This is a genomic window from Janthinobacterium fluminis (assembly GCF_028595325.1).
Taxonomy (GTDB): domain Bacteria; phylum Pseudomonadota; class Gammaproteobacteria; order Burkholderiales; family Burkholderiaceae_D; genus Janthinobacterium; species Janthinobacterium fluminis.
In genome coordinates this window covers 1-54,707 of sequence record NZ_JAQQXR010000018.1, presented here as the reverse complement: position 1 = coordinate 54,707, position 54,707 = coordinate 1, and the positions used below count along the sequence as shown (strand labels likewise).

At 65.6% G+C, this 54,707-nt stretch carries 49 protein-coding genes and 1 pseudogene; 36 read left to right on the top strand and 14 right to left on the bottom strand.

Annotated features, from left to right (window positions below; all coding sequences use genetic code 11):
• The coding region (locus OIK44_RS24775; protein WP_273674802.1) for a lactate permease LctP family transporter at positions 1 to 1,156 on the top strand (1,156 nt) is incomplete at its 5' end.
• A gap of 119 nt (positions 1,157 to 1,275) precedes the next feature.
• Positions 1,276 to 1,893 (top strand): 2-hydroxychromene-2-carboxylate isomerase, encoded by a 618-nt coding sequence (locus tag OIK44_RS24770; RefSeq protein WP_273674799.1) that lies wholly within the window; start codon positions 1,276 to 1,278, stop codon positions 1,891 to 1,893.
• Between the two features lie 54 nt (positions 1,894 to 1,947).
• On the opposite strand, the gene OIK44_RS24765 is transcribed toward OIK44_RS24770, so the two are convergent.
• Positions 1,948 to 2,211: a DUF3563 family protein gene (locus OIK44_RS24765; RefSeq protein ID WP_273674798.1), complete on the bottom strand. Its 264-nt coding sequence runs from the start codon at positions 2,209 to 2,211 to the stop codon at positions 1,948 to 1,950.
• A 453-nt stretch (positions 2,212 to 2,664) separates the two neighbouring features.
• On the opposite strand from OIK44_RS24765, the gene OIK44_RS24760 reads away from it, so the two are divergent.
• Complete coding sequence (locus tag OIK44_RS24760; RefSeq protein WP_273674797.1) at positions 2,665 to 3,972, top strand: sugar MFS transporter; 1,308 nt, start codon at positions 2,665 to 2,667, stop codon at positions 3,970 to 3,972.
• Positions 3,973 to 4,055: 83 nt separating this feature from the next.
• On the opposite strand, the gene OIK44_RS24755 is transcribed toward OIK44_RS24760, so the two are convergent.
• A complete protein-coding gene (locus OIK44_RS24755; RefSeq protein WP_273674795.1) occupies positions 4,056 to 4,949 on the bottom strand; it encodes a LysR substrate-binding domain-containing protein in 894 nt (297 codons plus the stop codon).
• Between the two features lie 126 nt (positions 4,950 to 5,075).
• Here OIK44_RS24755 and OIK44_RS24750 point away from each other — a divergent pair, with 126 nt between their 5' ends.
• Complete coding sequence (locus OIK44_RS24750) at positions 5,076 to 6,569, top strand: acetyl-CoA hydrolase/transferase family protein (RefSeq protein WP_273674793.1); 1,494 nt, start codon at positions 5,076 to 5,078, stop codon at positions 6,567 to 6,569.
• Here OIK44_RS24750 and OIK44_RS24745 read toward each other — a convergent pair.
• The 5 genes from OIK44_RS24745 to OIK44_RS24725 form a co-directional block, all read right to left on the bottom strand.
• The gene (locus OIK44_RS24745; RefSeq protein ID WP_273674792.1) at positions 6,566 to 7,036 is read right to left on the bottom strand and encodes a coiled-coil domain-containing protein; all 471 of its coding nucleotides are present in this window, start codon (positions 7,034 to 7,036) and stop codon (positions 6,566 to 6,568) included. The genes OIK44_RS24750 and OIK44_RS24745 overlap by 4 nt on opposite strands.
• Positions 7,037 to 7,168: 132 nt before the next feature.
• On the bottom strand, positions 7,169 to 7,804 hold the full coding sequence (locus tag OIK44_RS24740) for a TetR/AcrR family transcriptional regulator (RefSeq protein ID WP_273674791.1): 636 nt from the start codon (positions 7,802 to 7,804) through the stop codon (positions 7,169 to 7,171).
• Positions 7,805 to 7,872: 68 nt separating this feature from the next.
• Positions 7,873 to 9,132, bottom strand: a complete 1,260-nt coding sequence (locus OIK44_RS24735) for an alanine racemase (RefSeq protein WP_273674789.1) — start codon at positions 9,130 to 9,132, stop codon at positions 7,873 to 7,875.
• Positions 9,129 to 10,526 carry a D-arabinono-1,4-lactone oxidase gene (locus OIK44_RS24730; protein ID WP_273674788.1) on the bottom strand — a complete coding sequence of 466 codons (1,398 nt, stop codon included), beginning with the start codon at positions 10,524 to 10,526 and terminating at the stop codon, positions 9,129 to 9,131. The genes OIK44_RS24735 and OIK44_RS24730 overlap by 4 nt, the downstream gene beginning before the upstream one ends.
• Positions 10,523 to 10,912 carry a c-type cytochrome gene (locus OIK44_RS24725; RefSeq protein WP_273674787.1) on the bottom strand — a complete coding sequence of 130 codons (390 nt, stop codon included), beginning with the start codon at positions 10,910 to 10,912 and terminating at the stop codon, positions 10,523 to 10,525. The genes OIK44_RS24730 and OIK44_RS24725 overlap by 4 nt, the downstream gene beginning before the upstream one ends.
• A gap of 283 nt (positions 10,913 to 11,195) precedes the next feature.
• Here OIK44_RS24725 and OIK44_RS24720 point away from each other — a divergent pair, with 283 nt between their 5' ends.
• Both OIK44_RS24720 and OIK44_RS24715 read left to right on the top strand, forming a co-directional pair.
• Positions 11,196 to 12,317, top strand: a complete 1,122-nt coding sequence (locus OIK44_RS24720; protein ID WP_273674786.1) for a M14 family metallopeptidase — start codon at positions 11,196 to 11,198, stop codon at positions 12,315 to 12,317.
• Between the two features lies 1 nt (position 12,318).
• Positions 12,319 to 12,783 carry a CYTH domain-containing protein gene (locus tag OIK44_RS24715; protein ID WP_273674785.1) on the top strand — a complete coding sequence of 155 codons (465 nt, stop codon included), beginning with the start codon at positions 12,319 to 12,321 and terminating at the stop codon, positions 12,781 to 12,783.
• A gap of 72 nt (positions 12,784 to 12,855) precedes the next feature.
• Here the strand turns inward: OIK44_RS24715 and OIK44_RS24710 are convergent, their stop codons facing one another.
• The 5 genes from OIK44_RS24710 to OIK44_RS24690 all read right to left on the bottom strand — a co-directional run bounded on the left by OIK44_RS24710 (position 12,856) and on the right by OIK44_RS24690 (position 19,812).
• Positions 12,856 to 14,121, bottom strand: a complete 1,266-nt coding sequence (locus OIK44_RS24710; RefSeq protein WP_273674784.1) for a DUF2863 family protein — start codon at positions 14,119 to 14,121, stop codon at positions 12,856 to 12,858.
• Between the two features lie 231 nt (positions 14,122 to 14,352).
• Positions 14,353 to 17,073, bottom strand: coding sequence for an aconitate hydratase AcnA (gene acnA, locus OIK44_RS24705; RefSeq protein ID WP_273674782.1), 2,721 nt, complete (start codon positions 17,071 to 17,073; stop codon positions 14,353 to 14,355).
• Positions 17,074 to 17,179: 106 nt separating this feature from the next.
• The gene (locus OIK44_RS24700; protein ID WP_273674809.1) at positions 17,180 to 17,689 is read right to left on the bottom strand and encodes a hypothetical protein; all 510 of its coding nucleotides are present in this window, start codon (positions 17,687 to 17,689) and stop codon (positions 17,180 to 17,182) included.
• A gap of 15 nt (positions 17,690 to 17,704) precedes the next feature.
• Positions 17,705 to 18,694 (bottom strand): HpcH/HpaI aldolase/citrate lyase family protein, encoded by a 990-nt coding sequence (locus tag OIK44_RS24695; protein WP_273674781.1) that lies wholly within the window; start codon positions 18,692 to 18,694, stop codon positions 17,705 to 17,707.
• Positions 18,695 to 18,822: 128 nt separating this feature from the next.
• Entirely contained in the window at positions 18,823 to 19,812 is a 990-nt protein-coding gene (locus tag OIK44_RS24690; protein WP_273674780.1) for a malate dehydrogenase, read from the bottom strand.
• A 305-nt stretch (positions 19,813 to 20,117) separates the two neighbouring features.
• Between OIK44_RS24690 and OIK44_RS24685 the strand changes: the two genes are divergently transcribed.
• The 14 genes from OIK44_RS24685 (at position 20,118) to OIK44_RS24620 (ending at position 35,508) form a co-directional block, all read left to right on the top strand.
• Complete coding sequence (locus tag OIK44_RS24685; protein WP_273674779.1) at positions 20,118 to 20,927, top strand: GntR family transcriptional regulator; 810 nt, start codon at positions 20,118 to 20,120, stop codon at positions 20,925 to 20,927.
• Positions 20,928 to 21,130: 203 nt separating this feature from the next.
• Entirely contained in the window at positions 21,131 to 21,553 is a 423-nt protein-coding gene (sdhC, locus tag OIK44_RS24680; protein WP_273674778.1) for a succinate dehydrogenase, cytochrome b556 subunit, read from the top strand.
• Between the two features lie 2 nt (positions 21,554 to 21,555).
• Positions 21,556 to 21,921, top strand: coding sequence for a succinate dehydrogenase, hydrophobic membrane anchor protein (sdhD, locus tag OIK44_RS24675; protein WP_273674776.1), 366 nt, complete (start codon positions 21,556 to 21,558; stop codon positions 21,919 to 21,921).
• 2 nt (positions 21,922 to 21,923) lie between these two features.
• A complete protein-coding gene (gene sdhA / locus OIK44_RS24670) occupies positions 21,924 to 23,699 on the top strand; it encodes a succinate dehydrogenase flavoprotein subunit (protein ID WP_273674775.1) in 1,776 nt (591 codons plus the stop codon).
• A 10-nt stretch (positions 23,700 to 23,709) separates the two neighbouring features.
• Positions 23,710 to 24,420 carry a succinate dehydrogenase iron-sulfur subunit gene (locus tag OIK44_RS24665; RefSeq protein ID WP_273674774.1) on the top strand — a complete coding sequence of 237 codons (711 nt, stop codon included), beginning with the start codon at positions 23,710 to 23,712 and terminating at the stop codon, positions 24,418 to 24,420.
• A gap of 94 nt (positions 24,421 to 24,514) precedes the next feature.
• Positions 24,515 to 24,796 (top strand): FAD assembly factor SdhE, encoded by a 282-nt coding sequence (locus OIK44_RS24660; RefSeq protein ID WP_273674808.1) that lies wholly within the window; start codon positions 24,515 to 24,517, stop codon positions 24,794 to 24,796.
• A gap of 89 nt (positions 24,797 to 24,885) precedes the next feature.
• Complete coding sequence (gene gltA, locus OIK44_RS24655; protein ID WP_273674773.1) at positions 24,886 to 26,190, top strand: citrate synthase; 1,305 nt, start codon at positions 24,886 to 24,888, stop codon at positions 26,188 to 26,190.
• A gap of 152 nt (positions 26,191 to 26,342) precedes the next feature.
• Complete coding sequence (locus tag OIK44_RS24650; protein WP_273674772.1) at positions 26,343 to 27,281, top strand: LysR family transcriptional regulator; 939 nt, start codon at positions 26,343 to 26,345, stop codon at positions 27,279 to 27,281.
• Between the two features lie 262 nt (positions 27,282 to 27,543).
• Positions 27,544 to 30,399: a 2-oxoglutarate dehydrogenase E1 component gene (locus OIK44_RS24645; protein ID WP_273674771.1), complete on the top strand. Its 2,856-nt coding sequence runs from the start codon at positions 27,544 to 27,546 to the stop codon at positions 30,397 to 30,399.
• A 58-nt stretch (positions 30,400 to 30,457) separates the two neighbouring features.
• A complete protein-coding gene (gene odhB, locus OIK44_RS24640; protein WP_273674770.1) occupies positions 30,458 to 31,696 on the top strand; it encodes a 2-oxoglutarate dehydrogenase complex dihydrolipoyllysine-residue succinyltransferase in 1,239 nt (412 codons plus the stop codon).
• Positions 31,697 to 31,828: 132 nt separating this feature from the next.
• Entirely contained in the window at positions 31,829 to 32,206 is a 378-nt protein-coding gene (locus OIK44_RS24635; RefSeq protein WP_273674769.1) for a PspC domain-containing protein, read from the top strand.
• Between the two features lie 3 nt (positions 32,207 to 32,209).
• On the top strand, positions 32,210 to 33,646 hold the full coding sequence (gene lpdA, locus OIK44_RS24630) for a dihydrolipoyl dehydrogenase (RefSeq protein WP_273674768.1): 1,437 nt from the start codon (positions 32,210 to 32,212) through the stop codon (positions 33,644 to 33,646).
• A 66-nt stretch (positions 33,647 to 33,712) separates the two neighbouring features.
• Positions 33,713 to 34,810, top strand: a complete 1,098-nt coding sequence (gene zapE / locus OIK44_RS24625) for a cell division protein ZapE (protein WP_273674767.1) — start codon at positions 33,713 to 33,715, stop codon at positions 34,808 to 34,810.
• 23 nt (positions 34,811 to 34,833) lie between these two features.
• Positions 34,834 to 35,508, top strand: coding sequence for a hypothetical protein (locus tag OIK44_RS24620; RefSeq protein ID WP_273674765.1), 675 nt, complete (start codon positions 34,834 to 34,836; stop codon positions 35,506 to 35,508).
• Between the two features lie 32 nt (positions 35,509 to 35,540).
• On the opposite strand, the gene OIK44_RS24615 is transcribed toward OIK44_RS24620, so the two are convergent.
• Entirely contained in the window at positions 35,541 to 36,302 is a 762-nt protein-coding gene (locus tag OIK44_RS24615) for a PP2C family protein-serine/threonine phosphatase (protein ID WP_273674764.1), read from the bottom strand.
• Between the two features lie 211 nt (positions 36,303 to 36,513).
• On the opposite strand from OIK44_RS24615, the gene OIK44_RS24610 reads away from it, so the two are divergent.
• The 12 genes and pseudogenes from OIK44_RS24610 to OIK44_RS24560 all read left to right on the top strand — a co-directional run bounded on the left by OIK44_RS24610 (position 36,514) and on the right by OIK44_RS24560 (position 50,525).
• Positions 36,514 to 36,714, top strand: coding sequence for a YdcH family protein (locus OIK44_RS24610; RefSeq protein WP_273674763.1), 201 nt, complete (start codon positions 36,514 to 36,516; stop codon positions 36,712 to 36,714).
• A 57-nt stretch (positions 36,715 to 36,771) separates the two neighbouring features.
• Positions 36,772 to 38,805 carry a DNA repair helicase YoaA gene (locus OIK44_RS24605; RefSeq protein WP_273674806.1) on the top strand — a complete coding sequence of 678 codons (2,034 nt, stop codon included), beginning with the start codon at positions 36,772 to 36,774 and terminating at the stop codon, positions 38,803 to 38,805.
• Between the two features lie 207 nt (positions 38,806 to 39,012).
• Positions 39,013 to 39,618, top strand: coding sequence for a toll/interleukin-1 receptor domain-containing protein (locus OIK44_RS24600; protein ID WP_273674762.1), 606 nt, complete (start codon positions 39,013 to 39,015; stop codon positions 39,616 to 39,618).
• A gap of 9 nt (positions 39,619 to 39,627) precedes the next feature.
• The gene (locus OIK44_RS24595) at positions 39,628 to 42,003 is read left to right on the top strand and encodes a tetratricopeptide repeat protein (RefSeq protein ID WP_273674761.1); all 2,376 of its coding nucleotides are present in this window, start codon (positions 39,628 to 39,630) and stop codon (positions 42,001 to 42,003) included.
• 81 nt (positions 42,004 to 42,084) lie between these two features.
• Positions 42,085 to 42,822 carry a 5'/3'-nucleotidase SurE gene (gene surE, locus OIK44_RS24590; RefSeq protein WP_273674760.1) on the top strand — a complete coding sequence of 246 codons (738 nt, stop codon included), beginning with the start codon at positions 42,085 to 42,087 and terminating at the stop codon, positions 42,820 to 42,822.
• Entirely contained in the window at positions 42,819 to 43,700 is an 882-nt protein-coding gene (locus OIK44_RS24585; RefSeq protein WP_273674759.1) for a protein-L-isoaspartate(D-aspartate) O-methyltransferase, read from the top strand. Before surE ends, OIK44_RS24585 begins: the two co-directional genes overlap by 4 nt.
• A 51-nt stretch (positions 43,701 to 43,751) precedes the next feature.
• Positions 43,752 to 44,681 (top strand): peptidoglycan DD-metalloendopeptidase family protein, encoded by a 930-nt coding sequence (locus OIK44_RS24580; RefSeq protein ID WP_273674804.1) that lies wholly within the window; start codon positions 43,752 to 43,754, stop codon positions 44,679 to 44,681.
• Between the two features lie 8 nt (positions 44,682 to 44,689).
• The gene (gene rpoS / locus OIK44_RS24575) at positions 44,690 to 45,715 is read left to right on the top strand and encodes an RNA polymerase sigma factor RpoS (protein WP_273674757.1); all 1,026 of its coding nucleotides are present in this window, start codon (positions 44,690 to 44,692) and stop codon (positions 45,713 to 45,715) included.
• A gap of 166 nt (positions 45,716 to 45,881) precedes the next feature.
• Positions 45,882 to 47,222: a 23S rRNA (uracil(1939)-C(5))-methyltransferase RlmD gene (rlmD, locus tag OIK44_RS24570; RefSeq protein ID WP_273674755.1), complete on the top strand. Its 1,341-nt coding sequence runs from the start codon at positions 45,882 to 45,884 to the stop codon at positions 47,220 to 47,222.
• A gap of 498 nt (positions 47,223 to 47,720) precedes the next feature.
• Positions 47,721 to 47,954, top strand: a pseudogene (locus OIK44_RS25660) (carbohydrate-binding protein); the annotation flags it as partial.
• 207 nt (positions 47,955 to 48,161) lie between these two features.
• A complete protein-coding gene (locus tag OIK44_RS24565) occupies positions 48,162 to 49,418 on the top strand; it encodes a glycoside hydrolase family 18 protein (RefSeq protein WP_273674753.1) in 1,257 nt (418 codons plus the stop codon).
• A 75-nt stretch (positions 49,419 to 49,493) separates the two neighbouring features.
• Entirely contained in the window at positions 49,494 to 50,525 is a 1,032-nt protein-coding gene (locus OIK44_RS24560; RefSeq protein WP_273674751.1) for a cupin-like domain-containing protein, read from the top strand.
• Positions 50,526 to 50,594: 69 nt separating this feature from the next.
• Here the strand turns inward: OIK44_RS24560 and OIK44_RS24555 are convergent, their stop codons facing one another.
• Positions 50,595 to 51,281 carry a Bax inhibitor-1/YccA family protein gene (locus tag OIK44_RS24555; RefSeq protein ID WP_273674749.1) on the bottom strand — a complete coding sequence of 229 codons (687 nt, stop codon included), beginning with the start codon at positions 51,279 to 51,281 and terminating at the stop codon, positions 50,595 to 50,597.
• 230 nt (positions 51,282 to 51,511) lie between these two features.
• Between OIK44_RS24555 and ndk the strand changes: the two genes are divergently transcribed.
• From ndk to OIK44_RS24535, 4 genes are all read left to right on the top strand, one after another.
• A complete protein-coding gene (ndk, locus tag OIK44_RS24550; RefSeq protein WP_273674747.1) occupies positions 51,512 to 51,928 on the top strand; it encodes a nucleoside-diphosphate kinase in 417 nt (138 codons plus the stop codon).
• A gap of 85 nt (positions 51,929 to 52,013) precedes the next feature.
• Positions 52,014 to 53,186: a dual-specificity RNA methyltransferase RlmN gene (gene rlmN / locus OIK44_RS24545; RefSeq protein WP_273674745.1), complete on the top strand. Its 1,173-nt coding sequence runs from the start codon at positions 52,014 to 52,016 to the stop codon at positions 53,184 to 53,186.
• Entirely contained in the window at positions 53,186 to 54,007 is an 822-nt protein-coding gene (pilW, locus tag OIK44_RS24540; RefSeq protein ID WP_273674744.1) for a type IV pilus biogenesis/stability protein PilW, read from the top strand. The genes rlmN and pilW overlap by 1 nt, the downstream gene beginning before the upstream one ends.
• A gap of 13 nt (positions 54,008 to 54,020) precedes the next feature.
• On the top strand, positions 54,021 to 54,707 hold a 687-nt coding region (locus OIK44_RS24535; protein WP_273674742.1), incomplete at its 3' end, for a helix-turn-helix domain-containing protein.

The following is a 54,707-nucleotide window of genomic DNA, read 5'->3' as shown; positions in this document are numbered from 1 at the left end:
GGTCACCGGCATCGAGCCGATGCTGATCGGCGCGATGGCCGGCCGCCAGCTGCCGCTGCTGTCGCTGCTGGTGCCGTTCTGGCTGGTGTTCATCATGGACGGCCGGCGCGGCTTGAAGGAGGTGTGGCCGGCCGCCCTGGTCACCGGCGCCAGCTTCGCCGTCACGCAGTACTTCACGTCCAACCACATCGGCCCCGAGCTGCCGGACATCACCTCGGCCCTGGTCAGCCTGGCGTCGCTGACGCTGTTCCTGAAAGTGTGGCAGCCGGCCGGCGCCACCGCCCGCAACGCCGTCGGCGGCGGCGCGGCGGCCCTGTCCGGGCCGGGCGGTTTCGCGGCGCCGGGCGGGCGGCGCGACACGCGCAAGGCTTCGCCGTACACGCCGGCGCAGACGCTGCGCGCCTGGGCGCCGTTCGGCCTGCTGACGGCCATCGTCACGGTCTGGAGCCTGCCGTCGTTCAAGGCCCTGTTCGCCGCCAACGGCGCGCTGGCCGGCACGGTGCTGAAATTCCATGTGCCGGGTTTGGACAAGCTGGTCATCAAGACGGCGCCCATCGTCACCAGCCCGAAGGCGTATGAGGCGCTCTACAAGCTGGACCTGCTGTCGGCCGTCGGCACGGCGATCCTGCTGACGGCGCTGCTGTCGATGGCGCTGCTGCGCATGTCGCCGCGCGCCGGCTTGCGCGCCTTCGGCCAGACGGTGGCCGAGCTGCGCCGTCCTATCCTGTCGATCGGCCTGGTGCTGGCGTTCGCCTTCGTCGCCAACTATTCCGGCATGTCGTCGACGCTGGCGCTGGTGCTGGCCGGCACCGGCGCGGCCTTCCCCTTCTTCTCGCCCTTCCTCGGCTGGCTGGGGGTGTTCCTGACCGGTTCGGACACCTCGTCGAATGCCTTGTTCTGCTCGCTGCAAAACACCACCGCGCACCAGATCGGCGTGTCCGACACCTTGCTGGTGGCGGCCAACACGACGGGCGGCGTGACCGGCAAGATGATCTCGCCGCAGTCGATCGCCGTGGCCTGCGCGGCCGCCGGCCTGGTCGGCAAGGAGTCGGACCTGTTCCGCTTCACGCTCAAGCACAGCCTGTTATTCGCCCTCGTCATCGGCGTCATCACGATGCTGCAGGCGTATGTCTTCACCGGCATGATTCCGCACTGAGGCGGCGCAAGGCGGTCAGCAGCGCCGCGCCAGCGCGGCAGCTTGTCGGTGCGGTGCGCCGGAGTCCGTTCTCTGTTAGTGTTGGCAACATTGCCGAGAATTTGAATACGGAGCCATGCATGCACACGAGCACCCCCGCCGAACTGGAAATCTGGTTCGACTTCGCCAGCAACTACAGTTATCTGAGCGTGATGCGCATCGAGGATCTGGCGCGCCGCGCCGGCGCGCGCGTGCTGTGGCGGCCGTTTTTGCTGGGGCCGGTGTTCCAGTCTTTCGGCTGGACCAATTCGCCGTTCGTGCTGCAAAAGGCCAAGGGCGAGTATATGTGGCGCGACATCGTGCGCGAGTGCGATAAATATGCGCTGCCGTGGCGGCGCCCGGCCGAGTTTTCGCGCCGCTCCTTGTTGCCGGTGCGCGTGGCGCTGTATGGCGAGCAGGAGCCGTGGATTGCCGAATTCTGCCGCCGCGTGATGCTGCGCAATTTCTCCGCCGACCTGGATATCGACGCCGAGGCCAGCGTCGCCGCCGTCCTGGCGGAGATGGGGCTGGACGCGGCGGCCATCATCGCGTCGGCGCAGGCCGATGAGAACAAGCGCAAGCTGCGGGCGCGCGGCGAACAGGCCATCGCGCTGGGGATATTCGGCGCGCCGACGTTTTTCGTCGCCGGCGAGATGTTCTGGGGTAATGACCGCCTCGACGATGCGATCGCGCGGGCCGCTTCGCCCGTCCCGGATTGATTGAGCTGCCGTTCGGCGGGGCCTTTCGGCGGGGCCGTTCGGCGGGACGCCGGATCAGCGGCCCAGGCCGGTCATCCAGTATGGTTGCGGATTGGCGCGGGCCAGTTCGCGCATGCGGAATTCCAGGTCGTAGCGGTCGACCGATTCAGCCAGATACGCTTCCTCGTAGTTGCGGCCTGGCCGTTTGACGCTTTGCTTCAGTGCCGTGTAGGCACGCGTTGCCAGGGAGCGCAGGGCGGCGCCGACAGCGGCGAAGAAGGCGCTCGACGCAGGGGTGAAGACTGGGTTGTTGACGAAGGTGATGTTGTTGGTGGACATGGCGTTTTCCTGGATAAGGGGGCGCGTCACACATTGGATGTTGCTGTAACGCAATGCCAGTATCCAGTATTCCAAGTTATACGTATACTTTCAATTCATAATGTCGAGCATATGCATTTCGCATAACTCTGACTCTCCGCCGCTGATTTGGCGCGGCAAATCGCCGCGCGGGCCGGGCAGCTATTTCTGAATCGTATTTCTGCTATTCGCGCCGGCTTGATGGGCGCGTAATCGCAGGGTTTCAGGCATAATGCGGGCTTGGCGCGGGTTAGCGCTATCATTGCCCGCCGCGAACACGGCTGAACGAGGACAAACCATGGACGAAAGCTGGCGCCGGACCCGCAGCGGGGACGGTCCGCATTTGCCTTTGAGTTTGCCTGTCCCGGCGCTCTTTTGGGGCGCTTTTATTTTTTTGTCGCAGCAGTACTTCAGACAGACACACAGAGGAATTGTATGGAACACATATCGCCAGCGAAGGGCGCGCCGCGGGCGCAGTCCGGCGCACAGAACAACACGGTCCCGCTCATCATCGTGACGATCCTGTTTTTCATGTGGGGTTTGCTGACCTCATTGAATGATGTGCTGATTCCGCATCTGCGCTCGATTTACACCCTCAGTTATGTGCAGGCGATGCTGGTGCAGTTTTGCTTCTTCGGCGCGTATTTCGTCGTCTCCATGCCGGCTGGCCTGCTGATCAAGAAAATCGGTTACCAAAACGGCGTCGTCGCCGGCCTGCTGGTGGCCGCCGCCGGCTGCGCGCTGTTCTATCCGGCCTCGACCAATGGCTATGCCTTGTTCCTGCTGGCGTTTTTTGTGCTTGCCTCGGGCATCACGATCTTGCAAGTGGCCGCCAATCCCTATGTCACCGAGCTGGGCGATCCGCAAACGGCGTCGAGCCGCCTGACGCTGACGCAGGCGTTCAACTCGCTCGGTACGACGGTCGCACCGACGCTGGGCGGCATCCTGATCCTGTCGGCCGGCGTGTTGACGGCGGCCGAGTTCGAACTCCTGCCCGCCGCCGCGCAACTGGCCTACCGGGCCAAGGAGGCCGCCGCGGTGCAGGGGCCGTATCTGGCGCTGGCGGCCGCGCTGGCGGTTCTGGCCGTGCTGTTCGCCCTGGCCAAGCTGCCGAAGATTTCCCACGCCGATGACGCCGTCGCCGCCACGCTCGACGGCAAGCAGACGTCGATCTGGGCGCACCGCCACCTGGTGCTGGGCGCCGTCGCCATTTTCCTGTACGTCGGCGGCGAGGTCAGTATTGGCAGCTTCCTGATTAACTTCCTGGGCGAAAGCAATGTCGCCGGCCTGAGCGCCGTCGACGCCGCGCATTTCGTCAGCTATTACTGGGGCGGCGCGATGCTGGGGCGCTTCATCGGTTTCGCCGTGATGCGCTACGTCAGTCCGGGCAAGACGCTGGCCGTCAACGCCGCCTGCGTGATCGCGCTGATTTTCGCCGCCATCTTCGGCCAGGGGCAGGTGGCGATGTGGTCGCTGATCGCCGTCGGCCTGTTCAATTCGATCATGTTCCCGACCATCTTCAGCATGGCCTTGAACAAATTGGGCGCGTTCACCGGCCAGGGTTCCGGCATCTTGTGCATGGCCATCGTCGGCGGCGCTCTGGTGCCGTTCGCGCAGGGCTTCCTGGCCGACAGAATCGGCTTGCAGCTGTCGTTCATCGTGCCGGCCGCCTGCTATACCTTCATCCTGTACTTCGGCTTGCGTTTTGCCGGCATGTACAAAGAGGCGCCGGCAACCGCCTAAGCGTCTGCAATTTGCCAGGGGCGCGTGCGCTCCGGCCTAGGGCTACGTCATCCCCACGATGGCGTAGCCGGCCCGGAACTCCATCAACCGTCGAAGCTGGTCCCCAGCACGCTCTGGCACACGGCCAGCCAGGCCCGCGCCGCGTGCGACAGGTAGCGTCCGTTCCACACGTGCGCGACTTGCCATGCCAGTTCCGGCGCGACGATGCGCACGGCGTCCAGGCGCTCGCCGGCCAGCCGGTGGATGAAGGGCTCGGGCAGCAGCGCCACGCCCAGCCCGGCGGAGGCCATCGCCACCAGCCAGTCCCACTGGCCGCTCTGGGCCGCGACGCTCGGTTCGAAGCCGGCTGCGCGGAAGGCGGCGCGCAGGCTGCGCGTCAGCGCGAAATCATCCTTCAGCAAGACCAGCGGCAGCGCACCCAGCGCCTTCAGTTCGAGCGTGCTGCGGCCCTGCTGAAACGTGCCCTCGGCCGCCAGCGCCCAGATCGGGTAGCTGGCTATCTGCACCGCCACCACGTCCAGGGCCGGATCGGCCGGCAGCACCGTCATGCCGATTTCCAGCTCGCCCGCCGCGATCTGGCGTTCGATGGCCTGGCCGGTGTCTTCGCGCAGGCTCAGGTCGATGTCGGGGTGGCGCTCGCGGAAGACCTTGAGCACCGGCGTGAACAGCAGGTTGATCATCGGCGGGATGCCCACCGTCAGGCTGCCGCGCCGCGTCTGCTGCGTGTCGCGCACCTCCAGCGTGAGCAGGCGCAGCGTCGCCAGCATCTGTTCGCCGCGCTCGAAGACGATGCGGCCCGTGTCGGTCAGGGCGAGCTTGCGGCCGTCACGCACCAGCAGGCGGGCGTCGAGCTCGTCTTCCAACTGGCGCACCATCTTGCTGATGGTCGATTGCGTCACGTTGAGCGCCTCCGCCGCTTGCGTGAAGCTGTTCAGGCGCACGGTTTCGACAAAGTAGCGCAGGGAGCGGATATCCATGGGTGTGTCCGGTTCGGCAATGCATGAAAAATACGACTGGATATCGCGCATTTAATTCATGCAATGCATGTTTTGCAGATTGTAGACTGGAATCCGAGCCGTATTAATAAGAATCAGGAACACAGCATGTATCAGGACCGTATCCGCCGTCCGGCGTTGTTGAACAAGGTGATGGACGCGCAGCAGGCGGCGCAGTTGTTTCGCAGTGGCATGAGTGTCGGCATGAGCGGCTTCACCCGCGCCGGCGACGCCAAGGCCCTGCCGCTGGCGCTGGTGGAGCGCGCCCGGCGGGAACCCTTGAGCCTGACTTTGATTACCGGCGCTTCGCTGGGCAATGACAGCGACGGCCTGATGGCCGAAGCGGGCTTGCTGGCGCGCCGCCTGCCGTTCCAGTCGGACGCGGCGCTGCGCCGCAAGATCAACGCGGGCGAGGTGATGTTCATCGACCAGCACCTGTCGGAGACGGCCGAGCAACTGCGTTCGCGCAGCCTGGCGGCCGTCGACATCGCCGTCATCGAGGCCAGCGCGATCCTGGCGGACGGCAGCATCGTGCCGACCATGTCGGTGGGGAACTCGGCCAGCTTCGCGCAGCAGGCCGGCCAGATCATCATCGAACTGAACCTGAGCACGCCGCTGGCGCTGGAAGGCTTGCACGATATCTACGTGCCCGGCGCGCGGCCGGGGCGCGCGCCCATCCCCTTGACCAGCCCCGAGCAACGCATCGGCGTCGCGTCGATCGCCGTCGATCCGGCGCGCATCGCCGCCATCGTCATCACCGACAGCCCGGACAGCCCGTCGACCGTGCAGCCGCCGGACGCGGAAACGGCGGCCATCGCCGGCCACGTCATCGCCTTCCTCGAAGGCGAGGTGGCGGCCGGGCGCATGGGGCCGCAGCTATTGCCGCTGCAGGCCGGCATCGGCAGCATCGCCAACGCCGTCTTGCACGGTTTGATCGGCTCGCCCTTCCACGACATGACGATGTTTTCCGAGGTGCTGCAGGACAGCGCCATCGAGCTGCTCGACTCCGGCCAGCTGGCGATGGCGTCGGCCTCGTCGATCACGCTGTCGGCGCCGATGCACGAGAAGTTCATGCGCGACATCGCGCGTTACCGCGACAAGATCGTGCTGCGGCCGCAGGAGATCAGCAACCATCCGGAAATCGTGCGCCGCCTCGGCATCATCGCGCTCAACACGGCCCTGGAGTTCGACCTCTACGGCAACGTCAACTCGACCCATGTGTGCGGCACCCACATGATGAACGGCATCGGCGGCTCGGGCGACTTCGCCCGCAACGGCCAGTTGTCGCTGTTCGTCAGCAAGTCGGTGGCCAAGGGCGGGCGCGTGTCGAGCGTCGTGCCGATGGTGTCGCACGTCGACCATACCGAACACGACGTCGACGTCCTCGTCAGCGAATGGGGGCTGGCCGACTTGCGCGGGCTGGCGCCGCGCGAGCGCGCGCCGCTGATCATCGAGCGCTGCGCCCATCCCGATTACCGGCCGCAACTGCGCGCCTATTTCGACGCGGCTTGCCGCCGCGGCGGCCACACGCCGCACGTGCTGGAGCAGGCGCTGTCGTGGCACACGCGCTATCAGGCGGACGGGACGATGCTGGACGCTTAAATCAGGCGCAGCGCCCTGGCGCCGATACCGACCACGGCGAAGATGGTGGTCGTTTGTATGCCCATGAACCACATGAAAGTTCTGTTCATGTCGTGGCGAATTGCTGCAAGCTCTGTGCGTAGTTGCAGCATTTCCGAGCGCAGCAAGCCGAATTGGGAATGCATTTCATTCCGCAGTCCGGAAATTTCAGCATGAGTCTCGTCCCTCAAGGCATTCATGTCGGCACGAATCTCGTTTCTCAAGGCGTTCATGTCGGCGCGAATCTCGCTCCTCAAGGCGGCCATGTCGGCGCGGAACTCGTTCCTCACACTCTTGAAGCCATCGTCCATGCGCGCCGACAACGACTCCAGCGTTTTGCCGTCGCTGTCGGCATTCGTTTCAAGCTTGGTGAGCCGCGCTTCCATTTTTATATGGTTGTCGACGTCGCGCTGATTGTCAAGCTGCGGTGTAGTGGGCGTATCAATCATGGCGTTCTCCCTGGCAAGTTCAGTTCGCCCTTTTTACGCCGGACGATACTGCTACTGTCACCGTTTTCCGCAGAAGGGGATTTGCGTCAGCGCAGGCGTTCCGGCCGATGACAGGCCGCCGGGCAGGGGGGCTCAGGCGGCGAAGCGCGCGCCGATGCCGGTGGCGATCACCGCCAGCACATCCTCCAGGTGCCCGTCCGACTCCAGGTTCGGCGTCCAATCGTCGCCTTCGCCCATGACGATGCCGAGCGACACCATGCCGTGCAGCGCCTGCCAGAAAATCTGCGTCATCGCGTGCAGCGCCGCTTCGCCGCCGCGCACCTGGCCCGACTGCGCCAGCTCCGCGAACAGGCTGTAGGCGTAGGCGTAGGGGTCTTGTTCGGCGTTGCCGTGTTCGACGATGGCCGCTTCCACCGGCGCGTGCGGGCGCTGCTCCATGAACACCAGCGCATATTCGTCCGGATGCAGCATGCCGAACTGTACGTAGGCGCGGCCGGCCAGTTTGATGCGCTCCCACGGTTCGGCGCTGGCGGCGCAGGCTTGCCGCATCAGGCGCACCAGTTCGAGCAAGTCCTGGTCCATCGCCTGGGTGATCAGCGTCGCCTTGTCGCGGAACAGCGCGTACACGACGCTGGTTGAAAAGCCGGCGGCGTCGGCGACCTTGCGGATCGACACGGCGCGCGCGCCGCCTTTCTTGATCAGATCCTTGACCACCTGGATCAGGTGTTCGCGCCTGGCCTGCGCCTCGCGCAGTTTGCGTGCTTGCATTTGGTCTGATTTACTGTTCACGGTATTTCCCTGCCTGCGACTAAAAGTAATAATTATAGGTGGCGTGCTCAGCCTGAGGCCGGCAAAGGTTCCCAAAACTGCGCAATCTGCCCGGATTGATACACCGCCAGCGGGCCGAACTGCTGCAGCACGGTCTCGCTTTGGCGCGGCCGGAAAAACACATAGTCGTCCGCTTGCAGCCCCTGCAGGCCGGAGCCGAGCAGCAGTTGCTGGTTCGACGAGGCGCCGTACAGCCTGCTGGCGGCCAGACCGGCCGGCGACACCGGGTCGGCCAGCCAGTTGCCGCCGTAGATGAAATAGGCGTGGCGCTGGTTCGCGTCCCAGCCGCGCGCGAAGGCGCCCAGCCATTCGACGCCGCGCGGCATCTGGAATTGCGGCAGCGCTTTCAGCACCGGCGTGGCTATCCAGCACGCCGGCTGCAGGTCGGCCAGCAGCGGCGTGTCGAAGTCGCCCGGCTTGAGCAGGGCGGAGCCGATCGCCACCTCGTTTTGCACGCCGCCGCCGCCGTACAGCCGGTAGGTCGGCGAGCCGGCCGTGTTGTAGGTCGGCGGCGCGACCGGCGCGCCCAGCCGCTCCCGCATGAAGGCGGCGCAGCCGGCGTACTGCGCCTGCGCGTAGGCCAGCGCGTCCGCCTGCAGCGTGCCGACGTCGGGCAGCTTGGCGATGTGGGCGTCGTATCCCATCAGGCCGCTGTAGCGCAGGCGCGGCTCGCTGCGGATCAGCTGCGCGCACTCGGCCATGTCCTGCCGGCTGGCCAGACCGCCGCGGTGCAGGCCGACGTCGATTTCCAGGTTCAGCTCCAGCGTCAGCCCGGCGCCGCGGGCCAGTTCGCGGTACTGCGCCAGCCGCCGCGGCGTGTCGATCAGCCACTGCACGCGCCGCCCCGGCGCCGGCGCGCCGGCCCGCTGGTAGAATTGCGCGGCGGCCGCCACCGGCATCGGCTTGCCGAGCAGGATGTCGGGCGAATGCGGCGCCAGGGCGATCAGTTGCGGCAGGCTGAACAGCATGGTTTTGTCGGAGCCGCTTTGGCGCATCAGCTCCTGCAGCAGCGGCAGGGAGGGGAGCGACTTGACGACGCTGCGCAAGGCCAGTTTTCCGTCCAGGTTGCGCAGCAGTTGCGCGGTATTTTGCCGCAGGATGGCGTGGTCGACGACGATGCTCGGCGTGTTCACGCCGGCCCGCTTCAGCGCCGTGGCCAGGCGCTGGAAATAGGCGGCGTGCGGCGCGCCGGCCGCGCCCGGCCTGAGCGCCAGCAGGGCGGCCGCGCCCAGGCCGGCGCCGGCCAGCAGCAGGTGCCGGCGCCTCACGCCTTGATCCCGAACAGGCCGCGCAGGTGGGCGTTGAGCATGCGCCCGCCCGGATCGAGCTCGCGGCGCACTGCGAGAAAATCGTTCCAGCGCGGGTACAGGCGGGCCAGCTCGGCCGCCGTGTGGCCGTGCAGCTTGCCCCAGTGCGGCCGGCCGTCGTAGCGGCGGAAAATCGGCGCCAGCTCGGCGACGAGGTAGGCGTAGGCTTCGCCGTGGGCCGCGTGCACGGCGATGGAGCAGCTGTCGCGTTCGTAGAAGGGGCTGAGCCAGGCGGAGTCGCCCTTGACGAAGCGGAATTCGAGCGGGAAGAAGACCTCGTTGCGCTGCTCCAGTTTGGCGATGACCTCGCGCACGCAGGCGATGCCGCGTTCGCGCGGCACGTGGCATTCGGACTCGTTGAACTTGCTCGGACGCTGGGTCGACAGCAGTTTCCACGAGCGGTCGCGGGCCTGCTCGCTCAGGTTGGCGTCGATGAATTTGGCGGCCAGCCAGCGCCGCAACTGCGGGAAGCGGCCGGCCCAGTCGCGCAGGCGGCGCAAATCGCCCAGCATGTCTTCGTCGGCGGACGAGGCGGGCAGCACGCTCTGGTCGGAGGTCAGGTCGTGCGTGATGGCGGCCGCGTAACCGGTGAAGGGCAGGTAGTAAAACTCGAAATGGCGGTGGGCGCGGGCCAGGGCGGGCGCCAGCTCCAGCATCTGCCCGACCGGTTTCAGCACCACCTTGCGCTGCAGCCGGTAACTGGGCACCAGCTGCATGCGCAACTGGGTCAGCACGCCGAGGCTGCCCAGCGACACGCGCGCGGCGGCCAGATAGTCGGGGTGGCGGACGGCGTCGAAATCGCGGATGCGGCCATTCGCCGTGACCAGTTGCAGCGCCTCGATGTCGGCGTGCATGGCGGGCAGCTCGGCGCCGGTGCCGTGGGTGGCCGTGCTGACGGCGCCGGCCAGCGACTGCGCGTCGATGTCGGGCAGGTTGCGAAAGGCCAGGCCGAGCGCGTCGAGCTGCCTGGACGCCTGCGCCAGGCGGGTGCCGGCCAGCAGTGTCGCGCCGGTGCCGCCGTGGCCGAGCAGGCCGGCCATGCGGTCCAGGGAAATCAAGGTGTCGCCGCCGGGGATCAGCGCGCTGAACGAGTGGCCGGCGCCGACGCAGCGCACGCCGCCCTTGCCGTTGGCGAGGAGCTGCTGGATGTCGGCGCTGCTGGCCGGCGTCGCCAGCGCTTGCGCTCGGCAGCTCTGGCTGCCCGACCAGTTGCTCCAGACGATGCCGGCCCCGCCGCCCGGCGCGGCGGCGGGCGGCGGGGCCGCGGCCGTGTTGGCGGCGGCGCCGGCCGCAGCGATGGCGAGGCCGCCGCCCATCTTCAGGAATTGGCGCCGGCCCGGACGGGGCGCGCTCATGCCGCCCCCCGCTTGCCGTCGCGGGCCATGAATTGAATCAGTTTCTCGAAGTCGGCGTCGGCGCAGTCATTGCAATAGCCTTTGGCGGGCATCGTCCGGTAGCCTTGCCGGACGTGTTCGAGCAGGGCGGGCATGCCTTGCCGCAGGCGCGCCTCCCAGGCGGCGGCAAAGCCCGTCAGCGGCGCCTTCGACGCGGCGCTGGCGTGGCACAGGCGGCAGGAGCGCTCATACTGCCGCGCCAGGGCCGGCTCGGCCGGCAGCAGGGTTTCCGCCAACTGGATGTCGGCGGCGCCGGCGGCCGGCTCGCCGCGCTGGCAGCCGCCCAGCAGGGCGGCGCAGGCCAACGCCGCCAGCGCCGGCGGGCCGGCGTACGATAGACGCTTCATGTTGTCTCGCTCCATGTGCGGCGCCAGGCGCCGGGTCCCGTTCTGTCGCGGTTCACCCGCACGGCGGCGCGCTGCCGCGCCGGCTGTGTTCAAATAAATAATAACACTGTTATTTTTATGCTGCGTCGATATTTTTTTTGTCCCGGCGCACATGCCGGACTGAAGCGCCGCTATGAAAAAAAACCTAAAGCGCGGAAAATAGCGACACGATGATTTATCGCAGCAACGGTGGCGCCCGAACATGGTGCCATCGGGGCACTCACATTTTTGACGGGATCGCCACATGACCATTAAAATCAGCCAAAACTTCGACTCGGGCGCCATCGAGGTGGTGCGCGCCGACAGCGCGGACGCCATCGAACTGAACCTGCGCCAGGACTCGCACGCCGACATCCACCAGTGGTTCCACTTCCGCCTGCAGGGCGGGCGCGACCAGGCGTGCACGATGCGCTTCCTGAACGCGGGCCAGGCCACCTACGCGGCCGGTTTCGAGAACTACCAGGTGGCGGCCAGCTACGACACGGAGAATTGGTTCCGCGTGCCGACGAGTTTCGACGGCCAGGTCATGACGGTCCGGCACACGCCGGAAACGGACAGCGTCTACTACGCCTATTTCGAGCCGTACTCGTGGGAGCGCCACCTGGGCCTGCTGGGCGAGATCGCGGAAAATCCGCTGGCGCGCGTGCACGACCTGGGCAGCAGCGTCGACGGCCGCGACATGAACCTGGTGGTCATCGGCAATCCGGCCGCCGAGAAGAAAATCTGGGTCATCGCGCGCCAGCACCCGGGCGAGACGATGGCCGAATGGTTCGTCGAAGGCATGATCGACGCGCTGCTCGACGAGGCCAACCCGATCGCCCGCAAGCTGCTGCAGCGCGCCGCCTTCTACATCGTGCCGAACATGAACCCGGACGGCTCGGTGCGCGGCAACCTGCGCACCAACGCGGCCGGCGCCAACCTGAACCGCGAGTGGATGACGCCGACGCTGGAACGCAGCCCGGAAGTGCTGTGCGTGAAAAACAAGATCCACGAAGTCGGCTGCGACATGTTCTTCGACATCCACGGCGACGAGGCGCTGCCGTACAACTTCGTGGCCGGCAACGAGATGCTGAACAACTTCAGCGCGGCCCAGGCGGCCCACCAGCAAGCCTTCATCGAGCGCTACAAGCAGGCCAGCCCGGACTTCCAGGACAAGTACGGCTACGCGGCCAGCAAGTACAAGGAAGACATGCTGACGCTGGCGTCGAAGTACATCGGCCACCACTTCCAATGCCTGGCGCTGACGCTGGAAATGCCGTTCAAGGACAACGCCGACCTGCCCGACCCGCACGTGGGCTGGAACGGCGCGCGCAGCGCCAACCTGGGCGAGGCGCTCCTGCAAGCCATCCTGTTGTCGCTGGACTGAGATGGGCGTCGAAATCGAGCGCAAATTCCTGTTGCGCGGCGATGCGTGGCGCAGCCTGGGCCAGCCGGTCCTGCTGCGCCAGGGCTACCTGTCGTCGCAGCGCGAGCGGGTGGTGCGCGTGCGCGTCGAAGGCGAGCGGGCGACGCTGACGATCAAGGGCGTCAGCGTCGGCGCCAGCCGCGGCGAGTGGGAGTATGCGATTCCGCTGGCCGAGGCCGAGCAATTGCTCGACGGCCTGTGCGAGCGGCCGCTGGTGGAGAAATACCGGCGCCGCATCGCGTTCGGCGGCATGGTGTGGGAAGTCGATGAATTCCTTGGCGCCAACGCCGGCCTGGTCGTCGCCGAAATCGAACTGGCGTCCGAGCAGCAGGCGTTCGCCAAGCCGGACTGGGTGGGCGAAGAAGTCACCGAGGACGCGCGCTACTTCAACTCCAGCCTGATCAAGCACCCCTACTCGGCCTGGTAAACGGGAAGGGGACAGACCACGATTTCCGGGAAATATTTCCCGAAAATCGTGGTCTGTCCCCAGCTGTGCGGATTAGTGGAAGTGTTCGTTGCCTTGCGGCGTGTCTTCCGGCATTTCCGCATGCACCAGCTCGCCCGCCGGGTCGGCGAACAGCGGCGCGCCGCAGTCGTCGCAGTATTCGCCGACGTAGCGCTCGCTGTGGCGCTTGATCTGCGTGACGCCCGCCTCGTTCAAGTGCACGAGGATGTCGTCGAGCGGCGTGGTCTGCTTGGACAGGCCGCCGATGCCGGCGTGCAGCAAGCCTTCGATCGGCGTGCCGTCCTCGTCTTCCTGGCCGTACAGGGGCCAGACGATGCCGTACACCACGTCGGGGGTCTGGCGCAGCGTGAAGGCGACGCGGTATTCGTCGATCTGGCCGTCGGCCGCCTCTTCGCCGAAGCCGGCGATGACGGCGCGCAGCTCGGCCGGCTCGACGGCCAGCGTGTGCGTCAGGTAGTGCACGGCGGCGCGGATCGACACTGGACGGATCAGCTTGTCGGCTTCGCGGCAGGCCACGTAGTAGGCTTCCGGCAGCAGCAGTTCGATGCCGCAGCCCGGCAGCAGGCGCGCGACGGTCGGCGTGGCCTGGGCGCGCCATTGCTCCAGCGCGGCGCGGCGCTCGCCGATGAAGTCGAGCTGGCTGGCCGGCGCCTGCCAACGGAACAGCGGCGCGCCCACGGGCGCCACCACGGTCACCAGCAAATACCGCGTGTCGGCCAGGAAGGGCGCCGTTTCCGGCGCCTTCGCGGCCGGCTTCAGCGTCGTGCCCTTCAGCGCGGCCTGCGCCAGCTTCAGCGTCTTCGCGTAGGTTTCGGCGTGGCTGCGCGGCAGCTGGTCGATCGAGTACAGCGTCGGCGCCATCGCCATGCAACTGCCCTCGGCCAGCAGGTGGGCCTCGAAGTGGGTCGACAGGGTCTGCAGCAGGTCGGCCGGCACGGCGCCGGAGGCGATCGAGAAGCGGGTCCAGGCGAGGATGGGCACGGCCACCAGCAGCGCGTCGTAGCGCTTGCTTTCGCCTTTTTCCTCGATGACCACGACGGTCGATTCGCTGACGGCCTCGACGCAGTCCATCAGCACGTCGTAGGCGTTCAGGTCTTCCTTGAACAGGCTGCCCAAGGTGGTGTCGATGGTGTCCTGGTGGCCGGATTTGAGCAACTTCTGCAGCTGCGTATCCAGGCTGTGTTCCCAGGACCGCTCTTCAATGCGGCTGGCGGCCTGCACGATTGCCTGGGCAAAGGTAACCAGACGCTGGCTGTCGGCAGTCAGTTTGTGGGATGAATCTTTGGATGGACGACGCATAACGGGATAAGAGTCTCTGGAAAGTGAAAAAAAACGGATTGATACCAATTAAGCAATGATAAACCCTTATGTGCCCTATTGTAGAGGATTCGGCCGATGTCGACGCGGATGCCCTTGTCAGATCAAGGCTGATTGGGCTTTTTTCAAGCGCCGCGGGGCACTTCGGCGCTTGGCGGGGCAAAAAAAACGCCGGACGAATCCGGCGTTTCTGGGGACTTGCCAGGGCGCCGTTTAGGCGGCCAGCAGCTGGCGCAGCACGAACGGCAGGATGCCGCCGTGTTTGTAGTAGTCGACTTCGATCGGGGTGTCGATGCGCAGCAGGACTTTGACGTCCTGGCTGCTGCCGTCGGCGCGGTGGATCACCAGGGTCACCAGTTGCTGCGGCTTGATGTCGCCTTCCAGGCCCTTCAGGTCATAGGTTTCCTTGCCGGTGATGCCCAGCGTCTGCACGCTGTCGTCGCCGATGAATTGCAGCGGCAACACGCCCATGCCCACCAGGTTCGAGCGGTGGATGCGCTCGAAGGAGCGGGTGATGACGGCCTTCACGCCCAGCAGCTGGGTGCCTTTCGCGGCCCAGTCGCGCGACGAGCCGGTGCCGTACTCTTCGCCGCCGAACACCATCGTCGGCGTGCCTTCGGCGACGTAGCGCATGGCCGCGTCGTAGATCGACATTTCCTCGCCGGACGGCTGGTGTATCGTGATGCCGCCCTCGACGGCGGAACCGTCGGCCTTGGCCGGGATCATCTTGTTCTTGATGCGCACGTTGGCGAAGGTGCCGCGCATCATGATTTCATGGTTGCCGCGGCGCGAGCCGTAGGAGTTGAAGTCGGCTTTCATGACGCCGTTCGCCAGCAGCCATTTGCCGGCCGGGCCGCTTTCCTGGATCGAGCCGGCCGGCGAGATGTGGTCGGTGGTGATCGAGTCGCCGAACACGCCCAGCGCGCGCGCGCCTTCGATGCCGGTGGCGACCGCCTTCGGCGTCATCGTGAAGTCGTCGAAGAACGGCGGCTCGGCGATGTAGGTCGATTTCGGCCAGTTGTAGACCTGGCCTTCGACCGTGGTCACTTTTTCCCACAGCTTGCCGGGCGCGCCCTTGACGTCGGCGTAGTTCTCCTTGAAGGTCTTGGCATTCATGGCGAACTTCATCAAGGCCGACACCTCGGCCGAGGACGGCCAGATGTCGCCCAGGTAGACGTCCTTGCCGCCCTTGCCCTTGCCGACGGGTTCGCTCATCAGGTCGCGCGTCATGTTGCCGGCGATCGCGTAGGCCACCACGAGCGGCGGCGAGGCCAGGAAGTTCGAGCGGATGTTCGGGTGGATGCGCGCTTCGAAGTTGCGGTTGCCCGACAGCACGGCCGAGGCGACGATGTCGTTGGCGGCGATGGCGGCGTTCATTTCCGGCGTCAGGTCGCCGGCGTTGCCGATGCAGGTGGTGCAGCCGTAGGCGGTCACGCCGAAGCCGAGTTTTTCCAGGTAGGGCAGCAGGCCGGCGGCCGTCAGGTACTCGGTGACGACGCGCGAGCCGGGGGCCAGCGAGGTCTTGATGTGCGGCGCCACTTTCAGGCCGGCTTCGACGGCTTTCTTGGCCAGCAGGCCGGCGGCCAGCATCACGCTCGGGTTCGAGGTGTTGGTGCACGAGGTGATCGCGGCGATCAGCACGTCGCCGTTGCTGACCTTGACGCCGTTCGAGGTCTGGTAGACGGCGGCCAGGTCGGCCGGGTTCTTGTTGAAGCCGTTTTCCGAGGTCGGCTTGGCGAACAGCTCGGCGAAGTTGGCCTTGACGTTGCCGATTTCAATGCGGTCTTGCGGACGCTTGGGGCCGGCCAGCGACGGCGCCACCGAGGCCAGGTCGAGCGTGACGACGCGGGTGTAGTCGATCTCGCCGGCCTGCGGCACGCCGAACAGGTTCTGCGCCTTGAAGTAGGCTTCGAAGGCGGCGATTTCCGCCTTGCTGCGGCCGGTGCCCTCGAAGTAGGCGATGGTCGCCTCGTCGACGGGGAAGAAGCCCATCGTCGCGCCGTATTCCGGCGCCATGTTGGCGATCGTGGCGCGGTCCGTCAGCGTCAGCGAGGCCGTGCCTTCGCCGAAGAACTCGACGAATTTGCCGACGACTTTTTCCTTGCGCAGCAGTTCCGTGATGGTCAGCACCAGGTCGGTGGCGGTGCAGCCTTCGCGCAGCGCGCCCGTCAGGTCGACGCCGATGACGTCCGGGGTCAGGAAGTAGACCGGCTGGCCCAGCATGCCCGCTTCCGCCTCGATGCCGCCGACGCCCCAGCCGACCACGCCGATGCCGTTGATCATGGTGGTGTGCGAGTCGGTGCCGACCAGCGTGTCGGGGTAGTAGATCTCGTCTTTCTTGTTCTTGATCTTGTGCACGCCGCGGGCCAGGTACTCCAGGTTGACCTGGTGGACGATGCCGAAGCCCGGCGGCACGACGCCGAAGGTGTCGAAGGCTTGCATGCCCCATTTCATGAACTGGTAGCGCTCGTTGTTGCGCGAGAATTCCAGCTTCATGTTCAGGTCGAGGGCCTTCTTCTCGCGGTAGTGGTCGATCGTCACGGAGTGGTCGACCACCAGGTCGACGGGCACCAGCGGCTCGATGTTTTTCGGGTTCAGGCCCATCTTGTTGGCGACGTTGCGCATCGCGGCCAGGTCGGCCAGCAGCGGCACGCCGGTGAAGTCTTGCAGCACGACGCGCGCCACCACGAACGGGATCTCGTCGGTGCGCTCGGCGGTCGGCCCCCAGCTCGCCAATTGCTTGACGTGTTCTTCGGTGACTTTCTTGCCGTCGCAGTTGCGCAGCACCGATTCGAGCACGATGCGAATCGACACGGGCAGGCGGGAAACATTGATGCCCAGGCTTTTTTCCAGCGCAGGAAGGGAGTAGAACTGCCCCTTCTTGCTAGCCGAAATTGTAAAGTCCTTGAGCGTGTTCAGAGTGTTGCGGGACATGACCTCTCCTTGTTGGGTATCGTCTATTATTTATTGATATTCAAGTTGAAACGGTATTGCTGCGCGCCGGCGACGGCGCGTGTGGTACTCGGCGCAGGCCCTGGCCTCAGCTCTTCGCCTCGGCGGCGGGCGCTTCCAGGCTGAGGGGCTTGGATTGCTCGGCGTTCTTGCATTCGTTGGCCAGCTGGCGGTTCTGTTTCGAGTCGAGCAGCATGCCCTTGGCCGGGATGCCGATCCAGATCAGGCCGTACAAGCGGTTCTCGAAGCGCTGCGCACCCGTCGTCGTGCCCACCTGGGTCAGGCGGTGCAGGCGCTTTTTCCAGCGCAGCGCGATGTGCTTGTCGTCGTTCTCGTTGTGGTAGATGGTGATCTTGTTGCCCAGTTCGCAGTGGAACTCGGTGGTGGCCGAGCCGCCCGTGTCCGGTTCGTCCGCTTCCTCGTCGGGCGCGGCGGACGGTTTCGCCGGCGCCGCCTTGGCGGCCTTGGCCTTGACTTTCGCCGTGGCCTTGGCCTTGGTGGCTTGCTTGTCGGCGTCGGCGGCGTGGGCGGCCGGCAGGGACAGGGTCAGCGCGCCCAGGGCGACGCTGCAGGCAAGGCTTAATTTGGAGATGGACATCATGGTGGTTCCAGGTCAGTGTTCGTCGGGGCTAGTGTTGAGTAGTGCGGCGGCCGCTTCGGGCAGGGCCAGGCCCGCCAGTTTGGCGCGTTGCAAAACGGTCCAATAATATCGGTAGCTGGCGCGGTCGTGCAAGCGGCCATTTTGGGCGATCGGCCCCCATTGGACGCGGGCCGCTTCGTGGAGGATGTTGCTGGCCTCGTTCACCTCGGACAGGCGCGGCGTGAAGGCCTTGATGACGGGCTTGATCTGGTCCGGGTGGATGCTCCACATGCGCGTGTAGCCGAACTCGGCGGCGGCGCGCTGGGCGTCGTTGGCGACGACGGCGGAGTCGCGCACCTCGGTCGTCACATTGTGCGAGGGCACCTTGCCGTGGGCGTGGCAGGCGGCGGCGATCTCCAGCTTGGCGCGCACCACCAGCGGGTGCTGGAACTGGCCCGGCGTGCGCATCGCGTTGGCGGGGATGGCGCCGTAGTGGGCCGAGACGAAGTCCATGATGCCGAAGGACAGGCACTCGACCTGGGGCAGGGCGGCGATGTCGTAGACCTCGCGCAGCGCGCCGTGGGTTTCGATCAGCACGTGGATGGGCAGCTCGGCGCGGCCGGCGCGCTTGGCGTGCAGGTTGACGAAGTTGATCGCCCGCACCACGTCCTGCACGCCGTTCGCCTTCGGCAGCACCAGGTAGGCCAGTTGCGCGGCGGCGGCGCAGACGATCTCGACGTCCTGGGCGAAGAACACGCTGCCGACGTCGTGCACGCGCACGCCGATGCGGCCGAAGCGGTTGCCCTCGTCCTGCAGCAGGGCGGCGACGAGGCGGGCGTGGGCCTCCTCGGCGCCGGCGCTGGCGCCGTCCTCGCAGTCGAAGGTGATGTCGAACAGGGGGCCAAGCTCTTGTTGCAAAGCAATCGACTTGCGCATCAGCTTTTCGGAGCCGGCGTAGTGGTCGCAGGCGGCGAGGAGCAGCGGCGGGCGTTTGCCCTGGAATAAAACCTCGGAAGGGTGCATGCTGGGGGCGGTCTGCCGGTTAGGGGTGGTGGTCGGTGGCGCGGCCGCACTGCCGTCGGCAGTGCGGCGCGGGCGGCGCAGCGGTGGGGTGGCTGGTTTAGCGGGGTCCACGACGGCGCCGTTCAGGTTTAGCCCAGCAGGTGCTTGACGCCGCCTTGCTCTTCCAGCAGCTCGTTCAAGGTCACGTTGATGCGCTCTTGCGAGAAGGCGTCGACGCTCAGGCCCTGGACGATCTTGTACTCGCCGTTGTCGGTGGTGACGGGGAAGCCGAAGATGACGCCTTCCGGAATGCCGTAGGAGCCGTCGGACGGCACGCCCATGGTGGTCCACTTGCCGTTGCTGCCCAGCACCCAGTCACGCACGTGGTCGATGGCCGCGTTGGCCGCCGAGGCCGCCGACGACAGGCCGCGCGCTTCGATGATGGCGCCGCCGCGCTTGCCGACGGTCGGCAGGAAGGTGTCGCGGTTCCAGGCGTCGTCGCCGATCATGTCCTTGACCGACTTGCCGTCGATTTCCGCGTAGCGGTAGTCGGCGTACATGGTCGGCGAGTGGTTGCCCCAGACGAACAGCTTCTCGATGGCGGCCACCGGCTTGCCGGTTTTCGCGGCGATCTGCGACAGCGCGCGGTTGTGGTCCAGGCGCAGCATGGCGGTGAAGTTCTTGGCCGGCAGCGAAGGCGCCGATTTCATCGCGATGTAGGCGTTGGTGTTGGCCGGGTTGCCGACCACCAGCACCTTGACGTTGCGCGAGGCGACGGCGTCGAGGGCCTTGCCCTGCACCGTGAAGATCTGCGCGTTCGCTTCCAGCAAGTCCTTGCGCTCCATGCCGGGGCCGCGCGGACGGGCGCCGACCAGCAGGGCGACGTCGACGTCCTTGAAGGCGGTCATCGGGTCGGCGTGCGCCGTCATGCCGGCCAGCAGCGGGAAGGCGCAGTCGTCGATTTCCATCATGACGCCCTTCAAAGCCTTCTGGGCTTTTTCGTCGGGGATTTCAAGCAATTGCAGAATGACGGGCTGGTCTTTGCCGAGCAGGTCGCCGTTGGCGATGCGGAACAGCAGCGCGTAGCCGATCTGGCCGGCGGCGCCGGTTACTGCAACACGCATTGGGGTTTTAGCCATGATGAATCTCCAAAAGTGGGGAAAAAAACGAGCTTGAAGCTGGGCCTACGCTTGTCCGGAAAAACTGTAATGATACCAAAACCGGCACCGCGCGCCCATTCGCCGCGCAAGGCTGGCGCAACTGCGCCGCCGTTGCCGCGCGGCCGGCGCGCGCGCGGGGCGGAAAAGCGCCCGAAAGTTCGGTTGGGGGCGAGTGTAGGCCGCTAAATCCCATCTGTCAATCCTATCTTATGTCTTATATAAGACAGATAAGTAGCGCAGGTTTCACTGGACGCAGAGGGGCTTTTGTGGTGAAATCTCGCCCTATGAATCCTGCCCCGCCCAATCCGACCGTGAATGCCCCCGCCAGCGGCGCGGCGGCCAGCCCGACGCCCGCCGCGTCCGGCTCGGCGGCGGGGTCGCCGACCTTCAGCCCGCTGTACCAGCAAATCAAGGCGCTGATCACGCAAAGCCTGCAGTCGGGCGAGTGGAAGCCGGGCGAGCTGATCCCCAGCGAGGTCGAGCTGGCCGGCCGCTTCAAGGTCAGCCAGGGCACTGTGCGCAAGGCGATCGACGAGCTGGCCGCCGACAACCTGGTCATGCGCCGCCAGGGCAAGGGCACCTTCGTCGCCACCCACCACGAGGCGCGCGCCCACTTCCGCTTCCTGCGCCTGGTGCCCGACGAGGGCGTGCCGCACTATCCCGAAAGCAAGTTCATCGACGTCAGGCGCGTGCGCGCGCCGGCCGACGTGGCCCGCCTGCTCGACTTGAAGTCGGGCGACGCCGTGATCTTCATCAAGCGCGTGCAGTCCTTCGACGCCGTGCCGACCATCGTCGAGGAGCTGTGGCTGCCGGGCCTGATCTTCAAGGGGCTGACGGCCGAGCGCCTGGTCGAATACAAGGGGCCGATGTACGGCCTGTTCGAAACGGAGTTCGGCACGCGCATGATACGCGCGTCCGAGCAGATCCGCGCCGTCTGCGCCGACGCCGGCGCGGCCGAGCTGTTGCACATCGCTTCCGGCACGCCCTTGCTGTGCTCGGAACGCGTCTCATTCACGTACGGCGATAAGCCGGTCGAGCTGCGCCGCGGCTGGTATCTGACGACCCGCCACCACTACCAGAATGAATTGAATTGAGACAGAAGTACCGGCGCCCCGCCGTCGCCGCAGCCCGGCCGGCAGTGTGGTGCTAAAAATACGATGAACTACGGAAAGTAGCGCGCAGGGTGTGCCGTCGAACACTATTTTAGTTATATGTAACAATAGATATTGGTTTGGCTTGCGAAAATCGGCGAAAATCGCAGCTTCAATATTTGTTAAAGCTCAAGGGGGGTCTTGTTATGTCCGAAGCCGTAAGAGAAGTACCAAAAAAAGAACGGCCGCAATTCAGTAATATTCATGTCACACAATTGGCCAACTACCGCCTGCCGCTGGCCGGCGTCGTCTCCTTCCTGCACCGCATCAGCGGTTTCCTGATGTTCGCGCTGCTGCCCGTCGTGCTCTATATGCTGGAACTGAGCATCCGTTCGGAAATCTCCTTCGCCTACTTCCAGGGCATCGCCTCGCACTGGTTCGTGCGCCTGGTGACGCTGGCCCTGGTCTGGGGCTATATGCAGCATTTCTGCGCCGGGGTGCGCCACCTGTTCATGGACCTGCACTACGGCCTGGACAAGGATACGGCCCGCAAGTCGGCCGCGGGCGTGCTGGTCGTCAGCCTGTCGCTGACCGCGCTGGTCGGCTTGAAACTGTTTGGAGTATTTTAATTATGGCTAACAATAACATCGGACCGAAGCGCCGCGTCGTCGGCGCCCACTACGGCTTGCGCGACTGGCTGGCCCAGCGCGTGACGGCCGTCGTCATGGTGCTGTACACGGCCATCCTGTTGATTTCTTTCCTCACCGGCAACAACTTCACGTATGAAGGCTGGGCCGGTTTGTTCGCGCAGCAGTGGTTTAAATTATTCAGCCTGGTGACCTTCCTCGCGCTGGCCTACCACGCGTGGGTCGGCATGCGCGATATCTGGATGGACTACGTGAAGCCGGTCGGCATCCGTCTCACCTTGCAAATTGCCACGCTGCTGTGGTTGATCGTTTGCGCCGCCTGGTCGGTGCAGATACTCTGGAGTGTGTAATCGTGGCAACTATTAAATCTGCAATCCCTACCCGCCGCTTCGACGCGGTCATCGTCGGCGCCGGCGGTTCCGGCATGCGCGCCTCGCTGCAACTGGCCGAGGCCGGCCTGAACGTGGCCGTGCTGTCGAAAGTCTTCCCGACCCGCTCGCACACGGTCGCCGCCCAGGGCGGCATCGGCGCCTCGCTGGGCAATATGGCCGAGGACAACTGGTTCTGGCATATGTTTGACACCGTCAAGGGCGGCGACTACCTGGGCGACCAGGATGCCATCGAATTCATGTGCCGCGAAGCGCCGAAAGTCGTCTACGAGCTGGAGCACTTCGGCATGCCGTTCGACCGCAACCCGGACGGCACCATCTACCAGCGTCCGTTCGGCGGCCACACGGCCAACCTGGGCGAGAAGCCGGTGCAGCGCGCCTGCGCCGCGGCCGACCGCACCGGCCACGCGCTGCTGCACACGCTGTACCAGCGCAATGTGCGCGCCCGCACCCACTTCTTCGTCGAATGGATGGCGCTGGACCTGATCCGCGACGCCGACGGCGACGTCATCGGCGTGGTCGCGCTGGAAATGGAAACCGGCGAATGCATGATCCTCGAAGCGAAAACGACGATCATGGCCACCGGCGGCGCCGGGCGCATCTTCGCCGCGTCGACCAACGCCTTCATCAACACCGGCGACGGCATGGGCATGGCGGCGCGCGCCGGCCTGCCGCTGCAGGACATGGAGTTCTGGCAGTTCCACCCGACCGGCGTGTCCGGCGCGGGCGTCCTGATCACCGAGGGCGTGCGCGGCGAGGGCGGCATCCTGATCAATAGCGAAGGCGAGCGCTTCATGGAGCGCTACGCGCCGACGCTGAAGGATCTGGCGCCGCGCGACTTCGTCTCGCGTTCGATGGACCAGGAAATCAAGGAAGGCCGCGGCTGCGGCCCGAACAAGGACCACGTGATGCTGGACCTGCGCCACATCGGCGCCGACACCATCGCCAAGCGCCTGCCGTCGATCCTGGAAATCGGCCACAAGTTCGCCAACGTCGACGCCACCAAGGAACCGATTCCGGTCGTGCCGACGATCCACTACCAGATGGGCGGCATCCCGACCAACATCCACGGCCAGGTGGTCACGCCGAAGGACGGCGCGCCCGCCGTCGTCAACGGCCTGTACGCGATCGGCGAATGCGCCTGCGTGTCGGTGCACGGCGCCAACCGCCTGGGCACCAACTCGCTGCTCGACCTGGTGGTGTTCGGCCGCGCGGCCGGCAACCACATCGTCGCCAGCAACCTGAAGGCCAAGGAAAACAAACCCCTGCCGGCCGACGCGGCGAAGTTCTCGATGGAGCGCCTGGCGCGCCTGGAGAATTCCACCGGCAGCGAAACCGTGCAGGGCGTCGCCAACGACATCCGCGCCGCGATGCAGAAGTACTGCGGCGTGTTCCGCACCGAAGAGCTGCTCAAGCAGGGCTATGTCGAGATCATGAAGCTCGACGAGCGCCGCAAGCACGTCGCCTTCAAGGACAAGTCGATGGTCTTCAACACGGCCCGCGTCGAGGCGCTGGAGCTGGACAACCTGATCGAAACGGCGAAGGCGACCATCACCTCGGCCGTGGCCCGCAAGGAATCGCGCGGCGCGCATGCGCACAGCGACTATCCGCAGCGCGACGACGACAACTGGATGAAGCACACGCTGTGGTATTCGGAAGGCAACCGCCTCGAATACAAGCCAGTCGTCACGAAACCGCTGACGGTCGACACCTTCAAGCCAAAACCACGCACATTCTAAGGGTCAGAACATGACACGCACAGTTAAACTCAAGATCTACCGCTACGATCCGGACACGGACGCGAAGCCGTACATGCAGGACGTCAGCGTCGAGCTGCAAGACACCGACAAGATGCTGCTGGACGCGCTGCAGCGCATCAAGTCCGACGTCGACGACTCGCTGTCGCTGCGCCGCTCCTGCCGCGAAGGCGTCTGCGGTTCCGACGCCATGAACATCAACGGCAAGAACGGCCTGGCCTGCACCACCAACCTGAACGAGCTGACCCAGCCCATCGTGCTGCGTCCGCTGCCGGGCCTGCCGGTGATCCGCGACCTGATCGTCGACATGACGCAGTTCTTCAAGCAGTACGACTCGATCAAGCCGTTCCTGATCAACGACTCGATCCCGCCTGAAAAGGAGCGCCTGCAGTCGCCCACCGAGCGCGAAGAGCTCGACGGCCTGTACGAGTGCATCCTGTGCGCCTGCTGCTCGACGTCCTGCCCGTCGTTCTGGTGGAATCCGGACAAGTTCGTCGGCCCGGCCGGCCTGCTGCAAGCCTACCGCTTCATCGCCGACAGCCGCGACGAAGCGACCGGCGCGCGTCTGGACAACCTGGAAGACCCGTACCGCCTGTTCCGCTGCCACTCGATCATGAACTGCGTCGACGTCTGCCCGAAGGGTTTGAACCCGAACAAGGCGATCGGCAAGATCAAGGAATTGATGGTCCGCCGCGCGGTCTGATTGCGCGTATCCGGCGGGCGGCGGCGTGTGCCGCCGCCCGCACAGTCGTACCGCGCCCCCGCCTGCGGGGGCGCATCGTAGAGTGTTGAACAACATGACAGAACCAAGCTTGACCGCGCATCAGTCCGACCCCGCCAACCGCGCCCGCCTGCGCTGGCGCGCGCGCCGCGGCCTGCTGGAAAACGATCTGATACTGACCCGTTTTCTCGATGCGCATGAAACCGAATTGACCGACGACGAAGTGGACGCGCTGACGCGTTTGCTGGATTTGTCGGACAATGCGTTAATGGATCTGGTGCTGGCCCGTAAAGAGCCGGAAGGCGAAGTCGACCTGCCGCAGGTGCACGCTCTGCTGCAACGTCTGCGCAGCGCCTGAGCGGCGCGCGTATTCCGCGCCGCCCAGGCGCGGCGTGCCACCAGAATTTTTGATTTTTATTTCGCCTCACTCCAGAGAAGGAAGAGCCCATGAATACCTCTGACAAAAAAGCCACCCTGTCGTTCTCCGATGGCAGCCCATCGATCGACTTCCCTATCTACGAGGGCACAGTTGGTCCGGACGTCATCGACATCCGCAAGCTGTACGCGGGCACGGGTAAATTCACCTACGACCCCGGCTTCATGTCTACCGCCGCCTGCAACTCGTCGATCACCTACATCGACGGCGACAAGGGCGAGCTGCTGTACCGCGGCTACCCGATCGAGCAGCTGGCCGTCAACGCCGACTTCCTGGAAACCTGCTACCTGCTGTTGAACGGCGAATTGCCGAACGCGGCCGAAAAGGCGAAATTCGTCAGCACCGTCACCAACCACACGATGGTGCACGAGCAGATGCAATTCTTCTTCCGCGGCTTCCGCCGCGACGCCCACCCGATGTCGGTGCTGGTCGGCACGGTCGGCGCGCTGGCCTCGTTCTACCACGACTCGCTCGACATCAACGACCCGCACCACCGCGAAGTGTCGGCGATCCGCCTGATCGCCAAGATGCCGACGCTGGTGGCGATGTCGTACAAATACTCGATGGGCCAGCCTTTCGTGTATCCGCGCAACGACCTGTCGTACAGCGCCAACTTCATGCGCATGATGTTCGGCAATCCATGCGAAGAGTACAAGGTCAACGACGTGCTGGTGCGCGCCCTCGACCGCATCCTGATCCTGCACGCGGACCACGAGCAAAACGCCTCGACGTCGACGGTGCGCCTGTCCGGTTCGTCCGGCGCCAACCCGTTCGCCTGCATCGCCGCCGGCATCGCCTGCCTGTGGGGCCCCGCCCACGGCGGCGCCAACGAAGCGGCGCTGAACATGCTCAAGGAAATCGGCACCGTCGACAAGATCCCCGAGTTCATCGCCAAGGTCAAGGACAAGAACTCCGGCGTCAAGCTGATGGGCTTCGGCCACCGCGTCTACAAGAACTTCGACCCGCGCGCCAAGTTGATGCGCGAAACCTGCTACGAGGTGCTGGAAGAGCTGGGCCTGCAGGACGACCCGCTGTTCAAGCTGGCCATGGCGCTGGAAAAAATCGCGCTGGAAGACGACTACTTCGTGTCGCGCAAGCTGTACCCGAACGTCGACTTCTACTCGGGCATCGTGCAATCGGCGCTGGGCATCCCCGTGTCGCTGTTCACCGGCATCTTCGCGATGGCCCGCACCATCGGCTGGATCGCCCAGTGGAACGAGATGATCTCCGACCCCGAGCAAAAAATCGGCCGTCCGCGCCAGCTGTTCGTCGGTTCGACGACCCGCGAAGTGCTGCCGATCGACAAGCGCGCCTAAGTCCGGCGCGCCGGCCCCCGCGGCCGACACAAAAGGCGAGCCCATGCGGCTCGCTTTTTTTTGTCCGCGGCGACGGCAAACTTATCGCTATTTCATCGTTCAGCCAGGAAATAGGGTAAATTAGCCCTTTCATTGCTCATACCGGACGAATCATGGATCGCATCACGGCCGCGCAGGTGTTTGTCGAAATCGCCGACCGCGGCAGCATGGTGGCCGCCGCCGACGCCCTCGACATGTCGCGGGCCATGGTCACGCGCTATCTGGCCGAGATGGAGCAGTGGGCCGGCGCCCGCCTGCTGCACCGGACCACGCGCCGCCTCAGCCTGACCGACGCCGGCGACGCCACGCTGCAGCGCTGCCGCCGCATGCTCGAAGTGGCGGCCGTGATGGCGGTGCCGGCCGACGGCGGCGCCGACGCGCCGCACGGCCTGCTGCGCATCACCTGCTCGCAGACGCTGGCGCAGACGGCGCTGGCGCCGGCCGTGACGGCCTTCCTGCAGCGCTACCCGCGCACGGCCGTCGACCTGCAGATCGAAAACCGCGCCGTCAACCTGGTCGAGCAGCGCATCGACCTGGCGCTGCGCATCACCAACGCGCTGGAGCCGAACCTGATCGCGCGCCAGCTGGGCCACTGCGCCTCGGTGGTCTGCGCGGCGCCGGCCTATCTGGCGGCGCGCGGCACGCCGCAGCGGGCCGAGGACCTGGCGCTGCACAATTGCCTTACTTATAGCTATTTCGGCAAGAGTCTGTGGCAGTTCAGCCACGCCGGCGCGGCCCTGTCGGTGCCCGTCAGCGGCAACCTGTCGGCCAACGAGTCGCAGGTGCTGATGATGGCGACGGCCGAGGGCGCCGGCGTGTCCATGCAGCCGCTGTTCGCCGCCGCGCCGCTGCTGGCCGGCGGCCAGCTGGTGGCGCTGCTGCCGGACTACCAGCCGCAGGAAATGGGCATCTACGGCATCTACACGTCGCGCCAGCACATGGCGCCGGCGCTGCGCGCCATGCTCGACTTCCTGGTGGTGTGGTTCGGCGCCGATCCGCGCTGGCTGGCGGCGACGGCCGCGCCGCATGGCGGGGGCGGGGCGGCGCGCTGAGGGGGCATTAAACTCGTGACAACATTGCGCCGCGACGGGGCCGGGCGCGCCGCGCCGCGGCGGAAAATCGCGCCCAAATTAATCGCGCCGGAGGTTGTTGCGTTACAATGCCGCGTGCTATTCTAATCAATACTAACGGAATACCAGACGTAACAAAGCCCTTCCCCACAACTTGATGTGCAATCCGCTAACCGGTCAGGCCGTGTCGCGGAAGGTTAGATTAACCCGCTAATCTCGCGAAGCGCGAAGAAAGGTGAGCAATATGATGCAACAATTTACGTCCAACTCCTACCTGTTCGGTGGGAATGCTCCGTACGTGGAAGATCTGTACGAGGCATACCTGAACAACCCAGGCTCGGTGCCCGACAACTGGCGTGCGTATTTCGACGCCATGCAAAACGTGCCCGCCGTCGACGGTTCCAACAAGCCCGACGTGGCCCACGCCTCCGTCGTCGCCTCGTTCGCCGAACGCGCCAAGGCCGGTCCGATCCGTGTCGTCACCGCCTCGGCCGACGCCGAAATGGGCCGCAAGCGCGTCGCCGCGACGCAGCTGATCGCCGCCTACCGCTACCTCGGCACGCACTGGGCCAATCTGGACCCGCTGCAGCGCCAGGAACGCCCGATGATCCCGGAACTGGAAGCGAGCTTCTACGGTTTCACCGACGCGGACATGGACACCGTCTTCAACATCAGCAACACCTACTTCGGCCCGGAAACCGCGTCGCTGCGCGACCTGCTCAATTTCCTGCGCGACACCTACACCCGCTCCATCGGCGCCGAGTTCATGTACATCTCGGACCCGGCAGAGAAGCGCTGGTTGCAGGAAAAGCTGGAATCGATCCGCTCCACCCCGAATTTCTCGAAAGAGAAGAAAGTCCACATCCTCGACCGCCTGACGGCCGCCGAAGGTCTGGAACGTTATCTGCACACCAAGTACGTCGGCCAGAAGCGCTTCTCGCTCGAAGGCAGCGAAACCTTCATCGCCTCGATGGATGAAACGATACAGCGCGCCGGCGAAAAAGGCGTGCAGGAAATCGTCATCGGCATGGCCCACCGCGGCCGCCTGAACGTGCTCGTCAACACCCTGGGCAAGAGCCCGCAGGAACTGTTCGAGGAATTCGAAGGCAAGCACGGCGACGACCTGCCGTCGGGCGACGTCAAGTACCACCAGGGCTTCTCCAGCGACATCTCCACCGCCGGCGGCCCGGTCCACCTGTCGCTGGCGTTCAACCCTTCGCACCTGGAAATCGTCAACCCCGTCGTTGAAGGCTCCGTCAAGGCGCGCATGGACCGCCGCGGCGACAAGGACGGCGCGCAAGTGCTGCCTATCCTGGTGCACGGCGACGCCGCGTTCGCCGGCCAGGGCGTGGTCATGGAAACGCTGAACCTCGCGCAGACCCGCGGCTACGGCACGGGCGGCACGGTGCACATCGTCATCAACAACCAGATCGGCTTCACCACCTCCGACCCGCGCGACTCCCGTTCGACGCTGTATTGCTCGGACGTGGTCAAGATGATCGAAGCGCCTGTGCTGCACATCAACGGCGACGATCCCGAAGCCGTCGTGCTGGCCACCCAGATCGCGCTGGACTACCGCATGGAGTTCAAGAAGGACATCGTGCTCGACATCATTTGCTACCGCAAACTGGGTCACAACGAGCAAGACACCCCGGCGCTGACGCAGCCGCTGATGTACAAGAAGATCGGCCAGCATCCGGGCACCCGCAAGCTGTACGCGGACCGCCTGTCGGCCCAGGGCGTGATCGCCGCCGACGTCGGCGACGCGATGGTCGCCGCCTACCGCGACGCCATGGACGCCGGCAAGCATACGGTCGATCCGGTCATCTCCAACTTCAAGAACAAGTACGCGGTCGACTGGCTGCCTTTCCTGAACCGCAAATGGACCGACAGCGCCGACACGGCCGTGCCGATGACGGAACTGAAGCGCCTGGCCACCCGCATCACGACGGTGCCGGAAAACTTCAAGGTGCACTCGCTGGTTGAAAAAGTCCTGGGCGACCGCGCCACCATGGGCCGCGGCGAAATGAACCTGGACTGGGGCATGGGCGAGCATCTGGCCTACGCCACGCTGGTGTCGTCCGGCTACGCGATCCGCCTGACCGGCCAGGACGCCGGCCGCGGCACCTTCGTGCACCGCCACGCCGTGCTGCACGACCAGAACCGCGAGCGTTGGGACGCCGGCACCTATGTGCCGCTGGCCAACGTCTCCGACAGCCAGGCGCCGTTCACGGTGATCGACTCGGTGCTGTCCGAAGAGGCCGTGCTGGCCTTCGAATACGGCTATTCGAGCGCCGAGCCGAACACGCTGACGATCTGGGAAGCCCAGTTCGGCGACTTCGCCAACGGCGCCCAGGTGGTGATCGACCAGTTCATCAGCTCCGGCGAAGTGAAGTGGGGCCGCGCCAACGGCCTGGTGATGATGCTGCCGCACGGTTACGAAGGCCAGGGTCCGGAGCACTCGTCGGCCCGCCCGGAGCGTTTCCTGCAGCTGTGCGCCGACAACAATATGCAAGTGGTGCAGCCGACCTCGGCTTCGCAGATCTTCCACTTGCTGCGCCGCCAGATGGTGCGCCAGTTCCGCAAGCCGCTGGTCATCCTGACGCCGAAGTCGCTGTTGCGCAACAAGGACGCCGGCTCGCCGCTGACCGACCTGGCCAAGGGCGCCTTCCAAACGGTGATCGGCGAAGTCGACGAAAAAATCGACGCCAAGAAGGTCAAGCGCGTCATCGCCTGCTCGGGCAAGGTCTACTACGACCTGGTCAACGCGCGCAAAACGCGCGGCCAGAGCGACACGGCGATCGTGCGTATCGAGCAGCTGTATCCGTTCCCGCACAAGTCGTTCGCCGTGGAACTGAAAAAGTTCCCGAACCTGGCCGAAGTGGTCTGGGCGCAGGACGAGCCGCAAAACCAGGGTCCATGGTTCCAGATCCAGCACAACATCTTCGAAAGCCTGGAAGCGGGCCAGCGTCTGGCTTACGCCGGCCGTCCCGCCTCCGCGTCGCCCGCCGTCGGTTACTACGACAAGCACTACGCGCAGCAGAAGGATTTGCTGGAAACGGCATTTTCGAAGTTAAAAGGCTTTATCCTGACCAAATAAACACAGGGCGCCGCGCGGGGAGCGCGGCGCCGCAATAACAAAATACACGGAGTATTACATGGCACAAATCGAAGTCAAGGTTCCTCAATTGTCGGAGTCGGTTGCGGAAGCGACCCTGCTCACATGGCATAAAAAAATCGGCGAAGCGGTCGCCCGCGACGAAAACCTGATCGACATCGAAACGGATAAAGTTGTTCTCGAACTGCCTGCGCCCGGCGCCGGCGTCATCACCCAGATCATCAAGGGCGACGGCAGCACCGTCGTCGCCGGCGAAGTCATCGCCATCATCGACACGGACGGCGCGGCCAAAGTGAGCCCGATGGAAGTGTCGGCGGCACCAGCCGCCACGGCAGCGGCCAGCGCCCCGGCCGGCGCCGCCTCGAAAGGCGATGTGGCGATGCCCGCGGCGGCCAAGCTGCTGTCGGAAAACAATATGAGCGCCGCGCAAGTGGCCGGCAGCGGCAAGGACGGCCGCGTCACCAAGGGCGACGTCATCAACGCCGTGGCCGCCAAGCCGCCGGTCGTCGCGCCGCTGGCCGCCGCGCCCGCCAAGGCCGCCCTGCAGCAAGTGTCGGCGCCCGTCGCCAACCTGGGCGACCGTCCGGAAGAGCGCGTGCCGATGAGCCGCCTGCGCGCCCGCATCGCCGAGCGCCTGGTGCAGTCGCAATCGACCAACGCCATCCTGACCACCTTCAACGAAGTGAACATGCAGCCGGTCATCGACCTGCGCAACAAGTACAAGGACAAGTTCGAGAAAGAGCACGGCGTCAAGCTGGGCTTCATGTCCTTCTTCGTCAAGGCCGCCGTCGCCGCGCTGAAAAAATACCCGATCATCAACGCCTCCGTTGACGGCAACGACATCGTCTACCACGGCTACTTCGACATCGGCATCGCCGTCGGTTCGCCGCGCGGCCTGGTCGTGCCTATCATCCGCAACGCCGACCAATTGTCGATCGCCGACATCGAGAAGAAAATCGGCGAATTCGGCAGCAAGGCGAAAGAGGGCAAGCTGACGCTGGACGACCTGACCGGCGGCACCTTCTCGATCTCCAACGGCGGCACCTTCGGCTCCATGCTGTCGACCCCGATCATCAACCCGCCGCAATCGGCTATCCTGGGCGTGCATGCGACCAAGGACCGCGCCGTCGTCGAAAACGGCCAGGTTGTGGTGCGTCCGATGAACTATCTGGCGATGTCCTACGACCACCGCATCATCGACGGCCGCGAAGCCGTGCTGGGCCTGGTAGCGATGAAGGAAGCGCTGGAAGACCCGGCGCGTCTGTTGCTGGATCTGTAATTAGCGGTAGATCACCACGCTGACGCCAGCGGCGCATGGCCGGGACCGTGCCCCCCCGGGGGCAGGCCCCGGCTGTGCGCCCCTGGTTTTTTAGCGCCAGGCCCCGGCGCGGCATTTTTTTAAAGGATCTCGATGGACGTTTCGGATGAAATCAAGCGCCTGCACGAGCTGCACCAGGCCGGCGCCCTGAGCGACGCGGAATTTGCGCAAGCCAAGGCCAAGATACTCAGTTCGGTCAACCTGGACAAGCCGGGCGGCCAGCCGAACGGCCAGCCGGGCGGCGCGCCGTCCAGCCCCGGCTCGGACCTGGTGCAGGAGTTCAGCCGCCTGCGGCGCTCGCGCAGCGACCGCTGGCTGGGCGGCGTCTGCGGCGGCCTGGGCCAGGTGTCCGGGATGGAATCGTGGATCTGGCGCCTGGTGTTCGCGCTGTTCGCGCTGACCTTCGGCTTCAGCGCGGTGATTTATATTTTATTGTGGATTTTTGTTCCAGAAGATGAGATTGGGAATTAAATAATGAGTACAAGCAAACAATTCGACGTCGTCGTCATCGGCGCCGGCCCCGGCGGCTACATCGCCGCGATCCGCGCCGCGCAACTGGGCTTCTCCGTGGCCTGCGTCGACGAGGCGGTCAACGCCAAAGGCGGCCCGGCACCGGGCGGCACCTGCACCAACGTCGGCTGCATCCCGTCGAAGGCGCTGCTGCAATCGTCCGAGCATTTCGAGCACGCCGGCCACAGTTTCGCCGAGCACGGCATCGACGTCGCCGGCCTGAAGCTGAACCTGGGCCAGATGCTCAAGCGCAAGGACACCGTCGTCAAGCAAAACAACGACGGCATCCTGTACCTGTTCAAGAAGAACAAGGTCACCTTCTTCCACGGCCGCGCCGCGTTCGCCGGCGCCGCCACCGCTGAAGGCTACCAACTGGCCATCACCGGCGCAGCCAACGAAACCGTCAGCGCCAAGCACGTGATCGTCGCCACCGGCTCGAACCCGCGCGAACTGCCGGGCGCGCCGTTCGACGAAAAACTGATCCTGTCGAACACGGGCGCGCTGGCCATCGACGCCGTGCCGGCCAAGCTGGGCGTGATCGGCGCCGGCGTGATCGGCCTGGAAATGGGCAGCGTCTGGCGCCGCCTCGGCGCCCAGGTGACGGTGCTGGAAGGCTTGCCGGTGCTGCTGGGCGCCGTTGACGAGCAGATCGCCAAGGAAGCGGGCAAGCTGTTCGCCAAGCAGGGCCTGTCGATCAGCCTGGGCTGCAAGATCGGCGCCATCACGGCCGGCAAGAACGACGTCACCGTCGAGTACGCCGACGCCAAGGGCGAGGCGCAGAAGGCCGTGTTCGACAAGCTGATCATCTCGATCGGCCGCACGCCGAACACCAACGGCCTGGGCGCCGACAAGGCCGGCCTGCAACTCGACGAGCGCGGCTTCATCGCCGTCGACGGCGACTGCAAGACCAACCTGCCGAACGTGTGGGCGGTGGGCGACGTCGTGCGCGGCCCGATGCTGGCGCACAAGGCGGAAGAAGAGGGCGTCGCGGTGGCCGAGCGTATCGCCGGCCAGCACGGCCACACCAACTTCAACACCATCCCCTGGGTGATCTACACCTCGCCGGAAATCGCCTGGGTCGGCCAGACCGAGCAGCAGCTCAAAGCGGCCGGCGTCGCCTACAAGGCCGGCACCTTCCCCTTCCTGGCGAACGGCCGCGCGCGCGCGCTGGGCGACACCTCGGGCATGGTCAAGTTCCTCGCCGACGCCGTCAGCGACGAAATCCTCGGCGTGCACATCGTCGGCCCGATGGCCTCCGAGCTGATCTCCGAAGCCGTCGTGGCGATGGAGTTCAAGGCGTCCGCGGAAGACATCGCGCGCATCTGCCACGCCCACCCATCCCTGTCCGAAGCCACCAAGGAAGCCGCGCTGGCCATTGACAAGCGCACCTTGAACTTCTAAGACTGTCCCATCGGCCGCGCCGGCAAACTGTTGCCGGCGCGGCCGCAGCACGTCGAATCGAACCCCATGAACGTTGAAGAGTTTTACCAGAGCGCGTTGCTGCAACGCGATTTCAAGGCCGACCCGGCGCAGCGCCGCGCCGTCGACCGCCTGCAGTGCGCCTATGAGGAATGGGTCGGTTTCAAGGCGCAACGCTCGAACAGCTTCAAGCGCCTGATCAACCGTCCCGAGGTGCCGCGCGGCGTCTATATGTGGGGCGGGGTGGGGCGCGGCAAGTCCTTCCTGATGGACAGTTTTTACTCGGTCGTGCCGCTGGTGCGCAAGACGCGCCTGCACTTCCACGAATTCATGCGCAGCGTGCACCGCCAGCTCGACGAGCTCAAAGGTGTCGCCAACCCCCTCGACGAGGTGGCGCGCCGCATCGCCAAGAAGTACCGGCTGATCTGCTTCGACGAATTCCACGTCTCCGACATCGCCGACGCGATGATCCTGTACAACCTGCTGACGGCCCTGTTCGAGAACGGCGTGTCCTTCATCATGACGTCGAACTACGACCCCGACCTGCTGTACCCGAACGGGCTGCACCGCGACCGCATGCTGCCGACCATCGCGCTGCTCAAGGCCAAGCTCGACGTCATCAACGTCGACGCCGGCGTCGACTACCGCGGCCGGGCGCTGGAGCAGGTCGAATCGTATTACACGCCGCTGGGCGCGACGGCCGACGCGGCGCTGCGCCACGCCTACGCCAGCGTCGCCGAGACGGCCGACGAAGACCCGCACGTGCGGATCGAGAGCCGCGAAATCGCCTGCCTGCGCCGCGTCGGCGGCCTGATCTGGTTCGACTTCGCCACGCTGTGCGGCGGCCCGCGCTCGCAGAACGATTACCTTGAAATCGCCAGCCGTTTCCATACCGTGATACTGTCCTCGATACCGGCCATGTCGGCCGGGATGTCGTCCGAGGCGCGCCGCTTCACCTGGCTCATCGACGTCTTCTATGACCAGAAGGTCAAGCTGCTGATGTCGGCCGAGGTGGCGCCGGAGCTGCTGTATACGAACGGCATGCTGGCCAACGAGTTTCACCGCACGGTCTCGCGCATCGTCGAGATGCAGTCGCGCGAGTACATGGAAAAAGAGCAGCGCGGCGCCGCCGACGCGCTCGCCTGACGCAGACAAGGAAAGCAATGACAATGGCTATATATATCAGGGAGGCGGCGCTGGTACTGGCGCTGGCCGCGGGCGCGCTGGCCGCGCAGGCGCAGGACATCGGCCAGGGCGTGGTGGGCGCGCCCATCGTGCCGCCCAGCCATTCGGTGGAGCAGGCCGACGCCACGCTGGAAGAGGTGGCCAAGAACCGCGCCGCCGTCGAGGCGACCTTCGCCCAGCGCGAGCAGGTGTGCTACGGCAAGTTCTTCGTCAACCGCTGCCTCGACAAGGCCAAGGAGGCGCGCCGCGCCGCGCTGGCGCAATTGCGCGCCGTCGAAGCCGAGGCCAGCCACTTCAAGCGGGCCGAGTCGGTGGCGCGGCGCGACAAGGCCCTGGCCGAGTCGCAGCAGGCGGCCCGCGACGACGCCGCCGTGCGCGACGCGGCGCCGCCGAAGCGCCTGCCGGTGCCGGCCGAGCCGGCCGCGCCGCAGGCCGGCAAGAGCCTGGCCGAACGCCAGGCCGAGTACGACCAGAAGGTGCAGAAGCAGGCGGCGCGCGACGCCGCCGAGGCGGGTATGCGGGCGGCCAATGTGGCGGCGTTCGAAGCCAAGCAGCGCGAGGCCGCCGAGCGCCAGCGCCAGGTCGCCGCGAAACTGGCCGAAAAAGAGGAAAAGGCGCGCAGCAAGGCGGCCGCCGAGGCCGCGGCGAACAAGAAGTAGGCAGCGGCCGATGCCGCTTCGCCGGGCGTGTGTTAGGCATGGGCGCGCGCCACCAGCTTGACTATCGCCATCGTGCAGTTGTCGCCCTTGCCCTTGGCGCGCTCCAGCGCCTTGCCGATCAGCCGCTCGCCGGCCTGGCGCGGCCTCTCCTTGGCGACCACGGCGGCCAGTTCGGCGTCGCTGAAATACTGCCACAAACCATCCGAACACAGCATGAAGGCGTCGCCGGCGCCCAGCCCCGCGTGGCTGCCGATGGTGACGAAGGGCTCCTTGAAATCCTTGCCCAGGGCGTTGCCCAGCAGCGCGGAGCTGCGGTGGCGCCGCGCCGCCTCCGGCGCCAGGCCGTCGTCGCGCACCAGATGCTCGACATACGCGGCGTCGTTGCTGCGAAACGCGCAGGCGGCGCCGGCGAAGCGGTAGACGCGGGCGTCGCCGACGTGGGCCCAGACGGCCTGGCCGTGCGGCGTCAGCAGCAGCAGCGCCAGCGTGCACTGCGCCCCGGCCGCCAGCGGGTTCATGCTGACGACCGTGTGCGCCTCGTGGACGATGGCGTGCAGCAGGCCGGCCAGGCGCTGCGGGCTGGCGGCGTCGACGGCGGCGAAATCGTCGAATAATTGTTTGCTGGTATGCAACACCTGCTCGGCCGCGACGGCGCCGCCGCGGATGCCGTCGGCCAGCACCGCCAGCATGTGGCCGGGGGCGCGCGCGCCGGCGTACAGCGCGGCGCGGTCGTTCTGGCTGGGCCGGCCGCCGATGTGCTGGGCGGTGCCGGCCGCGATCGTGTATGCGCTCATGAAACCCGCCTCCCGGAATGCAGCGAATGGCCGGCGCCCGCCCGCGCCTTGCGAATGCAGGTTGGCGGCGGCGTCACTGTAGATTAAACTATGCACCTGTAAGCAGTTTTGTTGCAAGCAAAGGTTGTTGATGGGACGAAACGTACTGGCAACACCGGCGTCGCCATCCACCTTCCGTAACGATTTGTCTCAACCGCAAAGAATGCGACACATGACCGATACACAGGAAATACAGCGGCGCCTGGTGGAACTCGATGTCGAACATCGCGACCTCGACGCCGTGATCGAATTGCTGATACTCGACGGCCACCACGACGAATTGCAGCTGCGCCGCCTGAAAAAGCGCAAATTGCAGTTGAAGGATTACATCACGCTGTTGAAAATGCAATTAGTGCCCGATGTCCCAGCCTGACCGGGCGCCAGTAGCGTCCCAGCCCCACCAAAGTTTATTTTGACCCAACAATTATCCTTGCCCACCGGCGCGGCCGGCGCGGCTGCCGCGCCCGACTCCGCTCCCGCCGCCGTCCCCGGCAAGCACGACGCCGACATCGACCGCCTGTTCGGCGCCGGCGGCCCGCTCAGCCCGGCCGTCGGCAGCTACCGTCCGCGCCGCTCGCAAACCGAGATGGCGAAGGCGATCGCCACGGCCATCGACGGCCAGACGACGCTCATCGCCGAGGCCGGCACGGGCACGGGCAAGACCTTTGCCTACCTGGTGCCGGCGCTGCTGTGGGGCGGCAAGACCATCGTCTCCACCGGCACGAAGAACTTGCAGGACCAGCTGTTCCTGCGCGACATACCCACCGTGCGCGCGGCGCTGCAGGCGCCCGTCTCGGTGGCGCTGCTGAAGGGCCGCTCGAACTACGTCTGCCACTACCACCTCGAACGCACGCTGCAGAACGGCCGCATGACCTCGCGCGACGATGTCGGCCACCTGCGCGAAATCTCCCGTTTCATCAAGATGAGCAGCTCGGGCGACAAGGCGGAGCTGGCCAAGGTGCCGGAAAACGCGCTGATCTGGAATCTGGTGACGTCGACGCGCGACACCTGCATGGGCGCCGAGTGCCAGTACTACCAGGATTGCTTCGTCATGAAGGCCCGCAAGGAGGCCCAGCAGGCCGACGTCGTCGTCGTCAACCACCACCTGTTCTTCGCCGACGTGGCGCTGAAGGACACGGGCGTGGCCGAGCTGCTGCCGTCGGCCAACACCATCATCTTCGACGAGGCCCACCAGTTGCCCGACACGGCCACGCTGTTCTTCGGCAGCACCGTGTCGACCTCGCAGGTGCTGGAACTGTGCCGCGACGTGCTGGCCGAGGGCCTGGCCCACGCCCGCGGCGTCGACTGGGCGAAGACCGTCACCGTGGTGGAGAAGGCGGCGCGCGACCTGCGCCTGACCTTCCCGCAAGACATCGTGCGCCTGTCGATGGCGCAGATCGCGCCGTCCTCCGACTTCTTCCCGGCGCTGGCCACGCTCAAGGACGAGCTCGACGGCATGCTGGCCGTGCTGGAAACCCAGGCCGAACGGGCCGAGACGCTGGAGCAGTGCCGCAGCCGCGGCGTCGAACTGGCCCAGCAGCTGGCCGCCTGGAAGTTCGACCCGAAGGCCAAGGTCGCCGCCGGCGAGGAAGCCGTGTTCTGGGTCGAGGCGTTTTCCAGCTCGCTGCAGTTGCACCAGACGCCGCTGTCGATCGCGCCCATCTTCAACAACCAGCGCGAGGGCGTGCCGCGCAGCTGGATCTTCACGTCGGCGACGCTGGCCGTGAAGAACGACTTCAAGCACTTCTCCGAGCAGATGGGCCTGGCCGGCGAGCCGGCCCAGTCCTGGCCCAGCCCCTTCGACTACGGCAACCAGGGCTTGCTGTACGTGCCGCAGAACCTGCCGCAGCCGAACGCGCTCGGCTACACCGACGCCGTGCTCGACTGCGCGCTGCCCATCATCGAGGCGGCCGGCGGGCGCACCTTCCTGCTGTGCACGACGCTGCGCGCCGTCAAGCGGGCGGCCGAGCGGCTGCGCGAGGAGTTCGCCGCGCGCGGCCTGGCCTTCCCCCTGTTCGTCCAGGGCGACCGCGGCCGCACCGAATTGCTGGACCAGTTCCGCGCGGCCGGCAACGGCGTGCTGATCGGCAGCCAGAGCTTCTGGGAGGGCGTCGACGTGCGCGGCGACGCGCTGTCGCTGGTCATCATCGACAAACTGCCGTTCGCGCCGCCGGACGACCCGGTGCTGGCCGCGCGCATCGAGGTGATGGAAAAGCAGGGCAAGAACGGCTTCATGCACCACTCGCTGCCGGAAGCCATCATCAACCTGAAGCAGGGCGCGGGGCGGCTGATCCGCGACGAGGGCGACCGCGGCGTGCTGATGATCTGCGACCCGCGGCTGATCTCCAAACCCTACGGCAAGCGCATCTGGCAAAGCCTGCCGCCGTTCAAGCGCACGCGCGAGGCGGCCGACGTCGTCGCCTTCTTCGCGGACCGCGCGGCCGAGCAGGCGCCGCCCGCCTGAGCGGCGCCGGCACAGCCGGGGAGCGGCCTGCATTTTTCGGGAAATATTTCCCGGAAATGTAGGCCGCTCCCCGGCTTTTTGCGTTTGCGGCGCCGAAACGCATGAGGCCGATGCACCTTTGTCCGCGCGCAAAGCGCCGGCAGGCGGGCTTGCTACAGTGGCTCAAAGTGTGGCGTTATGAGGAAGGCAAGAAACAGGGGGGATGATATGGATATCCGCTACGGCTGTTTCTTAAGTTATGCGCATGGCCACTATGCGCATATGAGCAAGTTCAAGGACGACCTCATCGACGCGCTCAAGTGTTACCTGGAGCCCCACCTCGATAACGAACACGCCCTGTTCGTGGACAGCGAGCAGCTCGGCGGCGGCGATGACCTCGACCAGCGCATCGCCCGCGCCCTCTGCGAAAGCGTCTGCATGGTGGCCCTTTACACTCCCAAGTATGAAGCGCACGGTTATACCCGGCGCGAATTTGCCGCGATGCAATTGATCGAAAACGAACGCAAGCTGTGGTACGCGCTGCCCAGCCATCTGATCATCCCCGTGATCATGACGCGCCACCCGGCCGGTTTGCCGCAGCAGATCGCCGGCCCCGGCATGTACGCGGATTTTTCCGGCTATACCCTGGCCAGCGGCGACCTGAGGGCGAACCCGGCCTATCTGCCCGACATCGAAAAAATCGTCGAGCGCATCGCCATCCACTACCATTTATTGAAAAACGCCACCCCAGCGGGGCACGATTGCAGCCGCTTCGTGATGCCCGCTATTCCGCCGGAATGGCGCGCCATTCCGCCCCCCCACTTTCCACGTTAAAGGTTCGCCATGGAACTTCATCGCCTGTTCCTGCCGCCGCTGACCGCGCCCGGCGAAGTCGTCACCTTTTATTCCTACAAAGGTGGTACGGGCCGCACCATGGCCCTGTCGAATATCGCCGTGCTGCTGGCCCGGCGGCAGAACGCCACCGTGCCCGTCCTGATGATAGATTGGGACATGGAGGCGCCCGGCTTGCACCACTATTTCGGCCAGCACGACGAGGGGCCGGGCGTGCTGGAGTTCTTCGAGGCTTGCCGCGCCCAGCTGGAACGCTTCGGCCTGGAGGCGCCCGCCGCGCCCGATGCGGGCGGCGACACGGCCTTGGCCCTGCGCGTGCTCGACGCCATCGACTGGCAGCAGTATGTGGTGCGGGTCGACCAGGGCAGCCCCCTGTACCTGATGCGCGCCGGCCGCTTCGACGCCAGCTACAGCGACCGCCTCGCGCAGATGCACTGGGACCGCCTGTTCCACGCCTGCCCGGCGCTGTTCCGCTGCTTCGCCGACAGCCTGGCGCGGCACTTCCGCTATGTGCTGGTCGATTCGCGCACCGGCCGCACCGACAGCGCCGGCATTTGCACGACCCTGCTGCCGAAGAAGCTCGTGGTGGTCTTCACGCCCAACCGCCAGAGCCTGGAGGGCGTCGAGGCGCTGGTCACGCGGGCCATCGAGTACCGCCGCAGCCACGAGGACGAGCAGCGCCCGCTGCTGGTGTATCCGCTGCCCTCGCGCATCGAGATGGGCGACGGCGAGCAGCGCGCGCAATGGCGCCGCGGCGACCCGCACAAGGCCATCGCCGGCTTCCAGCCGATGTTCGAGCGCCTGCTGCGCCTGTCGTATGGCTTGCCGCAGCTTAGCCTGGACAGTTATTTCGACGAGGTCCAGTTGCAGCAAACCAAGACCTTTGCCTACGGCGAGCAGCTGGCCGTGCGCATCGACCAGGGCGGCGACCGCTTTTCGCTGACGCGCACCTTCGAAGCCTTCCTGTTCTGGATGACGGGCGGCTATTTCCCCTGGCAGTCGAGCAAGGAAATCCACCTGCTGGCGGCCGTGGAGGAAGCCCGCCACGCCCTCGACGACGTGCTGGGCCGGCCGGTGGCCCTGCCGCTGGCGCGCGACCTGGCCCGCCTCGGCGAGCTCTACAGCAAAGAGGGGCGCCATCCGCAAGCCCTCGAGTGCTTCCGCGACAGCCTGGCGATGCGCGCCCGCCTGCTCGGCGAGGACCATGCCGACACGCTCGACAGCAAGGCCGGCATGGCGCGCGTGCTGCGCCAGTCCGGCAAGCTGGACGAGGCCCGCTTCCTGGAGGAGGCCGTGGTCGAGGCGCGCGCCGCCAAGCTCGGCGCCGAGCACCCGGCCACGCTGGCCGGCATGGCCAACCTGGCGGCGACGCTGGCCCAGCAGGGCGACTGCGCCGCCGCGCTGGAGTTGCAGGACAGCGTGCTGGCCGCGTATATGCGCCTGCTCGGGCGCGAGCACCTGCTGACGCTGGGCGCGCTCGACAGCCGCGCCGCCACGCTGGCGCAGATGGGCGGCCTGGAGCAGGCCCGCACCCTGCTCGAAACGGTGGTGGCGGCGCGCGCCCGCCTGCTCGGCGCCGAGCATCCGGACACGCTGGCCAGCGAACTGGCGCTGGCGCAGGTGCTGGCGCGGCAAAACGAGCTGGCCGGCGCGCGCCGCCTGTTCGACGCCGTTGCCCGGGCCCAGCAGCGCCGCTTCGGCGCCGACCACGCGCAGACGCTGGCGACGCTGGACCGGCTCGGCGAGGTGCTGACGCGGCAGGGCGACTGGCCGGCCGTGCGCGCGCTGCACGAGACGCTGGTGGCGGCGCGCGAGCGCACGCGCGGCCCCGAGCACCCGGAAACCCAGATGAGCCAGCGCAACCTGGCGCAGGCGCTGGCCCGCTACGGCGAGGCGGACGCGCTGGGCGCCGACTGGCGGCAGGAGCGCCAGCATGCTGCGCGGCAACTCGAAGATGCGCTGCTGAGCGCCAGCGAGCGCCTGCTGGACGCCCATCAGCAGAGCCTGGCGGCGCCCTTCGGCGAGCGCGCCGCCGAGGGCGAGAGCCTGGGCGCCCACGGCCTGCACGACACGCTGCTGCTCGGCTCCGGCGACGAGGGCGCGGCGCCGCCCACGCTGGCCGGCATGATCAACCAGGTCCAGGCGCTGCTCGACAGCGCGCAACTGCACCAGGCGCGCGACCTGGCCGACCGCTTGCGCGAGCCGCTGTTCAAGCCCGGCGTCGCCAGCAAGCTGCGCAAGCGCGGCATGACGGTATTGAAGCGCACCTACCGCCTGCAGGGCGACAAGGATGCGCTCGTCGCGCTGCAGGAGGACGAGGTGACGGCGCTGGAGGGCGCGCTGGAGGCGCGCGTGGGCAACCGCTGAGCCTCGGCCGGCGCAAAATTTAAAGCGCCAAACGGCCTCCGCCGTGCGCAGCCCGCGCGTTGCTTCAGGTAAAATCGCCGTATGAGAATCCTTATCAGTAACGACGACGGCTACCTGGCCCCCGGCATCGCCGCGCTGGCCGACGCGCTCGCCGCCATCGCCGACATTGTCGTGGTGGCGCCCGACAGCAACCGCTCCGGGGCGTCCAATTCGCTGTCGCTGGACCGGCCGCTGTCGGTGCAGCGCGCCGCCAACGGTTTCTATTTCGTCAACGGTACGCCGACCGACTGCGTCCACGTGGCGCTGACGGGCATGCTGATCGAGCGCCCCGACCTGGTCGTTTCCGGCATCAACAACGGCCCGAACATGGGCGACGACACGCTCTATTCGGGCACGGTGGCGGCGGCCACCGAGGGCTATCTGTTCGGCATCCCGGCGATCGCCTTTTCCCAGGGCGCCTACGGCTGGAGCCACATCGACGCGGCCGCGCGGGTGGCCCGCGACATCGTGCAGCGCCGCTTCGACGCGCTGGCGCAGCCCTACCTGCTCAACGTCAACATCCCGAACCTGCCCTATGAGCAACTGGGCCGCGTCGCCGCCACGCGGCTGGGGCGGCGCCACTCGGCCGAGCCGGTGATCAAGGCGCTGGACCCGCGCGGGCGGGAGATTTTCTGGATCGGCCCGCCGGGCGCCACCCGCGACGCCGGCGAGGGCACGGATTTCCACGCCGTCGCCCAGGGCCAGGTGTCGATTACGCCGCTGCAGGTCGACCTGACCCACAAAACCCAACTCGCGGCATTGGCAAAAGGCCTGGCATGAGCGATAAACAGCGCAACTTCCCCTTGTCCCTGGCGTCGGTGGTCGACAAATCGGTGAAGAAGCCGTCGGCGTTTTCGCCGGCCCGGGTGGCCACGCCGCAGACGGCGACGCAGAACGCCGCCCGCAGCGCGGCCCAGCACACGGCGCCGGAGGCGCGCCCCGGCGCGTCGCCGTCGCGCGCCCACGGCTACGCAATGGAGCGGGGCCAGCCGGCCGCCGCGCTGGCCGCGCCGCGGCAGAACCCGCTGGTGTCCGAGGCCGTGCGCCGCGCCATGGTGGCGCGGGTGGCGAAGCAGGGCGTCAAGGACGCGCTGGTGCTGGGCGCGCTGGAAACCGTGCCGCGGCATCTGTTCATGGAGGAGGCGCTGGCTTCGCAGGCGTATATCGACGCCTCGCTGCCGATCGGCCACCACCAGACCATTTCCCAGCCGTATATCGTCGCGCGCATGATCGAGCTGATGCGCAACGGCGGCGCGTTGCAGCGCGTGCTGGAGATCGGCACCGGCTGCGGCTACCAGGCGGCCGTGCTGGCGCTGCTGGCCAAGGAAGTGTATTCGATCGAGCGCATCAAGCCCCTGCACGAGCTGGCCAAGGCGAATTTGCGGCCCCTGCGCGTGGCGAATCTACGCTTGCACTACGGAGATGGTATGCTAGGCCTGCCGCAGGCGGCGCCTTTCGACGGCATCATCCTTGCCGCGGCCGGTCTGGAAGTGCCACAAGCCCTGCTGGAACAACTCACCATAGGCGGACGCCTGGTGGCCCCGGTGGGCGCCCGTTTGCAGCATCTGCAACTGATTTCCCGCGTCGCTAAACAGGAATGGATCAGCGAAACGCTGGAGGATTGCCATTTCGTGCCCTTGCGTCAAGGAACCGTGTGATGCTTGCTGAGAAACAATGCCGGATGTACAGAATTCACCCACATTATGAGAATGATTAAACAAAGCCATTTCGCCGCACTGACTATTTCCCTGGGCCTGTTGAGCGCCTGCAGCAGCACCGCCAACCGCGCGCCCGTCGTCGACCGCACCTCGGTCGAGGCGACCAAGGGTGTCATCGACGACAGCAAGGAGCGCGACCCGGCGCTGTACACGGTCAAGAAGGGCGACACCTTGATCCGCATCGCTCTCGAATACGGCCAGAATTACCGCGACCTGGTCGTGTGGAACAATTTGTCGAATCCGAACGACATCAAGGTCGACCAGGTGCTGCGCGTGCAGCCGCCCGAGGGCGGCGCGGCCGACTCGGGCGCGCAAACGGTGGCCGTCGTCATGCCGCCGGCCGAAACCCGCCCGGCACCGACGCCGCCGGTGCCGAAGAAGACCGGCCCGCGCGGCGACAAGCGCACCTATTCCGACGCCGCGCTGGCCGAATTGCAGCGCGCCGACGGCGCGCCGGCGCCGGCACCGGCGCCGGCCCGGCCGGAGCGCGTCGTCAGCACGCCGGCGGCCCCGGCGGCGGCCGCCGCCGCGTCGGCGGCCAGCGCCGACGATGAGAAGCTGAGCTGGATGTGGCCGTCCGAAGGGCGCGTCATCGCCACTTTCGACGAAGGCAAGAACAAGGGCATCGACATCGCCGGCCGCGCCGGCCAGCATGTGATGGCGGCCGGCGCCGGAAAAGTCATGTACGCTGGCAGTGGCATCCGTGGTTATGGTAATCTCGTCATTGTGAAACACAGTAATAGTTTGTTGTCGGCCTACGCGCACAACCGCAGCATCGCTGTGAAAGAGGGACAGAGCGTGAACAAGGGCCAGATGATCGCCGAAATGGGCGATTCCGACGCCGACGCCGTCAAGCTGCACTTTGAAATCAGGCAGCAAGGCAAGCCGGTCGATCCTTCGAAGTTCCTGCCCAACCGGTAGATACTGCAATGACACACATGCCGCCCGACCACCTGGAAGATGATACGGCGCCGGAGGAGTTCCCGGACGAGGCCATGGACGAGATGGTCGCCGATTCCGGCGAGGCGGTGGACGAGGACGGCGTGGTCGGCAGCGTGGACGGCGGCAGCGCCGTCCTCGAAAGTGTCGACGAACTGAAGAAGGTGCTGGCGGCCGAGCTGTCGACCGACACCACCCAGCACTACCTGAACCAGATCGGCACGCGCGCGCTGCTGAGCGCGCCGCAGGAGGTGCATTACGCGACTCTGGCCAAGCAGGGCAATTTCGAGGCCCGCCAGACGATGATCGAGCACAATCTGCGCCTCGTCGTCTCGATCGCCAAGCACTACATCAACCGCGGCGTCGTCCTGCTCGACATGATAGAGGAGGGCAACATCGGCCTGATGCGGGCGATCGACAAGTTCGAGCCCGAGCGCGGCTTCCGCTTCTCCACCTACGCGACGTGGTGGATACGCCAGAGCATCGAGCGGGCCATCATGAACCAGGCGCGCACGGTGCGCCTGCCGGTGCACATGGTGCGCGAGCTGAACCAGATACTGCGCGGCAAATACCACCTGGAAGCCCAGCACCACAACGGCAAGGACGCCACCGCCGAAGACATCGCCCACCTGGTCGGCCGCTCCGTCGAGGAGGTGCAGGACATCCTGGCCCTGTCCGAGCACGCCACCTCGCTCGACGCGCCGCTCGACAACGACCCGCAGTCCTCGCTGATGGACATGCTGCCCGGCGACGCCGACGCCAGCCCCGACGCGCGCGCCGAGCACCACGAAATGACGGTGCTGGTGCGCGACTGGCTCAGCAAGCTGCCGGACAAGCAGCGCATCGTCATCATGCGCCGTTTCGGCCTCGACAACGACGACCCGGCCACGCTGGAAACGTTGGCCGAGGAAATGGGCGTCACCCGCGAGCGCGTGCGCCAGATCCAGCAGGAAGCGCTGATCAAGCTGAAACGCGCGATGGCGGCCCGCGGCGTCGTCCGCGACTCGCTGCTGTAGGGCGGCGGGACGGCGTCCCAGCCGCCCCGCCGCACCCTGGCCGGCCGCCAGCTTTTTGCTTGCCGCAAAGCCGCATCTGCTATCATACGCCCCGCTCGCGGCGACGGCATCGTGCCTCCCCCTGCCGCTGTCGGGCCGCCCGGCCCACTTTTACCTATTGATCGCTATGCAAGAAAATATCATCGAAATCGAATCGCTCGACATGGACGCCCGTGGCGTCGGCCATTTGCACAACGAAGACGGCACGCCGGGCAAGGTGGTATTTGTCGAGGGCGCCTTGCCGGGCGAGCGCGTCAGCTTTGTCACCTTCAAGAAAAAGAAAAACTGGGAAGCGGCGCGCATGACCGAGCTGCACCGCGAATCGTCGCTGCGGGTCAAGCCGAAATGCGTGCATTTCGACATCTGCGGCGGCTGCTCGATGCAACACTTGGAGCCGTCGGCCCAGGTCGCCATCAAACAGCGCGTACTGGAAGACAACCTGTGGCACATCGGCAAGGTGCGGCCGGATACCGTGATGCGTCCGATGTACGGCCCGACCTGGGGCTACCGCTACCGCGCGCGCCTGTCGGTGCGCCACGTGAAAAAGAAAGACACGGTGCTGGTCGGCTTCCATGAAAAGAAATCCGCCTTCGTCGCCGACATGAGCAGCTGCGAAATTTTGCCGCCGCACGTGTCGGCGATGCTGCTGCCGCTGCGCGGCCTGATTGGCTCGCTGTCGATTTTCGAGCAGATGCCGCAGATCGAACTGGCCGTCGGCGAAGTGACGACGGCGATGGTGTTGCGCATCATGGCGCCGTTGACGGCCGACGACGAAGTCAAGCTCAAGGCTTTCGCCGACGAGTGGGACGTGCAGTGGTGGTTGCAGGTGAAGGGGCCGGAAACGGCCGTGCCTTTCTACCCCTTGGACAAGGAGCTGTATTACCTGCTGCCGGAATTCGGCGTCAAGATGCCGTTCAAGCCCGTCGACTTTACCCAGGTCAACCACCACATCAACCGCGTGCTGGTGGCCAAGGCCCTGCGCCTGCTGGCCGTGGAGCCGCAAGACCGCGTCGCCGACCTGTTCTGCGGCCTGGGTAACTTCACCTTGCCGCTGGCCACCCAGGGCAGCGAAGTCGTCGGCATCGAAGGCAGCACCACGCTGACCGAACGTGCCTTGGAAAACGCCCGGGCGAACGGCCTGTCGGCCAAGACCTCGTTCTCGACCCGCAACCTGTTTGAAGTCACGACCGAGGACTTGATCGCCCTGGGCAAGTTCGACCGCATGCTGGTTGACCCGCCGCGCGACGGCGCCATGGCCCTGTGCCAGGCGCTGGCGGGCCTGCGCCTGGCCCGCCCCGACATGCTGCCCAAGCGTATCGTCTACGTCTCGTGCAGTCCGTCGACGCTGGCGCGCGACGCCGGCATCCTGGTATTGGAAGCCGGCTACGTGCTCAAGCAGGCAGGCGTGGTCAATATGTTCCCGCACACCTCGCACGTCGAATCGATGGCGGTGTTCGAGTTGGCGTAAGGCCGGCCTTGGCCGGGCGGCCGCGCAGGCCGCCCGCGCCCTGCGCGGCTTGAAAACCTGCTAATACCACTTCAAATCCGCTAAGAAATTGGTATGTTTTTTGTCAATTTTTGATTTTCATGCGCGCAGGCCACTGCGTGCCATCTGCCTTTCTCCCTCCTTCAGTTTTTGTCCCGATTTGCCCCTGCGGAAACTAGCCAGGCTGCAAGCTTTACGTGACGCGAGCATCATGTTCGCTGGATTTTCTTGCCTTCTCATCCATAGTTTTTCTTCCGAACACGTTTGTTTCTGAGCTGGTATTACAGGTTTTGATGCCACTTTAAAACCACTTGACTGCCCATTTTTTCAGCAGCATGCTCGACTTCGGTAAGACGTAGTTATGGAAGGAATGGACAGACATCACTTTCAATTTGGAAGTAACCCGCGCAGTCGGGCTTCCACAAAACCTATGGAGGAGACACAGTGGAAAATCACATCTTAAAAAATGCGATCAGGAATATGGTGCTTTGCATCTCAAGCGGCGGCATTCTGGCCGCTTGCGGTGGTGGCGGAGGCACGGACGCCCCGGTCAGCCAGGCGAAAACGCTGGCGGCGACAGTGGCATCCTGCCCACCCTGGCAGGATGGTGGAACCTACACTGCCGGCACCGTGGTCAGTTACCTCGGTTCGAATTACACGGCCTTGGTAACGCAAACGGATCATCTCGGTGCGGGTTGGAATCCGGTGGCGGCGCCTAGCCTGTGGGGTGCCGGCGGCACCTGCGACACGCCGACGCCAACCCCGACGCCGACACCAACCCCGACACCGACACCGACACCAACCCCGACGCCGACCCCGACGCCAACTCCAACCCCGACGCCAACGCCGACCCCGACGCCAACGCCAACGCCGACCCCGACCCCGACGCCAACGCCAACGCCAACGCCAGCCGGCAGGGAAGTGGGTTCCTATTTCGCGCAGTGGGGCGTGTATGGGCGCGACTATGAAGTGGCCAACGTCCACAGCAGCGGCGTGGCCGACAAGCTGACCTTCATCAACTACGCCTTCGGCAATATCTACGCGAAAAACGGCGGCTATGAATGCGGCATGATCACCAAGACCGAGACGGGCGCGAGCAATCCGAATTCGCCGGATGCGGGCACAGGCGGCGACGCCGAGGCCGATTACATCCGCACGCCGAAGCGCACCGTCGACGGCCAGGCCATTCCGTGGGATGCTCCACTGTCGGGCAACTTCCTGCAGTTGAAAAAACTGAAGGCGCTGCATCCTAAACTGAAAATCATCATTTCCCTGGGCGGCTGGAGCTGGTCGAAGAATTTCTCGGCGGGTTCGGCAACGGACGCCCTGCGCAAGCAAATGGTAAGTTCCTGCATCAATATCTACCTGAAGGGGAATTTGCCGGTGCAGGGCGGACGTGGCGGCGCGGGCGTGGCCAAGGGCATCTTCGACGGTATCGATGTCGACTGGGAGTACCCGGTCGGCGGCGGCCAGCCGTACAACACCGTCAATCCGGCCGACAAGCACAACTTCACCTTGTTGATGGCCGAATTCCGCGCGCAGCTCGATGCACTGGGGGCGGCGGAGAACAAGCGCTACCTGTTGACGGCCGCCGTCGGTGCCGGCAAGGACAAGATCGACAACACCGAGCCGGCCTTGTACTCGCAGTACATGGATTGGATCAACCTCATGACCTACGACTTCCATGGTGCGTGGGACAAGACGACGAACTTCAACGCGCATCTGTACGCCGATCCGGCCGACATCTCGGTGGGCGTGGCGCGTGAGTACGTCGCCGACCGGGCGATCCAGTACATGATCAACGCCGGCGTGCCGCGCAATAAGTTGCTGCTGGGTATACCGTTCTACGGCCGTGGCTGGACCGGCGTGCCGCCCGGCCCGAACGGCGACGGCTTGTACCAGACCGGCACCGCCGGCGCTGCCGGCACCTATGAAGTCGGCTTCGAGGACTACAAGGTGCTGGTGAACAAGACCGGGACGCGCTACTATCACCCGGTGACCAAGCAACTGTACCTGTACACCGGCGCGGGCGGCCAGTGGTGGAGTTACGACGACGCCACCGTCATCGCCACCAAGGTCCAGTACGTCAAAGACCAGGGCTTGCGCGGCGCCTTCTCGTGGGAGCTGGACGGTGACGCCAACGGCGCCCTGGCCACCGAGGTCTGGAAGGTGCATTAAGCATTGAACGCCAGGTGAGGGCGGCGGGCATGGCGATCATGCCCGCCGCTTTTTCAATGTCGAGGAGGAGACAATATGTACCGTCTGCGCGCGGCGCCAAGTGCGCCGCCAAATGAGTTGAGCCATGAATGGCGACGCTGGATCGCCGAGAATCTGATACTGGGCAGCCATCCGGCCGGCCTGATGCCTGTTTTACTGCAGGCCGGCATCGCCGAGGGCGACGCCCTCGCCGAGATTGAGCAGGCGCTGCGCAGCCCCTATATCGAGGGCGCCGTGCGGCTGAAGAGCCGGCTGGCCAAGCGCGACTGGGTGATCGACATCTATCGCAAGCTGAACCGTCTGGGCGAGCCGCGGATCGAGCGCCGCCACCGCCTGTCGACCGAGCAATTCCTGTCCGACTATTACCGCCGCAACGAGCCGGTCATCATCACCGGCATGATGGACGACTGGCCGGCGATGGCGAAATGGAATCTCGACTATTTCAAGGAAGGCTATGCCGGCCGCGAAGTCGAGGTGCAGTTCGGCCGCGACGCCGACCAGGACTATGAAATGAACAGCATCGCCCACAAGCGCAAGATGGCTTTCGGCGACTACGTCGACCTGGTGCGCCAAGCCGGCCACACCAACGATTTTTACATGACGGCCAATAACGACTCGCTGAACCGGCAGGCGCTGACGGAGCTGTGGGATGACATCGGGCAACTGCCGGAGTATCTGAAGCGGGAGGCGCAGCCGCGCGGCTTCTTCTGGCTCGGGCCGGCCGGCACCGTCACGCCCTTCCACCATGACCTGACCAACAACTTCATGGCCCAGGTGCTCGGGCGCAAACGCCTGCGCATCATCCCGGCCTGCGAAGTGAGTCGGATGTACAACCAGCGCCACTGCTTCACCCCGCTGGACGGGCGCAATATCGACTTGCAGCGCTTTCCGCTGGCGGCCGACGTGCAAGTGCTGGAGTGCGTGCTGGAGCCGGGCGAAATCCTCTTCCTGCCCGTGGGGTGCTGGCATTTCGTCGAGGGCCTGGACGTGTCGGCGACGGTCGCCTTCACGAACTTTCGTTGGGACAACGACTTCTACAGCAATTACCCAAGCAAGCACGATTTTTGACGGGGCGCCCCGATTCTGTGGGCGAAAAAAAAGCCGACGGGGTCGGCTTTTTTGGGAGGGGCAGGGCGCTTAGTCGCGGCTGCCGCCGCCGATGCCCAGCAGCGAAAGCAGGCTGGTGAAGATGTTGTAGACGTCGAGGTAGATGCTCAGCGTGGCGGAAATGTAGTTCGTTTCGCCGCCGTTGATGATCTGCTGCACGTCGTACAGGATGTAGGCCGAGAAGATGCCGATTGCCATCACCGAGATCACGATCGACAGCGCCGACATGCCCAGGAAGATGTTGGCGACGGAGGCCAGCAACAGCACGATGACGCCGGCGAACAGCCATTTGCCCATCTGCGAGAAATCGCGCTTGGAGACGGTGGCGATCGAAGCCATCACGGCCAGGATCGTCGCCGTGCCGCCGAACGCGGTCATGATCAGCATGCCGCCGTTCGCGTAACCCAGCGTGCGCGTCAGGATGGGGGTCAGCATCAGGCCCATGAAGAAGGTGAAGCCCAGCAGCACCGCCACGCCCAGGCCGGAGTTCTTGGTTTTTTCAATCGCGTAGATGAAGCCGAATGCCACCGCCATGAACAGAATCATGCCCATGCCGCCGCGCAGCATAGGCAGGTGCATCTGCACGCCGATGAAGGCGCCCAGCACGGTCGGAATCATCGACAGCGCCAGCAGCCAGTAGGTGTTGCGCAGTACGCGATGGCGCACTTGCTGCATGCCGCCGCTTAGGTCGTAGGTGCGTTGGATATTTTGGTTCATAATGCCTCCGAGTCATTGGATCAGTTTACTGCATGCTCCAAGCATAGCACGCTCGCCGCTTTTCACAAAAAATCTAGCTTAAGAATCAATTAAACCCGGTTTTTGGCCCCCTTGCGGCCTGCGAATGCGGCTGTTTATCGGTTGGTGGGGGTGTTGTATGGTAAAATCAAAGGTTGATTGAGTTATCAATTTCTTGTTTTAAACCTTTCTTTTTATTGGAGTTTTCACAAATGGCAATCGAACGCACCCTGTCGATCATCAAACCAGACGCAGTCGCTAAAAACGTGATCGGTCAAATCTACAGCCGCTTCGAAGGCGCTGGCCTGAAGATCGTCGCCGCCCGCATGACCCAGCTGTCGCGCGAAGAAGCTGAAGGCTTCTACGCAGCGCACAAAGAGCGCGGCTTCTTCAAGGACCTGGTTGACTTCATGGTTTCCGGCCCTGTCATGATCCAGGCCCTGGAAGGCGAAAACGCCGTTCTGGCCCACCGCGACCTGATGGGCGCAACCGATCCGAAGAAAGCAGAAAAAGGCACGATCCGCGCCGATTTCGCTGAATCGATCGATGCCAACGCCGTGCACGGTTCCGACGCCGTCGACGCCGCTAAAGTGGAAATCGCTTACTTCTTCCCAGGCTTCGCAGCCTAAGTTGCACCCGGTTTGACTGAAGTACCCCGTTTCCGCCGCGCCGCGCGCGCGGAAACGGATTTTTAGAATTGTTTTGAAAAAGATTATGAACGCTGCCCTCACCAACTTGCTGGACCTCGATCCCGCGCAACTCATCGCCTACTGCGCCGAGTTGGGAGAGAAACCGTTCCGCGCCAAACAGTTGCAGCGCTGGATACACCAATTCGGCGCCAGCGAGTTCGACGCCATGACCGACCTGGCCAAGTCGCTGCGCGACAAGCTGGCCACCCGCGCCGAAGTGCGCGCGCCGGCCATCATCAGCGACCACACCTCGTCCGACGGCACGCGCAAGTGGCTCGTCGACGTGGGCCAGGGCAACGCCGTGGAAACCGTGTTCATTCCGGAGGAAAACCGCGGCACGCTGTGCATTTCGACCCAGGCCGGCTGCGCCGTCAATTGCCGTTTCTGCTCGACCGGCAAGCAGGGCTTCAACCGCAACCTGAGCGTCGGCGAGATCATCGGCCAGTTGTGGATGGCCGAGTTTGAGCTGCGCCGGACCAAGGGCATCGAGCCGGGTCCGAAGGGCGAGCGGCAGATCACCAACGTGGTGATGATGGGCATGGGCGAGCCCCTGCTGAACTTCGAGCCCACCGTCACGGCGCTCAAGCTGATGCTCGACGATAACGCCTACGGCCTGTCGCGCCGCCGCGTGACCCTGTCGACCTCGGGCGTGGTGCCGATGATGGACAAGCTGTCGCAGGAAGTGCCGGTGGCGCTGGCCGTGTCGCTGCACGCCTCGAACGACAAGCTGCGCGACAGTCTGATTCCGCTGAACAAAAAATATCCGCTGGCCGAGCTGATGGCCGCCTGCCGGCGCTACCTGGAGTTCGCGCCGCGCGACTTCATCACATTCGAGTATTGCATGCTCGACAACGTCAACGACAGCGACGAGCACGCCCGCGAACTGGTGGCGCTGGTGCAAGACCGCCAATTCGGCGTGTCCTGCAAGTTCAACCTGATTCCCTTCAATCCATTCGCGGAATCGGGCCTGTTCCGCTCGAAAAATCCGCGCATCAAGGCGTTCGCGCAGATCCTGATGGACGCCGGCATCGTCACGACGGTGCGCAAGACCCGCGGCGACGACATCGACGCCGCCTGCGGCCAGCTGGCCGGTGAGGTCAAGGACCGCACGCGGGTGCAGGAGCGCATGGAGAAAATGGCCGAGTACCAGGAAAAATTCGGCGCCAACTTCGGCAAGATCGTGGAGATCCGTTCCTGATGCGGCGCCTCGCTCACCGTTGCTCACTGGCGCTGGCCGGCTGCTGCCTGGCCTGGCTGCTGGGCGGCTGTGCGGCGGGCGCGGTGGGGGCGGGCCAGAGCGGCAAGGCCGAGCTGGCGACCGCGTCGGACCAGTCGGCGGCGCAAAAGCGCGCGGCGATCCGCCTGCAACTGGCGGTCGGCTATTACGAGCAGGGCCAGCTGGAAGTGGCCCTCGACGAAATCAAGCAGGCCCTACAGGCCGAGCCGGACCTGGCCGACGCCTACGGCGTGCGCGCCCTCATCTACATGGGCATGGGCCAGACCGGCCTGGCCGAGGATAATTTCCTGCGGGCGTTGAAACTGGCGCCGCAGCAGGCTGACCTGAGCAATAATTACGGCTATTTCCTGTGCCAGAACGGCCGCGCCGCCGAGGCTTTCGCGCACTTCGACGCGGCGCTGCGCAATCCGGCCTATGCGACGCCGGGCCAGGCTTACAACAACGCCGGCGCGTGCAGCCTGAAGAGCCGCGACAACGCCGGCGCCGAGCGCTATCTGCTGCTGGCCCTGAAGGCCACGCCGGATGCGCCGGCGACCAACGCCAACCTGGCGCGGGTCTATTACGAACGGCGCGACTACGCGCGCGCCGGATTGTTCATTGCCCGGCTGACGAAGCTGGCGAAATTAGAGAGTCTGACGGCCGACGTGCTGTGGCTCGGGATCAAGGTGCAGCATCATCTCGGTGATGCGGGCGCGGAAGCCAGCATGGTGACGCAGTTGCGCCGCCATCATTCCGCCTCGCCCGAATATGCTGCTTATCAACGTGGGGCGTTTGATGAGTGAGACAGGGATACCAATGAATTCAGAGTGGGCACAACAGCCGCAGTCCCAGGGCAACCTGGAGGCGCCCGGAGCACAATTGAAGGCGCAGCGCGAAGCGATGGGCTGGAGCGTGGAAAACGTCGCCGACCTGCTGAAGCTGGCACCGCGCCAGGTCAGCGCGCTGGAAGAGGGCGATTTCGCCGCCTTGCCGAACCTGGCCGTGGTGCGCGGCTTCGTGCGCGCCTACGCGAAGGTGGTCAAGCTGGACGCCGCGCCGCTGGTGGCGATGATTGAGGTCAATCCCGAGCCGAGCGCCGAAGCGGCGCCGCCGCGGCGGGAAATTTCCGCCTCGTTCTCCGAGGCGCGCTTTCCGTCGCTGACGCAGCGCTCCTCGACCAAGCCGGCCGTGTGGATCGTCGCGGCCGTCGTCGCGGCCGTCGCCGCCGCGCTGGTCGCCTACAAGCTCGGCTATGTGTCGCCGGCCATGTTCGCCGCCGCCGACAAGGAAGCCGCGCCGGCCGCCGCCAGCGCGCCGGCCGCGTCCGCCGCCGTGGCCTCGGTCGAAACCACGCTGATCAAGCCGGGCCAGGAACTGGCGCCGCTGCAATCGCCTTCGGTGCCGCTCATTTCCGTGCCGGCAGCGGCGGGCGCCGCCGCACCGGCCGCGCCGGCGCCCGCCGAGGCGGCGCCGCCCGCCATCGCGCCGGCCCCGGCCCCGGCC

Excerpts from the sequence above, each read along its gene's own strand:
- OIK44_RS24555 (WP_273674749.1), bottom strand. The coding sequence starts at position 51,281 with ATGAACCAAAATATCCAACGCACCTACGACCTAAGCGGCGGCATGCAG.
- OIK44_RS24720 (WP_273674786.1), top strand. The coding sequence starts at position 11,196 with ATGACCATTAAAATCAGCCAAAACTTCGACTCGGGCGCCATCGAGGTG.
- OIK44_RS24690 (WP_273674780.1), bottom strand. The coding sequence starts at position 19,812 with ATGGCTAAAACCCCAATGCGTGTTGCAGTAACCGGCGCCGCCGGCCAG.
- OIK44_RS24770 (WP_273674799.1), top strand. The coding sequence starts at position 1,276 with ATGCACACGAGCACCCCCGCCGAACTGGAAATCTGGTTCGACTTCGCC.
- odhB (WP_273674770.1), top strand. The coding sequence starts at position 30,458 with ATGGCACAAATCGAAGTCAAGGTTCCTCAATTGTCGGAGTCGGTTGCG.
- OIK44_RS24710 (WP_273674784.1), bottom strand. The coding sequence starts at position 14,121 with ATGCGTCGTCCATCCAAAGATTCATCCCACAAACTGACTGCCGACAGC.
- OIK44_RS24730 (WP_273674788.1), bottom strand. The coding sequence starts at position 10,526 with ATGAGCGCGCCCCGTCCGGGCCGGCGCCAATTCCTGAAGATGGGCGGC.
- OIK44_RS24595 (WP_273674761.1), top strand. The coding sequence starts at position 39,628 with ATGGAACTTCATCGCCTGTTCCTGCCGCCGCTGACCGCGCCCGGCGAA.
- OIK44_RS24765 (WP_273674798.1), bottom strand. The coding sequence starts at position 2,211 with ATGTCCACCAACAACATCACCTTCGTCAACAACCCAGTCTTCACCCCT.
- OIK44_RS24645 (WP_273674771.1), top strand. The coding sequence starts at position 27,544 with ATGATGCAACAATTTACGTCCAACTCCTACCTGTTCGGTGGGAATGCT.
- OIK44_RS24740 (WP_273674791.1), bottom strand. The coding sequence starts at position 7,804 with ATGCAAGCACGCAAACTGCGCGAGGCGCAGGCCAGGCGCGAACACCTG.
- sdhD (WP_273674776.1), top strand. The coding sequence starts at position 21,556 with ATGGCTAACAATAACATCGGACCGAAGCGCCGCGTCGTCGGCGCCCAC.
- OIK44_RS24660 (WP_273674808.1), top strand. The coding sequence starts at position 24,515 with ATGACAGAACCAAGCTTGACCGCGCATCAGTCCGACCCCGCCAACCGC.
- OIK44_RS24585 (WP_273674759.1), top strand. The coding sequence starts at position 42,819 with ATGAGCGATAAACAGCGCAACTTCCCCTTGTCCCTGGCGTCGGTGGTC.
- OIK44_RS24650 (WP_273674772.1), top strand. The coding sequence starts at position 26,343 with ATGGATCGCATCACGGCCGCGCAGGTGTTTGTCGAAATCGCCGACCGC.
- OIK44_RS24695 (WP_273674781.1), bottom strand. The coding sequence starts at position 18,694 with ATGCACCCTTCCGAGGTTTTATTCCAGGGCAAACGCCCGCCGCTGCTC.
- OIK44_RS24750 (WP_273674793.1), top strand. The coding sequence starts at position 5,076 with ATGTATCAGGACCGTATCCGCCGTCCGGCGTTGTTGAACAAGGTGATG.
- OIK44_RS24745 (WP_273674792.1), bottom strand. The coding sequence starts at position 7,036 with ATGATTGATACGCCCACTACACCGCAGCTTGACAATCAGCGCGACGTC.
- OIK44_RS24685 (WP_273674779.1), top strand. The coding sequence starts at position 20,118 with ATGAATCCTGCCCCGCCCAATCCGACCGTGAATGCCCCCGCCAGCGGC.
- OIK44_RS24715 (WP_273674785.1), top strand. The coding sequence starts at position 12,319 with ATGGGCGTCGAAATCGAGCGCAAATTCCTGTTGCGCGGCGATGCGTGG.
- rlmD (WP_273674755.1), top strand. The coding sequence starts at position 45,882 with ATGCAAGAAAATATCATCGAAATCGAATCGCTCGACATGGACGCCCGT.
- OIK44_RS24600 (WP_273674762.1), top strand. The coding sequence starts at position 39,013 with ATGGATATCCGCTACGGCTGTTTCTTAAGTTATGCGCATGGCCACTAT.
- surE (WP_273674760.1), top strand. The coding sequence starts at position 42,085 with ATGAGAATCCTTATCAGTAACGACGACGGCTACCTGGCCCCCGGCATC.
- rlmN (WP_273674745.1), top strand. The coding sequence starts at position 52,014 with ATGAACGCTGCCCTCACCAACTTGCTGGACCTCGATCCCGCGCAACTC.
- zapE (WP_273674767.1), top strand. The coding sequence starts at position 33,713 with ATGAACGTTGAAGAGTTTTACCAGAGCGCGTTGCTGCAACGCGATTTC.
- OIK44_RS24615 (WP_273674764.1), bottom strand. The coding sequence starts at position 36,302 with ATGAGCGCATACACGATCGCGGCCGGCACCGCCCAGCACATCGGCGGC.
- OIK44_RS24760 (WP_273674797.1), top strand. The coding sequence starts at position 2,665 with ATGGAACACATATCGCCAGCGAAGGGCGCGCCGCGGGCGCAGTCCGGC.
- pilW (WP_273674744.1), top strand. The coding sequence starts at position 53,186 with ATGCGGCGCCTCGCTCACCGTTGCTCACTGGCGCTGGCCGGCTGCTGC.
- ndk (WP_273674747.1), top strand. The coding sequence starts at position 51,512 with ATGGCAATCGAACGCACCCTGTCGATCATCAAACCAGACGCAGTCGCT.
- rpoS (WP_273674757.1), top strand. The coding sequence starts at position 44,690 with ATGACACACATGCCGCCCGACCACCTGGAAGATGATACGGCGCCGGAG.
- OIK44_RS24610 (WP_273674763.1), top strand. The coding sequence starts at position 36,514 with ATGACCGATACACAGGAAATACAGCGGCGCCTGGTGGAACTCGATGTC.
- OIK44_RS24620 (WP_273674765.1), top strand. The coding sequence starts at position 34,834 with ATGGCTATATATATCAGGGAGGCGGCGCTGGTACTGGCGCTGGCCGCG.
- OIK44_RS24665 (WP_273674774.1), top strand. The coding sequence starts at position 23,710 with ATGACACGCACAGTTAAACTCAAGATCTACCGCTACGATCCGGACACG.
- gltA (WP_273674773.1), top strand. The coding sequence starts at position 24,886 with ATGAATACCTCTGACAAAAAAGCCACCCTGTCGTTCTCCGATGGCAGC.
- acnA (WP_273674782.1), bottom strand. The coding sequence starts at position 17,073 with ATGTCCCGCAACACTCTGAACACGCTCAAGGACTTTACAATTTCGGCT.
- OIK44_RS24725 (WP_273674787.1), bottom strand. The coding sequence starts at position 10,912 with ATGAAGCGTCTATCGTACGCCGGCCCGCCGGCGCTGGCGGCGTTGGCC.
- OIK44_RS24755 (WP_273674795.1), bottom strand. The coding sequence starts at position 4,949 with ATGGATATCCGCTCCCTGCGCTACTTTGTCGAAACCGTGCGCCTGAAC.
- lpdA (WP_273674768.1), top strand. The coding sequence starts at position 32,210 with ATGAGTACAAGCAAACAATTCGACGTCGTCGTCATCGGCGCCGGCCCC.
- OIK44_RS24700 (WP_273674809.1), bottom strand. The coding sequence starts at position 17,689 with ATGTCCATCTCCAAATTAAGCCTTGCCTGCAGCGTCGCCCTGGGCGCG.
- OIK44_RS24560 (WP_273674751.1), top strand. The coding sequence starts at position 49,494 with ATGTACCGTCTGCGCGCGGCGCCAAGTGCGCCGCCAAATGAGTTGAGC.
- OIK44_RS24580 (WP_273674804.1), top strand. The coding sequence starts at position 43,752 with ATGATTAAACAAAGCCATTTCGCCGCACTGACTATTTCCCTGGGCCTG.
- sdhC (WP_273674778.1), top strand. The coding sequence starts at position 21,131 with ATGTCCGAAGCCGTAAGAGAAGTACCAAAAAAAGAACGGCCGCAATTC.
- OIK44_RS24635 (WP_273674769.1), top strand. The coding sequence starts at position 31,829 with ATGGACGTTTCGGATGAAATCAAGCGCCTGCACGAGCTGCACCAGGCC.